General features: G+C 69.6%; 42 protein-coding genes, 1 tRNA gene, 2 rRNA genes and 1 pseudogene. 40 read left to right on the top strand and 6 right to left on the bottom strand.

The features are described 5' to 3' along the window. Positions 1–2521, top strand: a 23S ribosomal RNA gene (locus tag VGV06_21415); the annotation flags it as partial. A gap of 69 nt (positions 2522–2590) precedes the next feature. Next, positions 2591–2707 (top strand): 5S ribosomal RNA (gene rrf, locus VGV06_21410). A gap of 49 nt (positions 2708–2756) precedes the next feature. Here rrf and VGV06_21405 read toward each other — a convergent pair. From VGV06_21405 to VGV06_21395, 3 genes are read right to left on the bottom strand one after another with little or no spacing between them, the layout of a single operon-like run. Then, positions 2757–3398, bottom strand: coding sequence for a site-2 protease family protein (locus tag VGV06_21405; protein HEV2057697.1), 642 nt, complete (start codon positions 3396–3398; stop codon positions 2757–2759). Continuing rightward, entirely contained in the window at positions 3395–3610 is a 216-nt protein-coding gene (gene yacG / locus VGV06_21400) for a DNA gyrase inhibitor YacG (protein ID HEV2057696.1), read from the bottom strand. The genes VGV06_21405 and yacG overlap by 4 nt, the downstream gene beginning before the upstream one ends. 31 nt (positions 3611–3641) lie before the next feature. After that, entirely contained in the window at positions 3642–5066 is a 1425-nt protein-coding gene (locus VGV06_21395) for an ISNCY family transposase (protein ID HEV2057695.1), read from the bottom strand. A 113-nt stretch (positions 5067–5179) separates the two neighbouring features. Here VGV06_21395 and VGV06_21390 point away from each other — a divergent pair, with 113 nt between their 5' ends. The 3 genes from VGV06_21390 to VGV06_21380 are packed head-to-tail and all read left to right on the top strand — an operon-like array spanning position 5180 to position 7522. Beyond that, complete coding sequence (locus VGV06_21390) at positions 5180–5797, top strand: DUF47 family protein (GenBank protein HEV2057694.1); 618 nt, start codon at positions 5180–5182, stop codon at positions 5795–5797. A 19-nt stretch (positions 5798–5816) separates the two neighbouring features. Continuing rightward, a complete protein-coding gene (locus VGV06_21385; GenBank protein ID HEV2057693.1) occupies positions 5817–6812 on the top strand; it encodes an inorganic phosphate transporter in 996 nt (331 codons plus the stop codon). A gap of 41 nt (positions 6813–6853) precedes the next feature. Further along, on the top strand, positions 6854–7522 hold the full coding sequence (locus tag VGV06_21380; protein ID HEV2057692.1) for a hypothetical protein: 669 nt from the start codon (positions 6854–6856) through the stop codon (positions 7520–7522). A 41-nt stretch (positions 7523–7563) separates the two neighbouring features. On the opposite strand, the gene VGV06_21375 is transcribed toward VGV06_21380, so the two are convergent. Further along, a complete protein-coding gene (locus VGV06_21375; protein ID HEV2057691.1) occupies positions 7564–7842 on the bottom strand; it encodes a hypothetical protein in 279 nt (92 codons plus the stop codon). Positions 7843–8347: 505 nt separating this feature from the next. On the opposite strand from VGV06_21375, the gene VGV06_21370 reads away from it, so the two are divergent. From VGV06_21370 to VGV06_21355, 4 genes are read left to right on the top strand one after another with little or no spacing between them, the layout of a single operon-like run. Further along, positions 8348–9250 (top strand): transglycosylase SLT domain-containing protein, encoded by a 903-nt coding sequence (locus VGV06_21370; protein ID HEV2057690.1) that lies wholly within the window; start codon positions 8348–8350, stop codon positions 9248–9250. A gap of 13 nt (positions 9251–9263) precedes the next feature. Continuing rightward, on the top strand, positions 9264–9506 hold the full coding sequence (locus VGV06_21365) for a MoaD/ThiS family protein (protein HEV2057689.1): 243 nt from the start codon (positions 9264–9266) through the stop codon (positions 9504–9506). 25 nt (positions 9507–9531) lie between these two features. Further along, positions 9532–9786 carry a hypothetical protein gene (locus tag VGV06_21360; GenBank protein HEV2057688.1) on the top strand — a complete coding sequence of 85 codons (255 nt, stop codon included), beginning with the start codon at positions 9532–9534 and terminating at the stop codon, positions 9784–9786. A 36-nt stretch (positions 9787–9822) separates the two neighbouring features. Further along, positions 9823–10338 carry a carboxymuconolactone decarboxylase family protein gene (locus VGV06_21355; GenBank protein ID HEV2057687.1) on the top strand — a complete coding sequence of 172 codons (516 nt, stop codon included), beginning with the start codon at positions 9823–9825 and terminating at the stop codon, positions 10336–10338. Between the two features lie 21 nt (positions 10339–10359). Here the strand turns inward: VGV06_21355 and VGV06_21350 are convergent, their stop codons facing one another. After that, positions 10360–11592: a multiheme c-type cytochrome gene (locus VGV06_21350; protein ID HEV2057686.1), complete on the bottom strand. Its 1233-nt coding sequence runs from the start codon at positions 11590–11592 to the stop codon at positions 10360–10362. A 165-nt stretch (positions 11593–11757) separates the two neighbouring features. Here VGV06_21350 and VGV06_21345 point away from each other — a divergent pair. The 31 genes and pseudogenes from VGV06_21345 to VGV06_21195 all read left to right on the top strand — a co-directional run bounded on the left by VGV06_21345 (position 11758) and on the right by VGV06_21195 (position 45107). Continuing rightward, positions 11758–11855 (top strand) — tRNA-Sec (locus tag VGV06_21345). A 39-nt stretch (positions 11856–11894) separates the two neighbouring features. Beyond that, a complete protein-coding gene (locus tag VGV06_21340; GenBank protein HEV2057685.1) occupies positions 11895–12428 on the top strand; it encodes a DUF3105 domain-containing protein in 534 nt (177 codons plus the stop codon). Positions 12429–12437: 9 nt separating this feature from the next. Next, the gene (locus VGV06_21335) at positions 12438–12896 is read left to right on the top strand and encodes a hypothetical protein (GenBank protein HEV2057684.1); all 459 of its coding nucleotides are present in this window, start codon (positions 12438–12440) and stop codon (positions 12894–12896) included. A 3-nt stretch (positions 12897–12899) separates the two neighbouring features. After that, complete coding sequence (locus tag VGV06_21330) at positions 12900–13187, top strand: hypothetical protein (protein ID HEV2057683.1); 288 nt, start codon at positions 12900–12902, stop codon at positions 13185–13187. Beyond that, positions 13171–14580 (top strand): L-seryl-tRNA(Sec) selenium transferase, encoded by a 1410-nt coding sequence (gene selA / locus VGV06_21325; protein ID HEV2057682.1) that lies wholly within the window; start codon positions 13171–13173, stop codon positions 14578–14580. The genes VGV06_21330 and selA overlap by 17 nt, the downstream gene beginning before the upstream one ends. Next, complete coding sequence (selB, locus tag VGV06_21320; GenBank protein ID HEV2057681.1) at positions 14577–16484, top strand: selenocysteine-specific translation elongation factor; 1908 nt, start codon at positions 14577–14579, stop codon at positions 16482–16484. Before selA ends, selB begins: the two co-directional genes overlap by 4 nt. A 67-nt stretch (positions 16485–16551) precedes the next feature. Further along, the gene (gene tatA, locus VGV06_21315; GenBank protein ID HEV2057680.1) at positions 16552–16740 is read left to right on the top strand and encodes a twin-arginine translocase TatA/TatE family subunit; all 189 of its coding nucleotides are present in this window, start codon (positions 16552–16554) and stop codon (positions 16738–16740) included. Between the two features lie 43 nt (positions 16741–16783). Beyond that, positions 16784–17614, top strand: coding sequence for an ROK family protein (locus VGV06_21310; GenBank protein ID HEV2057679.1), 831 nt, complete (start codon positions 16784–16786; stop codon positions 17612–17614). Then, on the top strand, positions 17611–19260 hold the full coding sequence (locus VGV06_21305; protein HEV2057678.1) for a DUF2723 domain-containing protein: 1650 nt from the start codon (positions 17611–17613) through the stop codon (positions 19258–19260). The genes VGV06_21310 and VGV06_21305 overlap by 4 nt, the downstream gene beginning before the upstream one ends. Next, the gene (locus VGV06_21300; protein ID HEV2057677.1) at positions 19257–20786 is read left to right on the top strand and encodes a hypothetical protein; all 1530 of its coding nucleotides are present in this window, start codon (positions 19257–19259) and stop codon (positions 20784–20786) included. Before VGV06_21305 ends, VGV06_21300 begins: the two co-directional genes overlap by 4 nt. Positions 20787–20804: 18 nt before the next feature. After that, positions 20805–21467, top strand: coding sequence for an aspartyl protease family protein (locus VGV06_21295; GenBank protein HEV2057676.1), 663 nt, complete (start codon positions 20805–20807; stop codon positions 21465–21467). Between the two features lie 277 nt (positions 21468–21744). Beyond that, the gene (locus VGV06_21290; GenBank protein HEV2057675.1) at positions 21745–22086 is read left to right on the top strand and encodes a retropepsin-like aspartic protease; all 342 of its coding nucleotides are present in this window, start codon (positions 21745–21747) and stop codon (positions 22084–22086) included. 93 nt (positions 22087–22179) lie between these two features. Further along, positions 22180–25026 (top strand): isoleucine--tRNA ligase, encoded by a 2847-nt coding sequence (gene ileS, locus VGV06_21285; GenBank protein HEV2057674.1) that lies wholly within the window; start codon positions 22180–22182, stop codon positions 25024–25026. Next, positions 25023–25496: a signal peptidase II gene (gene lspA, locus VGV06_21280; GenBank protein HEV2057673.1), complete on the top strand. Its 474-nt coding sequence runs from the start codon at positions 25023–25025 to the stop codon at positions 25494–25496. The genes ileS and lspA overlap by 4 nt, the downstream gene beginning before the upstream one ends. 19 nt (positions 25497–25515) lie before the next feature. Then, complete coding sequence (locus tag VGV06_21275; protein ID HEV2057672.1) at positions 25516–26475, top strand: RluA family pseudouridine synthase; 960 nt, start codon at positions 25516–25518, stop codon at positions 26473–26475. 145 nt (positions 26476–26620) lie between these two features. Next, positions 26621–28009 (top strand): bifunctional UDP-N-acetylglucosamine diphosphorylase/glucosamine-1-phosphate N-acetyltransferase GlmU, encoded by a 1389-nt coding sequence (gene glmU / locus VGV06_21270; protein HEV2057671.1) that lies wholly within the window; start codon positions 26621–26623, stop codon positions 28007–28009. Positions 28010–28013: 4 nt separating this feature from the next. Continuing rightward, the gene (glmS, locus tag VGV06_21265) at positions 28014–29852 is read left to right on the top strand and encodes a glutamine--fructose-6-phosphate transaminase (isomerizing) (GenBank protein HEV2057670.1); all 1839 of its coding nucleotides are present in this window, start codon (positions 28014–28016) and stop codon (positions 29850–29852) included. A 47-nt stretch (positions 29853–29899) separates the two neighbouring features. Beyond that, positions 29900–32086, top strand: a complete 2187-nt coding sequence (locus tag VGV06_21260; protein ID HEV2057669.1) for a UvrD-helicase domain-containing protein — start codon at positions 29900–29902, stop codon at positions 32084–32086. A gap of 11 nt (positions 32087–32097) precedes the next feature. Then, positions 32098–32400 carry an Asp-tRNA(Asn)/Glu-tRNA(Gln) amidotransferase subunit GatC gene (gatC, locus tag VGV06_21255; GenBank protein ID HEV2057668.1) on the top strand — a complete coding sequence of 101 codons (303 nt, stop codon included), beginning with the start codon at positions 32098–32100 and terminating at the stop codon, positions 32398–32400. A gap of 3 nt (positions 32401–32403) precedes the next feature. After that, on the top strand, positions 32404–33864 hold the full coding sequence (gene gatA, locus VGV06_21250; GenBank protein HEV2057667.1) for an Asp-tRNA(Asn)/Glu-tRNA(Gln) amidotransferase subunit GatA: 1461 nt from the start codon (positions 32404–32406) through the stop codon (positions 33862–33864). Continuing rightward, positions 33861–35312, top strand: a complete 1452-nt coding sequence (gene gatB / locus VGV06_21245; GenBank protein ID HEV2057666.1) for an Asp-tRNA(Asn)/Glu-tRNA(Gln) amidotransferase subunit GatB — start codon at positions 33861–33863, stop codon at positions 35310–35312. Before gatA ends, gatB begins: the two co-directional genes overlap by 4 nt. Before the next feature lie 27 nt (positions 35313–35339). Then, complete coding sequence (locus VGV06_21240) at positions 35340–36011, top strand: ATP-binding cassette domain-containing protein (protein ID HEV2057665.1); 672 nt, start codon at positions 35340–35342, stop codon at positions 36009–36011. A gap of 21 nt (positions 36012–36032) precedes the next feature. After that, positions 36033–36917, top strand: coding sequence for a permease-like cell division protein FtsX (locus VGV06_21235; GenBank protein ID HEV2057664.1), 885 nt, complete (start codon positions 36033–36035; stop codon positions 36915–36917). Continuing rightward, positions 36917–38140: a peptidoglycan DD-metalloendopeptidase family protein gene (locus VGV06_21230; protein ID HEV2057663.1), complete on the top strand. Its 1224-nt coding sequence runs from the start codon at positions 36917–36919 to the stop codon at positions 38138–38140. Before VGV06_21235 ends, VGV06_21230 begins: the two co-directional genes overlap by 1 nt. 30 nt (positions 38141–38170) lie before the next feature. Next, positions 38171–39460 carry a S41 family peptidase gene (locus VGV06_21225; protein ID HEV2057662.1) on the top strand — a complete coding sequence of 430 codons (1290 nt, stop codon included), beginning with the start codon at positions 38171–38173 and terminating at the stop codon, positions 39458–39460. A 9-nt stretch (positions 39461–39469) separates the two neighbouring features. After that, positions 39470–40378 carry a divergent polysaccharide deacetylase family protein gene (locus tag VGV06_21220; protein ID HEV2057661.1) on the top strand — a complete coding sequence of 303 codons (909 nt, stop codon included), beginning with the start codon at positions 39470–39472 and terminating at the stop codon, positions 40376–40378. Positions 40379–40515: 137 nt separating this feature from the next. Then, the gene (gene tsaD, locus VGV06_21215) at positions 40516–41520 is read left to right on the top strand and encodes a tRNA (adenosine(37)-N6)-threonylcarbamoyltransferase complex transferase subunit TsaD (GenBank protein HEV2057660.1); all 1005 of its coding nucleotides are present in this window, start codon (positions 40516–40518) and stop codon (positions 41518–41520) included. Further along, a complete protein-coding gene (locus VGV06_21210) occupies positions 41520–42602 on the top strand; it encodes an ATP-binding protein (protein ID HEV2057659.1) in 1083 nt (360 codons plus the stop codon). Before tsaD ends, VGV06_21210 begins: the two co-directional genes overlap by 1 nt. 1 nt (position 42603) lies before the next feature. Continuing rightward, a pseudogene (locus VGV06_21205) lies at positions 42604–43545 on the top strand (sigma-54 dependent transcriptional regulator). Between the two features lie 128 nt (positions 43546–43673). Beyond that, complete coding sequence (locus tag VGV06_21200; GenBank protein ID HEV2057658.1) at positions 43674–44024, top strand: hypothetical protein; 351 nt, start codon at positions 43674–43676, stop codon at positions 44022–44024. An 84-nt stretch (positions 44025–44108) separates the two neighbouring features. Continuing rightward, entirely contained in the window at positions 44109–45107 is a 999-nt protein-coding gene (locus VGV06_21195; GenBank protein ID HEV2057657.1) for a uroporphyrinogen decarboxylase family protein, read from the top strand. Positions 45108–45283: 176 nt separating this feature from the next. Here VGV06_21195 and VGV06_21190 read toward each other — a convergent pair. Further along, a partial coding sequence (locus VGV06_21190) for a phosphomethylpyrimidine synthase ThiC (protein ID HEV2057656.1) occupies positions 45284–45685 on the bottom strand: 402 nt, incomplete at its 5' end.

Below are 45685 nucleotides of genomic sequence, written 5' to 3'. Positions count from 1 at the left end.
GGAATCCGGAGGGACCACCCTCCAAGGCTAAATATTCCCTGGCGACCGATAGTGAACCAGTACCGTGAGGGAAAGGCGAAAAGAACCCCGGTGAGGGGAGTGAAATAGAACCTGAAACCGTTTGCCTACAAGCGGTGGGAGGGCTATGCGTCGCAAGACGAAGGCCTGACCGCGTGCCTTTTGCATAATGAGCCGGCGAGTTACTTCCGCGTGGCAAGGTTAAGCCTCAAAGGGGCGGAGCCGTAGCGAAAGCGAGTCCTAATAGGGCGTTTAGTCGCGCGGAGTAGACCCGAAGCCAAGTGATCTACCCCTGGCCAGAGTGAAGCCGGTTTAAACGCCGGTGGAGGCTCGAACTCATTTCGGTTGAAAACGGATGGGATGAGCTGGGGGTCGGAGTGAAAGGCTAATCAAACTTGGAGATAGCTGGTTCTCCCCGAAATATCTTTAGGGATAGCCTCACGTGTTGACGGACGGTGGTAGAGCTCTGGATGGGCTAGGGGTCCTACCAGATTACCAAACCTAACCAAACTCCAAATGCCGTTCGTTTCAGCGTGGGAGTCAGACGACGCGGGATAAGCTGCGTGGTCGAGAGGGAAACAACCCAGATCGTCAGCTAAGGTCCCTAAGTGCAGGCTTAGTGGGAAACGATGTGGAGTCGCACAGACAGCCAGGAGGTTGGCTTAGAGGCAGCCATCCTTTAAAGAGTGCGTAACAGCTCACTGGTCAAGCGATTCTGCGCGGATAATTCAACGGGGCTCAAGCCTGCCACCGACGCTACGAGCTCGGCGGGTAACCGTCGAGCGGTAGGGGAGCATTCGGCCATAGATTGAAGGCAGACCGTGAGGACTGCTGGACGAAGCCGAAGAGATAATGCCGGCACGAGTAGCGATAAACCAGGTGAAAAACCTGGTCGCCGAAAGCCCAAGGTTTCCTGGGGAAGGTTAATCCGCCCAGGGTTAGTCGGTTCCTAAGCTGAGGCCGACAGGCGTAAGCGAAGGGCAGCAGGTTAATATTCCTGCACCGCCGTGGTGACGTTACGAGCTATGGGGTGACGCAGAAGGTTAAGCACCGCCCGCGAATGGAAGTGCGGGTCCAAGCGCGTAGGGAGCTCTGATAGGCAAATCCGTCGGGGCGCTAATCCTGAAACGTGATGGGGAGGCCTTCGGGCCGCAAACGGGCTGATACCACGCTGCCAAGAAAATCCTCTAAGCCAGTTGCCAAGGCGACCGTACCGTAAACCGACACAGGTGGGCGAGGAGAATATCCACAGGCGCTCGGGAGAACTCTCGTGAAGGAACTAGGCAAAATAACCCCGTAACTTCGGGAGAAGGGGTGCCCCACTAAGGTGTTGAGCCTGAAGGGGTCGCAGAGAATTGGGTCAAGCGACTGTTTACTAAAAACACAGGACTCTGCCAACTCGCAAGAGGAGGTATAGGGTCTGACGCCTGCCCGGTGCCGGAAGGTTAAGGGGAGAGGTTAGTGCCGCAAGGTGCGAAGCTTTGATCCGAAGCCCCGGTAAACGGCGGCCGTAACTATAACGGTCCTAAGGTAGCGAAATTCCTTGTCGGGTAAGTTCCGACCTGCACGAATGGCGTAACGACTTGACCGCTGTCTCCACGAGAGACCCGGTGAAACTGTAGCGCCAGTGAAGATGCTGGCTACCCGCGTCAAGACGAAAAGACCCCGTGAACCTTTACTATATCTTGGTATGGAATTCTGGCAGGGTCTGTGCAGGATAGGTGGGAGGCTTTGAAGCCGGAGCGCTAGCTTCGGTGGAGCCGTCGTTGAGATACCACCCTGACCGTGCTGTAGTTCTAACCTGGGCCCGTGATCCGGGCCGGGGACAGTGCCAGGTGGGTAGTTTGACTGGGGCGGTCGCCTCCTAAACAGTAACGGAGGCGCTCAAAGGTCGGCTCAGCACGGTTGGAAATCGTGCGTCGAGTGCAAGGGCAGAAGCCGGCCTAACTGTGAGACCTACAAGTCGAGCAGGTGCGAAAGCAGGACCTAGTGATCCGGTGGTTCCGAGTGGAAGGGCCATCGCTCAACGGATAAAAGGTACTCCGGGGATAACAGGCTGATCTCCCCCAAGAGTTCACATCGACGGGGAGGTTTGGCACCTCGATGTCGGCTCATCGCATCCTGGGGCTGGAGCAGGTCCCAAGGGTTGGGCTGTTCGCCCATTAAAGCGGTACGTGAGCTGGGTTTAGAACGTCGTGAGACAGTTCGGTCTCTATCTGACGCGGGCGTAGGAGGTTTGAGGGGAGCTGCCCCTAGTACGAGAGGACCGGGGTGGACGGACCGCTAGTGTGCCAGCTGTTCCGCCAGGAGCACCGCTGGGTAGCTATGTCCGGCAGGGATAAGCGCTGAAGGCATCTAAGCGCGAAACCCGCCTCAAGATGAGACCTCCCAGGGCGTAAGCCCTCTGAAGGCCCCTGGAAGATTACCAGGTTGATAGGCCGCAGGTGTAAGCGCCGTAAGGCGTTCAGCCGAGCGGTACTAATCGGCCGTGCGGCTTGACCACGTTGCACTCATACAATTGTTCGTCGCTTGGCTGCACTCGAGAATCAACGTATGCAATTGCCATCCGATTCCCGGTGGCGATGCCGGAGGGGCCACACCCGTTCCCATCCCGAACACGGAAGTTAAGCCCTCCAGGGCCGATGGTACTGCGCTGGTAACGGCGTGGGAGAGTAGGTCGCTGCCGGGGTAATTCAGGCGTCCGGACCGAAAGGTCCGGGCGCTTTGTTTTGTCCGCCTCAGACGATCAGCCGAGCGAGCATTATCATGAGGCGGCTCGCCCAGCGAAAGACCGGTCCCAGAATCCACTGGATCGCGCCCGTGAACACGAGCGCCAGCAAGAGGAGCATGCCGTAGCGCTCGAGGCCGTGGAGCGCGCCCGCCATGCCGCGGGGCAGCAGGTATGGTAGGAAGTGCCCGCCGTCGAGGGGCGGCAGCGGGATCAGGTTGAAGATCCCCAGCACGAGGTTGTACGTGTAGACGTACGACAGCGCACGCAGGGCGGCCTCCGGCAGCACGCCCGCGGGCTTCAGCGCGAGGAGCAGCACCAGCGCCGCAAAGGCGGCCAGGAAATTGGCGATGGGGCCGGCCGCGGCCACCCGGCTCATGTCTCGGAGCGGATTCCTGAAGTACTGTGCGTTGACCGGCACGGGCTTGGCCCATCCGAAGCCCGCGAGGACGAAGGCCAGCGCCCCGAGGGGATCGATGTGCGGCAGTGGATTGAACGTGAGCCTTCCGAGCGACCTTGCCGTCGGATCACCGAGCCGGTCAGCCACGAGGGCGTGCGCCAGCTCGTGGACGGTGACCGCGATCAAAAGCGCGGGAACCTGGAGGACGAGGCGCTGGAGGAAAGCCGCCGGATCGCCGAGCAGTTCTGTCATTCGGCGGGCCGCGCCGGACGATCGTCGGTCGGGAGCTCCTCGGGCAGCGCGTCGCCGGCCACGCGGTAGCGCTCGTCGAGCCACCGTCCGAGGTCGATCAACCGGCACGTGATCCCGCAGAAGGGCCTGTGCGGGTTGCCCTCCCAGGCCATTGCGCTTCCACAGCGCGGGCAGCGGGTTTGCCAGCCGGCGGCGGGCTCGTCGGATCGCACAGCCGAATCCTAGCCACAGCTCCAGGGACTGTCAAACCAGCCGGGGGCCGTGTCGCTGTCCGGTGAAAATGTCACCCTTGCCAGGCCCGGTAGAGCTCGTGACTGCGGCGCGAGAAGCCCGTGCGTCAAGGATGCGCCCGCGTCGGGCGCGCGACCGAGCGCGAGGCCGCGGACGTCGGGTGCGCCGAAGGCGACAACGTCGGGTGTCGCCCGCTCCCCCCAGCGCGGCCCCCCGTCGCCGCGCGGGGCTGAGCGGCACGGGAGCGCCGGGTCGCGGCGCGCTGGTCGCGGCGCGGCCGCAGGACGAAGGCGGGGCCTGGACTGGGCAGGGTGGCCAGCACGCACGCATCGTGAAGCACGACGAGCCGGCCGTCGAGGAGTTCCCGGAGCTCGACGCGCAGGCCAGCCCAGCTCCGCCGCCGCGGACCCGGCGGCAGTCGCAGCCCGCGCAGCCCGAGGCGCACGGTGTTGTCGGCGGCCACGCGGCGGTGGTAGCGGTAGCCGAGGAGCAGCGGCAGCTTCCGCGGGGGGGCCGCCTGGCGGGCTGGGGGCGCGCCGGGGGCCGGGCGAAGCGCCGGTTGTGGTCGGCGCGGAAGGCGGGCAGGAAGGCGTTGGCGGCCTCCGGCGTGACGTTGCCCTGCAGGCGCAGTTCGCTGACGAGGCGATCCTGCAGGGTCTGCCACAGCCGCTCGATGCGGCCCTTGGCCTGGGGCGAGCCGGCGGGGATGAAGCCGATACCGAGGGCCTGCAGCATGCGGCCGAGGTGGGTGGGGTCCTGGGCCCCGCGCAACTGTTCCGCGAGCGTCCAGTGGGGGTCGTTGCGCAGGAAGACGTTGAGCCGGTCGCCGTAGAAGGCCAGCGGCAGGCCGTACTGACCGGCAAGCGCGGTGGTGTAGCCGTGCAGATCCTCCGTGGGCCGGAAGTGCAGGGCGAGCACGGTGCCGGTGGTGTCATCGATGGCGCCATGCAGCCTCATGGCCGGGCCGCGCTCCTCGAGCCACGCGAAGGGGCTGGCGTCGAGCTGCACGAGTGCGCCCATGCGCGCCCGCGGCTCGCGCCAGGCGTGATAGCGGCGCGGCCGGCGCCGATGCTTGGCGGGCCGCCCTAGGGCCTGGCGCAGGCGGCGGACGGTGGGACGGCTGATCGCCAGCCCCTCGGCCTCCTGCAACTTCTCCGTGGCGTGGCAGTCATTGAAGTCCCGGTACGTCGTGGTCAGTAGCGTCGTCACCCGCTCCCGCAGCCGCGGGGCCAGCCGCCGCGGCGAGGGTCGCCCCCGGCTGCGGTGGAGCAAGCCCGCGGCGCCCGCAGACTCGAAGCGGCGCTTGAGACGCACACCTGCCGCCCCGTCACGCCCAAGGCCGTAGCCACCTCGCGCCCGATCACCCGGCCCGCCACGAGGGCGGTGAGCAACCCAATCCGCGGCGCCTCCTTCTGACTCATCGTGAGTGTCTCCCATGTCTTCATGGGGTGACACTTTCACGGAACAGATACGGGGTGACATTTTCATCGACTAACAGCAAACCGGCCGGGGGCCGTTGACATGCGGGGCGGGCCGAGAGAGGATGAAGTGTGTTTCGTCTCCTTCCACGCGACGAGAACTTCTTCGACCTCTTCGAGCAGCAGGCGGGCCACATCGTCTCGGCGTCCAGGGTGCTGGAGGAGCTAACGCTCGACTACCCCTCCGCCCAGGCCAAGGTGCAGCAGATCCGCGACCTCGAGCACGCCGGCGACGCGGTCACCCACGAGGTGGTCCGGCGGCTCAACACCACGTTCGTTACCCCCATCGATCGGGAGGACATCTACGCGCTTGCAAGCCGCCTCGACGACGTGCTGGACCTCATCGACGCGGTCGCAGACCGTCTGCTCGTGTACAAGATCAAGAGTCCCACGGACGGATGCCTCGCCATGGCCAAGATCATCGTCAAGACGGCCGAGGAGACGGACCGCGCGGTGCGCTGCCTGCGCACGCTCTCGCCCCTCTACCGGAAGCACTCCATCGAGGTCAACCGTCTCGAGAACGAGGCCGACCGCCTGCTGCGCGACGAGCTGGCGGCGCTGTTCGAGGGCGGCACGGACGCCATCGAGGTGATCAAGTGGAAGGAGCTGTACGAGACGATGGAGGCCGTCACCGACCGCTGCGAGGATGTACTCAACGTGATCGAGGGCATCACCCTCAAGATGGCCTGAGCGGGGCGGCCCCCCGGACATGAGCGGAGCGATCCTGCTGGTGGCGTTCATCATCGCCGTCGCGCTCGCCTTCGACTACATCAACGGCTTCCACGACGCCGCCAACTCCATCGCGACCGTCGTCTCCACCCGGGTGCTCACGCCCATGCAGGCCGTGGCGTGGGCGGCCTTCTTCAACTTCGTGGCGGCCTTCGGCTTCGGCGTCCAGGTCGCCAAGACCGTCGGGAAGGGCGTCGTGGACGCGGGCGTGGTGGACCAGTGGGTGATCCTCGGCGGCCTGACCGGCGCGATCGTCTGGAACCTGATCACCTGGTACTACGGCATCCCGTCGAGCTCGTCGCACGCACTGATCGGCGGCTTCGCCGGCGCCGCGGTGGCGAAGGCGGGCTGGGGCGCGCTGGTGGCGACGGGGCTGCTCAAGATCACGGTCTTCATCGTGCTCGCCCCGGTCATCGGCATGGCGCTCGGCTTCGGGCTCATGGTGGCGACCCTCTGGATCTTCCGGGGCGCGCGCCCGAGCCGCGTGGACGCGCTCTTCCGCAGGCTCCAGCTCATCTCCGCGGCCTTTTACAGCCTGGGTCACGGCACCAACGACGCTCAGAAAACCATGGGGATCATCGCCATCCTGCTCTTCTCGGGCGGCTACCTGGGCCCCGAGTTCTACGTGCCGGTCTGGGTCATTCTCGCGGCGCACGCGGCGATTGCGCTCGGGACCATGGCCGGCGGCTGGCGCATCGTCAAGACCATGGGGATGCGGCTGACCAAGCTGCGCCCGGTCGGCGGCTTCTGCGCCGAGACGGCCGGGGCCGTAATGCTGATCGGCACGGCGATCGGCGGCATACCCGTCAGCACGACCCACACCATCACCGGCTCCATCATGGGCGTCGGCGCCACGCAGCGGCTGTCGGCCGTGCGCTGGGGCGTGGCAGGGCGCATCGTGTGGGCGTGGATCCTGACCATCCCGCTGTCTGGCGTTCTCGCGGCCGCGACCTGGCTCGTCCTTCCCCACGGATGACCAACCGGAGCTCCGGCGCTCGCTCGGCCGTTTCAGGGGTGATGCTTCTGCTGCTCGGAGTAACGAGCGTCGCGCCAGCCGGGGATGTGGCAGCGCTGGTCGCGCCGCTCCTCGCCGCGCGTGAGCAGGGGGCACTCGGCAGTGTCGATGGCCGGGCCTACGCGGAAGGGCGGCCTGGTGGAGAGGCCACGCCCTACGCGTCAGTCTCGGTGCTCCTCCTGCCGCGCTCGGCCGCCTTCGAAGCCGAGCTCGAGGCGATCAAGACGCACTTGCGCGATTCGCCCGATGCCTACATCGAGGCGGAGCCCAAGGTGAGCGCGGCCCGCCTGGCCTTCGAGCGAACGCTCATCGACACGGGAGCCGGCCAGTTGATTCTCGGCGAGTCCTCGGACGGCGCGGGCGCCTTCCGCTTTCAGCGGGTGCCCGAAGGCGCCTGGATGCTGCTGGCCTGGCGCGAGACGCCGCATGTCAAGCGTCCGCCCGGTCCGAAGCGGGGCGAGGCCGAGCGCTTCAAGACGCGCCCGCAGGTCTTCGGCCAGACGACTGTGACGTTTTGGTGGAGGCCCGTAACCGTGAGGGCAGGTGAGGAAGCGACGGTGCGGCTCCATGACCGCAACGAGTGGATGACGGGGGTCAGGGAGGATCGCCGCGTTCCCGACCAAGGTCAGCCGGCCACTCCCCGGACGCAGCAGGGCACCGCCCCCCGTTAGAGGAGCGGCGCCCCGGATGACTCTGAGCGGACGGCGCGACGCTACTTCTTGTCGCCCGTCTTCTTGTCGTCGGCCGCCTTCTTGTCGCCCATCTTCTTGTCGTCGGTCGCCTTCTTGTCGCCCGCCTTCTTGTCGGCAGCTGCCTTCTTGTCGCCCGCCTTCTTGTCGGCGGCCGCCTTCTTGTCGACCGCCTTCTTGTCGTCGCCCATCTTCTTGTCCATCTTGTCCTCGGCCTTGGGGGCCGGCGCCTGAGCGGCTGCGAAGCCCGCCGTGCCGAAAGCGAAGGCAATGCCAATCACCAGCGCGATGATCTTCTTCATGTGGTTTCACCTCCTTTCGTTCTGTTCGGACTGTGCATCAAAATCGCCTTATTTTGCGATAGTTTACGATAGGTTGTGGCCGCCTGTGTGTCAAGGGCTATCTGTCCCGGCCGGCCCTGCCTGTGGGGTTGACCCCACTTGTCCCTCCGTGGTACAACCCCTCAAGTTCCTCTCCATGTCCTTCCAGAACGGGCCCCGCGGTATCGGTTTCTTGCTCCTCTGCCTGGCGGCCCTGGGACATCCAGGGGTGGCCGGGGCGGAGATGGAGGGGTTCTCCCCCTTCCCACCGGCCTCCGAGCCCCCCACCCAGGACCGGGCTGTCGAAGCCCCCAAGGAGCCTCTGCTTCCCCGGGACCCAGCCGAGTCGGGCCCGAGATCTGACCGTCAAACCTCTGACGGAGCGGGGACGGAGTCATTCAGCCCCGCAGCGCCCACGTTCCCTATCCGTGACAATGCCGAGGTCAGACGCTTCCTCGAACAGTTCCAAACGGGATACCGAAGGACGGTGGTCGAGCGGTGGCTCGATCGTTCGGGCCGCTACGCCGGGATGATCCAGGGGGTGCTCAGGGACAAGGGGTTGCCCGAGGACCTGATGTTCACCGCCATGATCGAGAGCGGCTTCAACCCAGTCGCGGTGTCCCGGGCGGGTGCAAAGGGGCTGTGGCAATTCATGGCGCCCACGGCGCGGCGCTACGGGCTGCGCGTGGACCACTGGGTGGACGAGCGCCTCGATCCCGAGAAATCCACGGTGGCTGCCGCGCGCTATTTCAGCGACCTCCATGCGCTCTTCGGCTCGTGGGAGCTCGCCAAGGCGGGGTACAACGCCGGCGAGATGAAGGTCCTCCGCGCGATGAAGGTGCTCGGGACCAGCGACTTCTGGGAGCTGACGCGGGGACGCGTCCTCCGTGAAGAGACCAAGAACTTCGTCCCCGCTATCCAGGCGATGACGCTCATTGGCCGCGAGCCCGAGCGGTACGGCTTCACGGCCTCTCAGACTGAGCCGCTCGCCTACGAATCCGTCCCGGCGCCTTCGGGCCTTGCGCTCTCGCGGGCCGCGGCGCTCGCGGGCGTCGGCGTCGAGGTCCTGTACGAGCTCAATCCCGAATTGCGGCTGAAGCAGACGCCCCCGGGCGGGCCCTATTTGCTGAAGTTTCCGGTGGGCGCTTCTGAACGGTTCGTCGAGGCCCAGGAGCGCGCGCGCGAACAGCGGCTCGCGGCGGCCGGCCGCGGTCGCCAGGCGGTCAAGCCGGAAATCCATGTCGTCCAGCCGAAAGAAACCGTGGGCACGATTGCCAAGCGGTACGGCGTCTCGGCCGCCGAGCTCACGCGCTGGAACGAGCTCGACGAGGCCGCGCGGATCCGCCCGGGCGACAGGCTCCGGATCGCCTCGGCCGCCTCGGCCGACTAGCTCCCACGGCCGGATGAAGGTCGACGTCCGGCTTTTCGCGACCCTTCAACCCTATCTACCTGCCGGCGCCGACGGCGACGGCATCTCGCTCGATCTTCCTGCCGGCGCCACCGTGCGCGACGTGGTGGAATCGCTCAAGATCCCGGGCGAGCTGGCCTGCCTCACCGTGGTCAATGGCCGCGACGCCGACCCGGACCAGGTCCTGGCCCCGGGCGACGAGCTGGTCATGTTCCCGCCGCTGGCCGGCGGCGCCTGAGCGCCCTCACCTTTCGGAGGACTCCATGCCGACAGTCAGACTAAGGAGCGCAGCCGAGTATCCCGCGGCCGCCCAGAAGTTGTTCGAGCTGAGCCGCACCTGGTTCAATCACGCCTTCGTCGAGCCGCCCGCCATGAGCCGCGTCATGGCTTGGGACCCCGAGTTCGGCGGGCCGCACGGCCGCGCCATGAAGCGCGCCATGGGGCCGGGCGAGTTCACGCGCGGCGAGAAGGAGATGGTTGCCGCGGTCGTGAGCGGCGTCAACGCGTGCGAGTACTGAGTCAAGGCCCACACTGCAGCCGGGAAGCTGCAGGGGATGACGGGCGACGCGATCTGGTATGAGGCCGCGCAGGTGGTCGGCATCACCAATGCGCTCAACGTGGCGGCCGACGGGCTCGGCGCCCTCGGGCCGGTCGACGATTCAAGCGCCCCAACCGAGACACGGGCCCTCTTCGCCGAGATCCGCGCCTTCTACGGCGGCAGCGCCGATGTGCCGCAGGGCTTCCGCTTCATCGCCCATGATCCCGCCTATGCGGCCGAAGTCTGGGCTGCCGCGCGGCATGCCTACGCCGACAATCGCCTCACGCGCCGCTTCAAGGAAGCGCTGGCCTTCTCCGTCTCTGTGACGACGCGCTCGGCGTCGGGCGCGGCATTTCATCTCGCCGAGATACGGCGCCTGGGCGTCAGCCAGCGAGGGATCATGGAGATCGTCGGCGTAACGCAGATGTTCTCCAGCTACACGAAGATCGCCGACACGCTCCAGCTCGAGCCCGACATGGGCGGCATCGCGCCCGTGGACCCGACGCCCGCGCCGGGAGGACCCGCGCGGTGACGACGGCCTACCCCGGCCCTCTCAAGTCAGCGGCAGTTCCTTGACGTACAGCGTGTAGGCCGAGCGGCGCGTGGCCTCGAGCGCTTCCCTGATCTGCGCTTCGCCTTCGCCCGCTCCCGCCGCCAGAAGGGCCTCGAAGAAGCGCGTGTAGAACTCGTCCGGCAGCACGGTCACTGTGACGCGAAGCTTAAGGTCCGCCGCTTCGATCCGCCGCGAGTAGTCGAGGGTAAAGCGGCCGCCGGGCGGGATGCGCGTGTCGGAGATCTCGCGCGAAAGGTCGAGCGGCACCTGGCGGGCGATGACGCGCTCTTCCACGCTTCCTGCCACGGGCTGTCCCTGGGCGTCCACGAGCTCGACGCGCACCAGCACCTTGGGCGTGACGTAGGTGGGAAAGGCGTGGCCGACCCTTGGCGTCGCGATCGCCAGCCTCGCGCGCACGAGGTCGCCCGCGCGGTAGCGCGCCCGGTCCGCTCTCAGGGTGATCTCGATGCCGGAGCGCACCATGTCAGCATCGTGGATGCCGCGCCAGAGGTGACGCCGATCCGGCATGTGGCAGTTCTGGCACTGGAGGCCCCGGCGCGCCGCCGGGCTCCGTCGCCACTCTTCGTACGTGTTCTCGAGCGGCTTTCCGTTCAAGGAGAGACCGTCGGCGCCGAATTGGTGGCAGCTCGCGCAAAAGTCGGCGCGGAGGAAGGCGGTCGTCCGCGTGACGCCATTGTGCGGGAGCGTCGCGCGCGGCGCGCGGCTCGCCGTCGAGCCGTCCCTGCGCGGCGGGCCGAAATGCTCGTGGCCCCGCACGTGGCAGCTCGCGCAGATGACGCCCCGGGACTGGAGCGCCGGATCGAAGTCGGGGTTGGAGACGACCCCACGCGCGTCGATCAGCGCAGGCCGCTGCTCGGCGACGGGCGCATGACAGCGCGAGCATGATCGCGCGGCGGCGGGTTCTCGCCGTGCCATCTCGACGAGCTGGCCGGCCACGCCGGGCCCCATGCTCTTCGAGTGAAGCGAGGCCTGCCAGTCGCCGAACTGGACCGGGTGGCAGGCACCGCAGGCCTCCGGCTGGAGCGAGCGCTCGATGGCAGAGTAGCGCGCGGGCGCCGACCCCTGGGGCGGGATGGCGGGGCGCCAGTGTTTCTCGAGGAACTCGCGCTCGTCTGCTTCGATCGCGCCGGGCCGCGGCGCCGGGCCGGCGGCGTCGGCTGGCAGCGCCAAAGCGAGCAGCGCCACCGCCACGAGCCGGGCCATCCGTCCCATGGCTCGCGAGCCTATCACGCTAACCTTCCTGCGCGCCTTGACCCGCGCCGTGCCGCGCCCGCTGCCCGGCTCTCGCGAGAGGGGAGCGCCGGTGCGCCCGCGTTTGGCGCCCCCCGACGCGGGTGGTACACTCGAAACCCTTGAATCGCCAGTAGTTGGACGTACGGAAGCGTCTAGGATCCCGGTGGGCCTCCCGGACTTCAAATCCGGCGTCCGGCTCTAGACAAGTCGGAGGTGGGTTCGACTCCCACACGCTTCCGCCACAACCCACGTTTCGACACTCGGTCATGGGGGCGCGAGACATGCACGCCAGCGCACGGGCCGCAGAGCTCGGCAGCGGGAGAAGGATCTGGCTGTGGGCCGGAGGCGCGGCGGCGGCCGTGGCCGTCGTCGCGGGCGTCTTTGTCTATCGCGCGGTGACGACGCAGCCCGGCGTGAGGCAGCCGGATCAGGGCAACCGACACATCCAGACGCTCAACGAAACGATCCCGCCCTACAATTCCGAACCGCCGACCTCGGGACCGCATCTGCCGTACATCGCGCCCTGGGGCATCCACACCGAGCCCATCCTCCGGCAGCTCCAGGTGCACAACCTCGAGGATGGCGGCGTCATGGTCCAGTACAACTGCCCCGACGCCTGCCCCGACCTCGTCGCCAAGCTCACGGCCATCGTGTCTGGTTACGAGCGCCAGGTCATCCTGGCGCCCTATCCCGGCATGAAGACGCGGATCGCGCTGACGGCCTGGACGCGGCTCGACGCCTTCGACGAGCTCGACCTGAGGCGCGTCCGCCGCTTCATCACCGCCTACCACGGGATCGACCACCACCCGCGGTAGAATGCATCCATGACCGGACGGCGCTCGCGGCTTCTCGGGGCAGTGTGGGCCGGCCTGGCCTCGATCATGGCGGGCGGCTGCGCGGCCTACATCTCGCCGCTCCAGCCGCCGCCGTACCGCGACCAGATCGCGGCGCCCTACGATGTCACCTGGAACGCGCTCATCCGGGCGCTGGCCTTCGACAACGTCCCGCTGCGCGCCGTCGCCAAGGACTCCGGCGTCATCGCCTCGGACGACATCGTCTCGCCCATCGGCGTCTACGCCGACTGCGGCAGCAAGGGCGACAAGCCGCTCGATGGCGAGGCGCTCGTCACGTTCACCGTCTTCGCGCGGCCAAACGGCGCGACCACTGATCTCCAGATCAACAGCAAGATGCGCACCTTCCCGAATCCCAATTACCGATGCGTGTCGACGACCCGCTGGGAGCCCAACCTGGTGGACAGCGTGCGGCGCTTGGTCAAGGAGTAGGGGATGCCGCCCAAGCTGCCCGAGCTGGTGAAGCGCGCGCGACGACTCGCGACCGAGCGCGACCGGCTCGTTCAGGAGCTGGCGCACGAGTGGACGACCGCGCTCCGCGGCCAGGGCTTCTCGCCCAGGGACCTCGACGAGCTCTGGGCGGGGCTGACCGAGGAGGCGGTGCGCCGGCTGCTGCAGACCGACGCCCGCGCCGCGGGCGGCGACGCGATCCGGCACGAAGCGCGCGAGATCATCGCCCGGGTGCGTGCGCGCGTGGAGAGCGAGCTTGCCGCGGGCGGATAAAGCGAAGACGCTCCTGCGCGCGCTTCCGGGGGTGGACGCCCTCGTCACCCGCGTGGAAGGCCATGCCGCGCTCGCCGGCGTCACGCGCCGGCGCCTGACCGAGGCCGCGCGCGACGTGCTCGCCGCCGAGCGGCGGCGCGTGCTCGAGGGCGCGCTTGCCGCGGTCGCGCCCGCCGCGACCACGGTGGAAGCATTGGCCGAGCGCGTCGTGGCCCGGCTCTCGCAGGGCGGCGCCTTCTCCTTGGCCCGCGTCGTCAACGCCACGGGGGTGGTGCTCCATACGAACCTCGGCCGCGCCCTGCTCTCGCCGCTGGCGCGCGAACGGCTCCAGGCGGTGGCCGGGGCCTACTCCAACCTCGAGATGGATGTAAACCGCAAGGAGCGCGGCTCGCGATACGCTCACGTGGACGCCCTCCTCCAGCGTCTGACAGGCGCCCAGTCTTCGCTCGTGGTCAACAACTGCGCCGCGGCGGTCGTGCTCGCGCTCGAAAGCCTCGCGCGCGGCAAGGAGGTCATCGTCTCGCGCGGGGAGCTGATCGAGATCGGCGGCGAATTCCGCATCCCCGACATCATGCACCGCTCGGGCGCGACGCTGCGGGAGGTCGGCACGACCAACCGCACGCACCTCAAGGACTACGCGCAGGCGATCGGGCCCGAGACCGGGCTCCTGCTCAAGGTCCACACGTCCAACTATCGCGTCGTCGGCTTCACCGCCGCCGTGTCCTCGCGCGAGCTTGCCGACCTCGGACGGGAGCGGGGCGTGCCTGTCATGGAGGACCTGGGCTCCGGCTGCCTCATAGACCTCCGTCGCTTCGGCTTCCCCTACGAGCCCACCGTGCCCGAGGTCGTGGCGTCGGGCGTGGACCTCGTGTCCTTCTCGGGAGACAAGCTGCTCGGCGGACCGCAGGCCGGCATCGTCGTCGGCAAGGCCGGGCTGGTCGGCCGCCTCGCGCAGAACCCGCTCAACCGCGCGCTCAGGATCGACAAGTTCACCGTGGCGGCGCTCGAAGCGACGCTCTACGCGTACGAAGCGGGCGACGCGCTCGAGACCATCCCCACGCTCCGCATGCTGACCGAGGCGCAGGCGGCGATCCGGCGCCGGGCCCGCGGGCTTCTGCGCCGCCTTCCGCCGGAGACCCATGCGCGTCTCGGCCTGGCGCTCGTGGAGGCGACCTCCCAGGTCGGCGGCGGCGCGCTGCCGACGGTGGAGCTGCCGACGGCGGCCGTGGCGCTCGGCACTCCCGAGCGCCCCGCGCAGGCTCTCGATGAGCGCCTGCGCATGGGACAGCCGCCCGTCCTGGGCCGCGTGCTCGACGACCGGCTCCTGCTGGACTTCCGCACGATCCTCCCCTCGGACATACCGGCGCTGGCCCGAGCCCTCAGCAGCCTGTGACAGTCGCGAAGCACGTCGTAGCCGGGACCGCGGGGCACATTGATCACGGCAAGACCTCGCTCGTCAAGGCGCTGACCGGCACCGACACCGACCGGCTGCCGGAGGAGAAAGCGCGCGGCATCACCATCGACCTGGGCTTCGCGTTCCTCGAGGAGCCCGGCGGGTTGACCATCGAGATCGTCGACGTGCCCGGCCACGAGCGCTTCGTCAAGAACATGCTGGCGGGCGTGGGGGGCATTGACCTGGTGCTCCTCGTCATCGCCGCCGACGAGGGCGTGATGCCCCAGACGCGGGAGCACCTCGCGATCTGTCAGCTCCTGCGCATCAAGTCGGGCATGGTCGCCCTGACCAAGACCGACCTCGCGGAGCCCGACTGGGTCGAGCTGGTTAAGGATGATGTCGCGCGGCTGCTCGGTGGCACCTTCCTGGCGGGCTGCCCCATCGTGCCCGTGTCGGTGAAAACGGGGCAGGGGCTGCCCGAGCTGCGCCAGACGCTGGCGCGGCTGGCCGCCGAGGTGCCGGGGCGGCCCACTGACCAGACGGCGCGCCTTCCGGTCGACCGGGTCTTCACCGTCAAGGGCTTCGGCACCGTGGTCACCGGCACGCTGATGGCCGGACGGCTCGCGGTGGATGACAGGGTCGAGGTCTTTCCCAGGGCGGTCCAGGCCAAGGTGCGCGGGCTGCAAGTCCACAGTCGTACCGTCGAGACCGCGCAGGCTGGGCAGCGCACCGCCGTCAATCTCCAGGGCGTCGAGCGCGCGGCCGTCGAGCGCGGGGATGTCATCGCGCCGCCGGGCGCGCTCGTGCCGACCCTTCTGGCCGACGCCACTCTCGAGCTGCTGGCCGGCGCGCCGCGTCCGCTCAAGGCGCGCGACCGCGTGCGCTTCCACGTCGGCACCCACGAGGTGATGGCGCGCGTGCTGCTCGTCGACAGGCAAGAGATTGTGCCCGGTGACGTGACATACGGCCGCTTCCGTCTCGAAGCGCCCGTCTGCGCGCTTCCCGGCGACCGCTACGTCATCCGCTCCTACTCGCCGATCGTCACCATCGGCGGCGGCACCGTGCTCGACATCGCGCCGCCGCGCTTCAGGCGAAAAGGCGGCGCGCTCGCCGACCACCTGCGTCTCCTCGAAACGGCGCCGCCGGCCAAGGTCGTCGAGGAGCACCTGCGCCAGGCCGGGGCGGCGGGGCTCCGCGCCGCGGACCTGCGCGCCCGCACCCCCTTCGGTCCCGAGCGCCTCCGCGCGCTGCTCGAGGAGCTCCAGCAGGCGCAGGCGGTGACGGCCGTCGACCGCGAGTGGTACGTGCACCGCGAGGCGAGCGACCGCCTCCGCTCCCAGACCCTGGCGCTCCTCGAGGACTTCCATCGCCAGAACCCGTTGCGCGGGGGAATCTCCCGGGAGGAGCTCCGGAGCCGCGCGGGCCATGCGCAGGAGAAGATCTTCGCCCAGCTGCTGGCCGCGCTCGAGGCCGACGGCGCGGTCCGGAGCGAGCGAGACCAAGTGCGCCTGGCCTCCCACGTGATCCGCCTCACTCCCGAGCAGCAGCGCGTCGTCGAGGGGCTCGAGGGGATTTTTCGGTCCGCGGGCGCCGCGCCGCCCAACCCCGAGGAGGCGCTCGGCCGCCTGGGGGTCACGGGCACGGAGAAGCATGAGCTCTTCCAGCTGCTCGTCGCCGACCGGCGGCTCCTGCGCGTCAAGGAGTCTCTCTTTTTTCACGCGGCGGCGCTCGGGGAGATCCAGGACAAGGTCGTGGCCCACCTCAAGGAGAAGAAAGAAATCGGCCCCGCGGACGTCAAGGACCTCCTGGGTGTCAGCCGGAAGTACGCCATCCCGCTCATGGAGTACCTCGACTCCCAGCGCGTGACCGTGCGGCAGGGCGAGCGCCGCATACTGCGCGGCTGACCGGTTGACTTGGCAGTCCCGCGCCTGTACGGTAAGGGGGCTTCAGGACAAGGAAAGGAGTCTCGCCATGTTTGGTTTGGGCTATCAGGAGCTGCTGCTCATCCTCGTCATCGTCCTCATTCTCTTCGGCGCACAGCGTCTGCCTGACCTCGCCCGCTCCCTGGGCTCGAGCTTCAAGGAGTTCAAGAAGGGCGTCACCGAGCTCAAGGACGACACGTCGCCGACGCAGAAGAGGGACGACGACAAGAAGGCCTGAGCGCCCTCAGCCCCCGCCGTCACCCTCCTCGCCGCGATCGCTCGTGCCCCCCGATCGGTACGCCATTGGCAGTGACCTGGGCGGCAGCAAATTGCGCGGCGGCCTCGTGAGCCTCGCGGGGCAGCTCGTCGGGCGCGTCGAGGTGCAGACCGAGGCCTGGAAGGGCTCCCCGGGTGTTCTCGCGAACCTCAAGGGCGTGATCAGCCGCCTGCTCGACTCCACCGAGCCCGCTCGCGTCGCAGGCATCGGCATCGCCGCCGCCGGCCAGATTCATCCCAAGACCCACGCGGTCGTCTACGCTCCGAACCTCGAGTGGGAGAACGTGCCGCTCCGCGACGAGATAGAGTCGGCCTTCGGCTTGCCTGCCTACGTGGAGAACGACGTGCGCGCCGCCGCGTGGGGCGAGTACCGCTTCGGCGTCGGCCGCGGGGTCCAGAGCCTCATCGCCGTCTTCGTCGGCACAGGGCTCGGCTCTGGCGCCGTGGTCGACGGCATCCTGCTCCGGGGCGCGGGCAATGCGGCGGGCGAGCTCGGACACACCCAGGTCGTGCCCGACGGGCTGCCCTGCGCCTGCGGCCGGCACGGCTGCGTCGAGGCCTACGCTTCGGGACACGGCTTCGCGCGCCGCATCTGGGACGACGCGGAGCGGTACCTGGGTCAAGCCATAGGCAACTACGTCACGCTCCTGAACCCGGAGCTTCTCGTGCTGGGCGGTGGCGTCATGACGACGGTGCCCGGGCTGGCCCCGGCGCTCGAGCGGCAGGTGCGGGCTCACGCCACCGTCCTCTCCCGGGATGTCAGGGTCGCTCACGCCGGCCTCGGCGACTCCTCGGCCATCTTCGGGGCGGCCGACCGCGTCTGGGGGCAGGTGTGAGCGCCGCCGGGCCCTGGGCGGGGCGGGCGCGCTCGCACCTCGAGCGGCACGCGGACGCCTGGCTTGCGGGAGGGCTCGGGGTGCTGACGCTCCTGTCGCGCTGGCCGTACCGGGCCCGGATGCTCTACAACTGGGACGCGGTGCAGTTCGCCCTCGCGCTGCGGGAGTTCGACGTCGCCAAACACCAGCCTCACCCGCCCGGGTATCTGCTCTATGTCGGCCTGGGGCGCCTGCTGAACATCCCGCTGGCTGATCCGAACCTCGCGTACGTCGCGCTCGCCATGCTCTTCAGCGCCGCCACGACGGTGACCGTCTACTGGCTGGCGCGCGCGCTCTACGAGCGCGCCACCGCCGCGTCGGCGGCGGCGCTCCTGGCCGTCAGCCCGCTCTTCTGGTTCTACGGATCGGTGGGGTTGACGTACGCGGGCGAGGCCTTCGGCGCCTCGCTGGTTGCGGCCTTCGCGTACCGCGCGCTCCGCGGCGATGCGCGTTACCTCTACGGGGGCGCGCTGGCATTGGGGCTCGTGGGCGGCATCCGCCCCTCGGCGCTGGTGCTGCTTTTCCCGCTCTGCATCGGCTGCGCGATCGTCGGCATCCGCGGCGCGCGGCGCCTGGCGCTCGCGGCGGCCCTCATGCTGGGCGCCGTGCTCTCGTGGTTCCTGCCGCTCGTCTGGCTCAGCGGCGGCCTCGGCGCCTATCTCCGCGCCTCGACCCAGCTCTACGGCTCCGTGGTCCTGCCGACCTCCGTGTTGGGCGGCTCGATCGACGTGACGCTGGCGCAGGCCCGCTATGTCCTGGCCTCCGTGATCGTCGGCCTGGGTCCGCTGGCCCTGGCCGCCGTCGCGCTGCCGCTCTACGCGCGGCGCGCCGGATGGGGAATGGCGGAATGGTTCCTCCTAGCTTGGATCGTGCCGCCTGCGGTCTTCTACACCCTCGTGCACTTCGGCCAGGCGGGTTATGTTCTGACCTTCCTGCCCGCGCTCGTCATCCTGATGAGCCGCGTCCTCGTCGAGGCCGTCGCGGCGGGCTCCGAGCGCCTCCGCCGCCCGAACTGGCGCTGGGGGCTGACGGCGGCGGCGCTCGGGCCGCTCTGCCTCGTGAGCACGGGCTTCTTCGTCAGCGCGCGCCCGGCGCCGCGCCATTTCGACAACCGCACCGGCGACGCGTGGGTCTGGCGCGCCAAGGATGAGGCGAACGACTGGATCATGAGCCGGACCGTCGCGGCGCTCCGCGAGCACGAGGCGGTGATCCGCACCTATGTCGAGACCATCCGCGCCGTCTACGACCCGGCGAACACGGCGCTGCTCACCGAGATCGGCAACCCGCGCTCCTACCCGTGGCTGCGCCACGCGATGTTCTACCTGCCCGAATACGCGGTCTACCAGGTGCAGCTGGGCGAGATGCCGCTCGGTTTCTACGCGCCGCAGTCGGCCGCGACCATGATCCTGACGCCCGGCTCCACCGTTACCGTCCCGCGCCGCGTGCGCCGGCTCGTCTGGTTCGTGGACCACTGGGACCCGGCCGTGCCGCGGCCGCGGGGCCTGCAGGAGATCCGGCTGCCGTACGGCCGCTTCCTCTACGTTCTGCCGCTGGGCCGCGGGCGCGCGCAGCACGCGGGCTACGCCTTCGTCCGCGACAAGCGGTGAAGGGACGGAGCGCGCTCGTCCTCACCGCCGCCGCCCTCGCCGCGGCGCTCGGGTTCTTCCTCCAGCGCGAGCGGCTCATCGCCGGGCCCGTGGGCCTGAGCGGCTTTCCCCTCGACGACTCGTGGATCCACTTCCAGTTCGCCCGTAACGTGGCCGAGGGGCACGGTTTCGCGTACAACCCCGGCGTTCCCGTCTCGGGCTCGACGGCGCCGCTCTGGACCTTGCTGCTGGCGGGTCTCTTCAGGGCGGGAGGGGCCTACCCGGCGTGGGCAAAGGCGGCCGGTGTTGCCGGAGCCCTCGGCGCCGCGTGGCTGGCGAGGCGGCTGGCTCTTACATGGACGGGGGACACCGCCCTCGGCCTCACAGCGGCGCTCGTGACCGCGTGGAGTGCGCCCATGGTCTGGGGTGCGCTCTCCGGGATGGAGGTAACGCTCGCCGCCCTCCTCGTGACGGCGGCCCTCGCCGCTCACGCGGCGGGCCGCGCTCCGATCGCGGCCGCGCTCGCCGGTTTGGCCGTGCTCGCGCGCCCCGAGTCGGTCCTGCTGGTCCCGCTTCTCTGGCTGGCGGGACCACTGACTGCCAGGCGCTCGACCATCGTGTGGGGCCTCCCCGCGGTCATCCTCCTCCCGTGGGTGGCGTTCAACTTGAGGACCTCTGGGACGCCGCTCCCGGCCACAGCCGCGGCCAAGATCGAGGGCGGGCTCGTGGGCCTGCTCTCGGGCGCACGCGAGTCCGCGGTGACCACCTTCCTCTTCCGGCCGTGGCAGTTCGAGCGGGAGTGGATAGCTTGGCTGGCCTCGGTGAACGTGCTGCTGCCCGTTCTGCTGCTGCCCGGGCTCTGGGTGTTGTGGCGGCGGGGCGGGCGCGCCTGGGCGCTGCCGGCCTCCATCCTCCTTCTCCACCCGCTCGGTATGGCGCTCCTGGCTCCCTCTCGGGGTCCGGCCTTTCAGGAGGGGCGCTACTCGATACAGCTCCTGCCGCTGGCCATCGTGGTCGCGGTGAGCGCCTTCGTCCCGCTCGTGTCAATGGCGCGGTCCCGTCCGTCGTGGGGGCGGGTGGCGTGCGCGCTGCTGCTGGTCGCCTCACTCGCCTCGCTCGGCCCCGGCGCGACACGGTATGCCTGGGCCGTGCAGAACATCGACGCCATGCAGGTGGGCCTCGGGCGCTGGGTCGACGCGCACACGCCCGCCGGGGCGCGGCTCGCGCTCAACGACGTAGGGGCCATCGGTTATCTCGGGCGGCGCGAGGTGGTGGACGTGATGGGTCTCGTGACGCCGGCCATCATTCCGTACCGACGCGACGGTGAAGCGGGGATCCTTCGCTATCTCGAGCGCGCCTGCCCCGACTACCTCATCATCTTCCCCTCGTGGTTCCCGGCGCTCTCGACGCGCGCCGACCGCTTCACGCCCATCCACCGGGTCAGGCTCGAGCACAATACCGTGGCCGGCGCCGACGAGATGGTGGTCTACGAGACCGCTTGGAACCGGTGGCGCCCCGGTCCTCTGGCCTGTCCGGGCCCCCGTTAGGCGGGATATACTCCTTCAATGATGAGTCGATCGCGGCGAGCGGTGTTCCCGGCTGGCTTCCTGAGCTTGGCGACCCTTGGGCTGAGCTTGGCGGGCCTAGGGCTTTGGGCGCTCTGGGGGCTCTGGCCCGCGCCGGTGTGGGCCCAGATGTACCGCTGGACCGACGAGCAGGATGGTGTCCACTACAGCCAGGGGATCTACAGCGTGCCGGAGCGCTTCCGGTCGAAGGCGCAGCTCCTCGCGTATCCCGAGAGGCCGGCGTCGCCCGCCGCGAGCCCCTCGCCGGCTGGGGGTGAGGCGTCCGGCGTGACGCGCATCTCCTTCACGCCGGGCAAGCCCATCATGGTGTCCGCCAAGATCAACGGCGAGGGATCGGCACAGCTTCTGCTCGACACCGGGGCGTCGGTGACCGTGATCAACCCGCGCGTCCTGGCCGGGATGGGCATCGGGTCGCGCGAGGCCGTTAGATCAACGATCAAGGGCGCCACGGGCACAGCCGACGTCCTCTTGGTGCCCGTGGAAAGCATCGAGGTGGGCGGCGCGCGCTCGGGCCCGCTCCGTGTCGCGGCGCACGACGTCGATCTTGGGCAGGGTGACGGGCTCCTGGGCCGCGACTTCCTCGACCAGTTCACGGTCAATATCGACAACACGGCCGGCGTCGTGACGATCTCCCCCAAGTAACCGCCATGGGTGGAGCGCATCGGCTGCCTCGCTCGGTACTCGCGGCCCTGCTGCTGACGCTGACCCTGGCGCCGCCCGCCCACGCCCAGCTCTACCGCTGAACAGACGAAAAGGGCGAGACCCACTTCGGCCAGGGGGTGGACCGCGTGCCCGAGCGCTACCGCAGTCGCGCCCGCGCCGTCGGCAGCGTGGACCCGCCGCCCGCGCCCTCGGCGCCTACCGCGGCGACGGTCACCGACGGTGTCACGCGCATCGCGTTCGCGCCGGGACGCTCCACATGGTGCCGGCGAAGATCAACGGGCGGGCGCCGGTGCGGCTCCTGCTCGATACAGGCGCCACCCGGACCACCATCAGTCCGGCCGCGCTGATCGGACTCGAGGTTACCTACCGCGACGCCCCGAGGATCCAGTTTCGCGGCGTGACCGGCAGCGCGTCCGCCTACCTCGTGAGCCTCGAGAGCGTGGAAGTGGGCGGAGCCCGCGTGGGCCCGCAGCGTGTGCTCTCGCACGACGCGCAGATGGGTGGCGGCGCGGAGGGTCTCCTCGGGCAGGACTTCCTCAACCACTTCCGCGTCACCATCGGCAACGCTCGCGGCGTCGTCGAACTCGCGCCAAAGTAGCCGTCTCCGGCTCGGCCTGGGGCCCGGCCGCCGGACATCCCGCCGGGGGGCTTTCTTGCCCTAAACGCCCATCGGTGTTACGTTTCTCCCTCTATGAATTACAAGGACACGCTCAACCTCCCGAAGACGTCCTTCCCGATGAAGGCGAACCTGCCCAAGCTCGAGCCGGAGATGCTCAAGCAGTGGGAGGAGATGGACATCTATGCCCGCATTCGCCAGGCTTCGGCGAAGCGCCCCTTGTGGATTCTCCATGACGGCCCTCCCTACGCCAACGGACACATCCACCTGGGAACGGCGCTCAACAAGATCCTGAAGGATCTCGTCGTCAAGTCGCGGGCGATGCTCGGTCACAACGCCGTCTACGTGCCGGGCTGGGACTGTCACGGCCTTCCGATCGAGCACCAGGTGGACGTCGAGCTCGGCCTCGATCGGCCCGGCGTGGACGTGCGCCAGGCCATGGATCCCGTTGAGAAGATCCGGCGCTGCCGGGACTACGCGCTGCGCTTCATCGACATCCAGCGCGAAGAATTCAAGCGTCTCGGGATCTTCGGCGACTGGGCGAACCGGTACGCCACGCTGGACCCTTCCTACGAGGCCGTCATCGTGCGCGAGTTCGGGCGCTTCGTGGGGCAGGGGGCCGTCTACAAGGGGCTGAAGCCCGTTCACTGGTGCATGCACTGCAAGACCGCGCTCGCCCAGGCGGAGGTCGAGTACGAGGACCAGACCACGCCGTCGGTGTTCGTGAAGTTCCCGGTGAAGACGCCTTCGCCCGCGCTGGCCCGGGCGCTCGGGAACCGCCGCGCCTCGCTCGTCATCTGGACCACCACGCCTTGGACCCTGCCGGCCAACCTCGCCATCGCGGTGCATCCCGGTGAGACCTACACGGCCGTGGAGTGCGACGGCGAAGCCCTCGTGGTCGCGCGTCCGCTGGCGGAAGCCTTCGCCACCCTGCCTGGCCTCAAGGGACGGACGCGGCCGACGGAGATCGCCGTGCCTGGCGCGGAGCTCGAGGGCACCGTGGGCCGCCACCCGTGGATCGACCGCGACGCCCCGGTGCTCGGCGCGGACTTCGTGGCCATGGACACCGGCACCGGGCTTGTGCACATCGCTCCCGGGCATGGTGAAGAAGACTACGAGCTCGGGCGCAAGGCCGGGCTCAAGATCTACAATCCGGTCGACGACGACGGGCGCTTCGTCCCCGAGGTCGCGCACTTCGCGGGGCTGACCGTGTGGGAGGCCAACCCGAAGATTATCGCGCACCTCAAGGCGGTGGGCGCCCTCGTCGCGGAAGTCACGCTCAGACACGAGTACCCGCACTGCTGGCGGTGCAAGAACCCCACGCTGTTCCGGGCGACCGAGCAGTGGTTCATCTCGCTCGACAAGAACGGGCTCAGGGGAAAGGCGCTGGACGCCATCCGGAACGACGTGCGCTGGATCCCGGCGTGGGGCGCGGACCGGCTCTTCAACATGATCGCCCACCGGCCCGACTGGGTGCTCTCGCGCCAGCGCGTCTGGGGCGTGCCGATCGTGGCGTTCTACTGCCGCGCGTGCTCGGCGCTCCTCCTTGACGAGCGCGTCATCGAGCACGTGTCGGTGATCTTCCGCGACGGGCGGGGAATCGAGGAGTGGTACCTGCGGCCCGAGGCCGAGCTCGTCCCGGCCGGCACGCGCTGTCCGGCGTGCGGCGGCGGGGAATTCCGCAAAGAGACCGACATCCTCGACGTCTGGGTGGATTCAGGCTGCAGCCACGCGGCCGTGCTCGAGGCGCGACCGGACCTGCGCTCGCCGGCGGACATGTACCTGGAGGGCTCGGACCAACATCGCGGCTGGTTCCACTCCTCGCTGCTCGAGGCGGTGGGCACGCGCGGCCGGCCGCCGTACAAGTCGGTGCTCACGCATGGCTTTTTAGTGGACGCCGGTGGGCGCAAGCTGTCCAAGTCCCTCCGGAACTACGACAGCCAGGAGGCGATCCTGTCCAAGTACGGCGCCGAGATCCTGCGCCTCTGGGTGGCCGCCGAGGACTATACCGAGGACATCCGGTTCTCCGACGAGATCCTGGTCCGGCTCAGCGACGCCTACAGGAGGATACGGAACACCTTCCGCTTCCTCCTCGGCACGCTCGCCGACTTCGACCCCGAGCGTGATCGCGTCTCCTACGACCAGATGGACGAGATCGACCGCTGGGCGCTCCTGCGCTTGGGCGAGCTGATCGCCCGCGTCCGCCGGGCCTACGACGAGTACCAGTTCCACGTCGTCTTCCACACCGCGCACAACTTCTGCGCCGTGGACCTGTCGTCACTCTACCTCGACATCATCAAGGACCGCCTGTACGTCTCGGCGCCCGACGACCCCAAGCGGCGCGCGGCGCAGACGGTCTGCTTCGAGATGCTGACGGCGCTGGCGCGCCTCCTGGCGCCCGTCCTGAGCTTCACCGCCGACGAGGTCTGGGGCTACATCCCCGGCCGCGGCAAGCCCGAGAGCGTCCACCTCGTCACCTTCCCCGAGGAGCGCGGCGAGTGGATCAACGAACGCCTCGGCGGCGAGTGGGAGCGCCTGCTCGAGGTGCGGGGCGAGGTTTCACGCGCGCTCGAGACGGCGCGCAAGCAGGGACTGATCGGCAAAGGCATCGACGCCGTCGTCTACGTCACGAGCGCGCCCGAGGAGCAGTGGCGCCCGCTGCTCGCCGGCAAGGGCGAGGATTTGCTCGCGACGCTCTTCAACGTGTCGGCCGTGAGACTCGCCGAACGTGCGCCCCACGGCGCCGGGATCGCCTACGACAGCCAGGACATTCCTGGGTTGGCTCTCGCCGTAACCCCCGCTCAGGCCCTCGGGTGGAAGAAGTGCGACCGCTGCTGGACCTGGAGCGCGGGTGTGGGGGCGGACGCCCGGCACCCCGCGCTCTGCGATCGCTGCCTGCCGGTGGTGCTCGCCCGCTCATGAGGCTGGTGGCGGCGCTGGGCGGGATCGTCCTGATCCTCGACCAGGCCGCAAAGTGGCTCGCGCTGCGCCGCCTGGGGCTCGGCGTCCCCGTGAACATGATCGACGGCTTCTTCTCGCTGACCCTCGTGATGAACCCGGGCCTGGCGTTCGGAATGCTCGGTAGCGTCCCGCGCGGCTGGCGCTGGATCGTCGCGCTGCTCTCCATCGGGGCCCTCGGCGTCCTCGCGGCGCTGGCCACGCGCCTCCTGCCTGAGGGCGGGCTCGTTGCGGCCGTGGCCATCGGCATGATCTTCGGCGGCGCGGCGGGCAACCTGATCGACCGCGCGCGCTTCGGGGCCGTGGTGGACTTCCTCGACTTCTACTGGCGCGGGTGGCACTGGCCCGCCTTCAACGTCGCCGATTCGGCCATCAGCGTGGGCGTGGCGCTCCTCGCGCTGCGCATGCTGACAGCGAAGCCGCCGCGGGCATGACGGCCTCGCCGCCGCAGGCATGACGGTCGGTCCCGCCCGGCGCGTGGGGACATCCGTGGGCGCGGCCGAGGCGGGCCGCCGCCTCGACCTGTGGTTGGCCGCGCAGCTGCCCGACCTGTCGCGCACCCGCATCAAGGCGCTCGTGGACGGCGGCCACGTCAGCGTGAACGGCGCCGCGCGCAAGGCCGCGCACCGGCTCAAGGTGGGCGAGAGGGTCGACGTCGTGGTCCCGCCGCCTGCGCCGGAGGTATTGGCCGCCGAGTCGATCCCCCTCGCCATCGTCTTCGAGGACGCCCACGTCCTCGTCGTGGACAAGCCCGCGGGCATGGTGACGCATCCGGGAGCGGGACGGTCCACCGGCACCCTGGCCGCCGCGGCGCTGGCGCACTCCCCCGAGATCGCGGGGGTCGGAGGTCCGCGCCGGCCCGGCATCGTCCACCGCCTCGATAAGGGCACGTCCGGGCTCATCGTGCTCGCGAAGAGCCGCCAAGCGTACGATGCGCTCACGGCGCAGCTTCAGCAGCGCACCATGTCGCGCCGCTACCTGTGCCTCGCCCATGGCGTCATCGCGCCCCACGACGGCAGGATCGACGCGCCGATCGCGCGCGATCCGCGCTCGCGGGTGCGCATGGCCGTCGCACGCGCGGGCACGGGCAAGCGCGCCGTCACGCGCTTCCGCGCGCTCGAGCGTTTCGGCGGCTACACGTATCTCGAGTGCCGGCTCGAGACGGGCCGCACCCACCAGATCCGCGTCCACCTGGCATCGCTGGGTCACCCGCTGGTGGGCGATGCGACGTACGGCGCCAAGCACGCGCGGCCGCACGACACGCTGCCGGCCGATCTCGTCGAGGGCTTGGGCGGCGTGGCGCTGCACGCGGCCGGTCTCTCCTTTGTCCACCCGACGACGGGCGAGACGGTCGAATTGTCGTCTCCATTGCCCAACAGGATCGCCCGCCTCCTGTCTCATCTACGCAAATGACACAGCATCGTTCATCGTCATTTATCCTCAACATGCCTCTTGGCATGTTGAACGTGGGTGATAAGTTCGCGCCAACGCGCGACTTGCGAACAGCCGTGCCCGCTCAACCGGTGATGGCACGGCCCGTGCTAACCTAGTGGCGATCATGAAGACGCTCACCGCGGTGATCCTGGCGGCCGGCGAGTCCCAGCGCATGCGCGGGAGCCGTCCCAAGGCGCTGCACCTGCTCGGCGGGCGGCGGCTCATCGACTACCCGGTGCGCGTCGCCCGCGCGCTCGGCGCGCGGATAGTCCTGGTGGTCGGCCGGGGCGCTGACGACGTGCGCGCGGCCGTCGGCGAGGCGCCCGATCTCGCCTACGTCGAACAGAAGGAGCGGCTCGGCACCGCGCACGCCCTCCTCCAGGCGCGCGGCGCCTGCGGCGACGGCGCGGGCGCCGTCCTCGTGCTGCCGGGCGATCAGCCGCTCATGTCAGAAGCCCTGCTGCGCGCGTTGGTCGACCACCACCGCTCGAAGGCGGCCGCCGCCACGCTCCTCACGGCCGAGGCCGAGGATCCGGCGGGCTACGGGCGCGTGATCCGCGAGGGCGGCCGGCCGGTCGCCATCATCGAGCACCGCGACGCGACCCCCGCCCAAAGGGCGATTCGCGAGATCGGCACGAGCACGTACTGCTTCGACGCCAGGCGGCTCTGGCCCGCGCTCGACCGCGTGACGCCGCAGAATGACCAGGGCGAGCACTACCTGACCGACGTCGTCTCGATCCTCGCCGCGAGCGGGGCGCCGGTCGAAGCGCTGGCGGCGCCGCATCCCGAGGAGTGCATGGGCATCAACGACCGAAAGCAGCTGGCCGAGGTGGCGGCGGTGCTTCGGCGGCGCACCCTCGAGCGCCTGATGGTCGAGGGCGTCACCATCCTGGATCCGGCGGCGACGTACGTGGACGACACGGTCGCGGTCGGGGCCGATACGGTGATCTATCCCGGCGCAGTGCTCGAGGGCGCGACCACGATCGGCGCCGAGTGCGTCGTGGGGCCGGGCTGCCACGTGAGCGGCAGCCGTATCGGCGACCGCGTCACCCTCAGGCCCTACTGCGTGCTGTCCGACGCGACCGTCGAGGCCGAAGCCCAGCTCGGCCCGTTCTGCCACCTGCGCCCGCAGTCGCACGTCGGCGCCGGCGCCAGGATCGGCAACTTCGTGGAGCTGAAGAAGTCGAAGATCGGCCGCGGCGCCAAGGTGCCGCACCTTTCGTACATCGGCGACGCCACCGTCGGCGACCAGGCGAACATCGGCGCGGGCACGATCACCTGCAACTACGACGGCGTCGCCAAGCACGAGACCAAGATCGGCGCCGGCGCATTCGTCGGCACCAACTCGAGCCTCGTGGCTCCCGTCACCATCGGGGCGGGCGCCTACGTGGGCGCGGGCTCGGTGATCACCAAGAGCGTCCCTGCCGGGGCCCTGGCGGTCGCCCGCGCGCGCCAGGAAGTGCGCGCGGGCTGGGCCGCCCGCAAAAAGAAAGCCCGGAAGGCCAAGGACTGACGCCATGTGCGGGATCGTCGGCTACATCGGTGACAAGGACGCGGTCGGCGTCATCGTGGACGGGCTCAAGCGCCTCGAGTACCGCGGCTACGACTCGGCCGGCGTGGCCGTGCTGGGGCCCGAGGGGCTCGAGGTCCGGCGCGCGGCCGGCCGGATCAAGGTTCTCGAAGGCCTGCTGCGCGAGCGCCCCGTGCACGGGCGCATCGGCATCGGCCACACGCGCTGGGCCACACACGGGCGGCCGACCGACGACAACGCCCATCCCCACACCGACGGCTCGGGCACCCTCGTCGTGGTCCACAACGGCATCATCGAGAACTACCTGCCGATCAAGGAGCGCCTCCACGCCGAGGGGCACGTCTTCACGTCGGAGACCGACACGGAAGTCATCGCGCACCTGATCGAGCGGCACCTCAAAGACACGCCCCGATTGGACGACGCGGTCCGCAGGGCGCTGCGAGAGCTCCGAGGCTCCTACGCCATCGTGGTGCTGTCCAAGGCCGCGCCCGACCGGTTGGTCGCGGCCAAGCACGGCGCCGGCAGCGTCGTGGTGGGGCTGGGGCAGGGGGAGACCTACCTCGCTTCCGACATCCCCGCCCTGCTCGCGCATACCCGCGATGTCGTCATCCTCGAGGACGAGGACGTGGCGGTGGTGACGCGGCATGGTGTCGACATCTCCGATCTCGCCGGCGCGCCCGTCTCCCGCACGCCCACGCGGATCACGTGGGACCCGATTCTCGCGGAGAAGGGCGGCTACCGGCACTTCATGCTCAAGGAGATCTACGAGCAGCCGCGCGCCGTGGCGGACACGCTGCGCGGCCGCGTGTCGCCCGAGGGCGGGACCGTGGTGCTGCCCGACATCGGCCTCGACCCGGACGTGGTGGCGGGCCTCCAGCGCGTCGTCTTCATCGCGTGCGGGACGTCGTACCACGCCGCCATCGTCGGCCGCTTCATGGTCGAGCGGCTGGCGGGGCTTCCGGCCGAGGTCGACCTGGGCTCGGAGTTCCGCTACCGCGACGCCGTGCTGGGACCCGAGACGCTCGTGGTGGCGCTGTCCCAGTCGGGCGAGACGGCCGACACGCTCGGCGCCGTCAAGGCCGCGCGCGACCGCGGGGCGCCCATCGTCGGCATCACCAACGTGGTCGGGTCGGCGCTCGCCCGGGAGTCCACGGGCGTGCTCTACACCCACGCGGGGCCCGAGATCAGCGTCGCCTCCTCGAAGACCTTCACCGCGGCCCTCGCGGCCTGCTATCTTCTCGCGCTCTGGCTCGGCCGCCGGCGCGGCGCGCTCCTGGCCGAGGACGGCCGCAAGCACATCCAGGGGTTGCTCGAGCTGCCCCGGCTGATGGAGCGGGCCCTCGAGAAGGAGCCCGAGATCGCCGAGCTCGCGAAGGAGTTGGCCGCGTACAAGCACTTCCTCTTCCTCGGGCGCGGCATCCACTATCCGATCGCCCTCGAGGGCGCCCTCAAGCTCAAGGAGCTGTCGTACCTCCACGCCGAGGGCTACCCGGCGGGCGAGATGAAGCACGGCCCCATCGCGCTGATCGACGACACGATGCCGGTGGTGGCGCTGACCCCGCGGGATTCCTCCTACGACCGGATGATGGGCACGGTCGAGGAGGTGCGCGCCCGGGACGGTCGCATCATCGCCCTCGCGCACGAGGGAGACCGCGAGATCGGCGCGCGCGCTTCGCGCGTGCTGACGGTGCCGGCCGCCGCCGAGCTGCTCTCGCCCATCCTGATGGCGCTCCCGCTCCAGCTCCTGGCGTATCACGTCGCGGTCCGCCTCGGGCGCGACGTGGACCAGCCGCGGAATCTAGCCAAGTCCGTGACCGTCGAGTAGAGCCCGCGCGGCGCGGCCGCTCGGGCGGTGTGATATCGTACGTATCCATGCTGCGGCCCGCCGTCGCCCCGGAGACCGTTCTCGCCTCGCTCAATCCCGCCCAGCAGCAGGCCGTCCAGGCGACCAAGGGCCCCGTGCTGGTGCTGGCCGGCGCCGGCAGCGGCAAGACGCGTGTCATCGCCCACCGGATCGCGTGGCTCCTCGGCGTCGAGGGCGTCCATCCCCGCCACGTGCTCGCCGTAACCTTCACCAACAGGGCTGCGGGAGAGATGCGGCGCCGGGTCGAGGACCTCGTCCTGCCGGCCGGGATCCGCCCGCCGCTCATCGCGACGTTCCACTCGACCTGCGTGCGCATCCTGCGCGAGCGCGCGACGCTGGTCGGGCTTAGGCCGTCCTTCGTCATCTACGACGAGGAGGACCGGCTCACGCTGGTCAAGGAGGCCATGCGTGAGCTCGACATGGACGAGCGGCAGACCACGCCCGCCTCGATCGTCCACCGCATCAGTCACGCCAAGAACCAGATGCTGTCCGTGGAAGAAGCCGAGCGCCTCGCCCGCACGCCCCGCGAGGAGCGGATCGCGACGCTCTACCGGAGATACGAAGAGAAGCTGCGGGCCGCGGGCGGCGCGGACTTCGACGACCTCCTGCTGCTGGTCGTGCGGCTCTTCGAGACGTCCCGCGAGGCGCTCGCCTGGTACCGCGCGCTCTGGACGTATGTGCTCGTCGACGAGTACCAGGACACCAACCGCGCCCAGTACCGCATCATCCAGCTCCTGACCCAGGAGCACAGGAACCTCTGCGTGGTCGGCGACCCCGACCAGTCCGTGTACCGCTGGCGCGGGGCCGACCTGCGCAACATCCTCGACTTCGAAAAGGACTTCCCCGACTGCCTCGTGGTGCCGCTCGAGCAGAACTACCGCTCGACCAAGCGCATCCTCGACATCGCGTCGGCGGTCATCGCGAACAACCGCGCGCGCCGAGACAAGCGCCTCTGGACGGAGAACGACGAAGGCGAGCGGGCGCAGGTCTACCGCGCCTGGGACGAGAACGAGGAGGCGGGCTGGGTGGCGCAGACGGTCCGGTCCCTGCACGGCCAGGGCCTGGACTACGACGACGTGGCGTTGTTCTACCGGACCAACGCCCAGTCGCGCGTGCTCGAAGACGCGCTCCGGCGCGCGAGCATTCCCTACGTCATCGTGGGCGGCGTACGCTTCTACGAGCGCCGCGAGATCAAGGACGTGATCGCCTACCTGCGCCTGGCAGTCAACCCGGCGGACGACATCGCCTTCCGCCGCGCCGTCGCGGCGCCCAGCCGCGGCATCGGCAAGGCCACGCTCGACCGCCTGTCCGAGGCCGCGCGGGCGCACGGGATCCCGCTCTTGGCGGCATGCGCGGCGCTGCCTGCCGACGTGACGGCGAAGGCGCGCGGCGCCCTCGAAGACTTCGCGCGGCTCGTTGCCCGCCTGGGGGAGGGTCGCGCGACCATGACGGTGCCGGCGCTTATCGACCTAGTGGCGGGCAGCTCCGGCTTCCGCGATGCGCTCAAGGCGCAGCGGACGGCCGAGGCCGACGCGCGGCTCGAGAACATCGAGGAGCTGGTGGCGGCCTCCGAGGAGTTCGTCGTCGCCCAAGAAGCGGCGGGCGCCGAGGGCGCGCCGCTCGAAGCCTTCCTTGACTCGATCGCCCTGGTGGCTGACGTGGATTCCCTCGACGACACGGACGAAGGCGTCACGCTCATGACGCTTCACTCAGCCAAGGGGCTCGAGTTCCCCGCGGTCTTCCTCACCGGGCTGGAGGAGGGCGTCTTTCCGCACTCGCGCTCCATGGACGACGCCGAGGAGCTCGAGGAGGAGCGCCGGCTCTTCTACGTCGGCGTCACGCGGGCGGAACAGCGGTTGTGGCTTTCCTACGCCCTCCACAGGCGCATCCAGGGCTATGGGGCGGGGGAGCCCTCACGTTTTCTGCTGGAAGTTCCCGAGGCGCAGCGGGTGCTGCTCAACGCGTTGCGGCCCTCGCCTGCCGTGCCGCGCGCGGCGGCGGCAAGCCTGCCGGCGGCGGTGGAGGACCCCGACCTGCCCTTCCGCGTCGGCGCGAAGCTCCGCCACGTGCGCTGGGGCGAGGGGCTCCTGGTCGGCATCCAGAGAGAAGGCAGCGATGTCATCGCCACCGTCCACTTCGCCAGCGTCGGCCGCAAGCGCCTCTCCCTCCAATACGCGCACCTGGAGGAGCTGTAGTTATGCCCGAGCTGAAGATCACGATGAAGGAAGTGGACCACGTGGCCCGCCTGGCGCGTCTGGCGCTCTCGGACGCCGAGAAGGAGCGCATGCGCCGCGAGCTCGACGGCATCCTGTCCTATATCGACAAGCTCCGGGCGCTGGACACCGAAGGGGTGCCGCCGACCTCCCACGCCGTGCCCATGACCAACGTGATGCGCGAGGACGAGCCCGCGCCGTCGCTGCCGCAGGCCGACATGCTGGCGAACGCGCCCGACCGGAGCGGCGAGTTCTTCCGCGTGCCCCGAATCATCGAAGAGTCCATCGAAGAGTAGGGGATGCTGACGGACCTCACGATCCACGAATTGGGCGCGCGCTTCCGCCTCGGAGACGCGACGCCCACGCAGGCCGCACGGGAGTATCTCGCGCGCATCGCGGCGCTCGATCCCAAGGTGAAGGCGTACCTGACCGTCACGGGCGAGGCCGCGCTCGCCAGGGCGGCGGAGGCGGACGCGCGCTTCAAGTCCGGTGCGTCCCTCGGCCCGCTCGACGGCGTCCCGCTCGGCGTCAAGGACGTGTTCTGCACTCGGGGAGTCCGGACCACCTGCGGCTCGAAGATCCTCGAGGGATTCGTGCCGCCCTATGATGCGACTGTCGTCGCACGGCTTGTCCGAGCCGGCGCAGTCATCCTGGGCAAGCTCAACATGGACGAGTTCGCCATGGGCTCCTCCACGGAGAACTCGGCCTATTTCACGACGCGCAACCCGTGGGATCTCTCCCGCGTGCCCGGCGGGTCTTCCGGAGGCTCGGCGGCCGCGGTCGCCGCCGACCTCGCGGCGGCGACGCTCGGCACCGACACGGGCGGCTCCATCCGCCAGCCCGCGGCTTTCTGCGGCAACGTCGGTCTCAAGCCGACCTACGGGCGCGTCTCGCGCTTCGGCCTCGTCGCCTTCGCGTCGTCCCTCGACCAGGTCGGCCCGTTCGCCAAGGACGTCCTCGACGCCGCGCTGATGCTCCAGGCGATAGCGGGCCACGACCCGCTGGACTCGACCTCGGCCGCGATCCCGGTACCGGACTACGCGGCAGAGCTCTCGCGGGGCGTGCAGGGCCTGAGGGTCGGGATCCCCGCGGAGTATTTCATCGAAGGGCTGGACGCGGAAGTCGAAGCGGCGGTGCGGGCGGCCATCGAGACGTTGAAGGGCCTTGGGGCGAAGACCGAGAGCGTCTCGCTGCCGCATACCGAGTACGGTCTCGCCGCCTACTACCTGATCGCGCCGGCCGAGTGCTCTTCCAACCTCGCGCGCTACGACGGGGTCAAGTACGGCCTGCGCGTCCCCGGCGCGCGCGATCTCATCGACATGTACAGCCGGACGCGCGGCGCGGGGTTCGGCGCCGAGGTCAAGCGGCGCGTCATGCTCGGCACGTACGCGCTCTCCGCGGGCTACTACGACGCCTACTATGGCAAGGCGCAGAAGGTGCGCACGCTCGTCCAGCGCGATTTCCAGAGAGCTTTCGAGCGCGTGGACGTGATCGTGGCACCGACCACGCCGAGCGCCGCCTTCAAGATGGGCGAGAAGGAGGACCCGCTCTCCATGTACCTCAACGACGTGTTCACCATTCCCGTCAACCTGGCCGGGCTGCCGGGGCTGTCGGTGCCGGCGGGCTTTACGAAGGCGGGGCTGCCGATCGGGCTCCAGGTCATCGGCAAGGCCTTCGACGAGGCGACGCTGCTGCGCACGGCCAAGGCGTACGAGGCGGCCACCACGTGGCGGGAGAGAAAGCCGGGGCTCACCGCATGAGCGGGGCGTACGACGTCGTCATCGGCCTCGAGGTCCACGCGCAGCTCCTGACGCGGTCGAAGATGTTCTGCGGCTGCTCGACGGTCTTCGGCGCGCCGCCCAATACCCAGACCTGCCCCGTCTGCCAGGGCATGCCGGGGACGCTGCCGGTCATCAACCGGCGGGCGGTCGAGTTCGGGATCAAGACCTCGCTGGCGATTCACTGCACCGTGAACGCGGACAACCGCTTCGCGCGCAAGCACTACTACTACCCGGACATGCCGAAGAACTACCAGATCAGCCAGTACGAGGAGCCGCTGGCGGAGCACGGCCATCTCGACATCGAGGTGGACGGCGCCGCGCGCCGGATCGGCATCGAGCGCCTCCACCTCGAGGAGGACGTCGGCAAGCTCATCCACGAGGGCAGCCTCGAGACGGCGCAGTCGAGCCAGGTGGACTTTAACCGCGCCGGTGTGCCGCTCATGGAGATCGTCTCCAAGCCGGACATCCGAACCTCCGAGGAGGCGGGCGCCTACCTGCGCGGGCTCCGGGCCATCGTCGTCTACCTGGGCGTCTGCGACGGCAACATGGAAGAAGGATCCATGCGGTGCGATGCCAACATCTCGCTGAAGCGGGTCGGGGCGATCCCGCTCGGGACCAAGGTCGAGGTCAAGAACATGAACTCCTTCCGGAACGTCCAGCACGCGCTCGAGTACGAGATGAAGCGGCAGGGCCGCGCGCTCGACGCTGGGGAGCGGATCGTGCAGGAGACGCGCCTCTGGGACCCCGACAAGGGGCAGACGGTCTCCATGCGCTCGAAGGAGTTCGCCCACGACTACCGCTACTTCCCGGAGCCCGACCTTCCGCCTCTCAACGTCGGGGCGCGCTGGATCGAGGCCGTGCGCGTCACGCTGCCCGAGCTGCCGGCCGCCCGTCGCGCGCGCTTCATGCGGGCCCACGCGCTCACCGCCTACGACGCGGACCTTTTGACCGGGAGCCGCGCGCTGGCCGACTACTTCGAGGCCGCCGTCGCCCAGTGCGGCAAGCCGAAGGCCGCGGCCAACTGGATCCTCAACGAGCTGCTTCGCGAGCTTCCCGGCGACGACGAGCGCGCGGTCGCCGCCTGCGCCATTTCGCCCGGTAAGCTCGCGGGCCTCATCACGCTCATCGAGGACGGCACCATCAGCGGCAAGATCGCCAAGGACGTCTTCGAGAAGATGTACCGCTCGGGCGAGGACGCGCGGACTATCGTCAGCCGTGAGGGCCTGACCCAGGTCGCCGACGCGGGCGCGCTCGGCGCCGTCGTGGACGGGGTCCTGGCCGAGCACGCCAAGGTCGTCGAGGACTACAAGGCCGGCAAGAAAGCCGCCTTGGCGTTCCTCGTCGGGCAGGTCATGAAGGCTACAGTGGGCAAGGCGAGCCCCGGTGTCGTGAACTCACTTCTGGCCGAAAAACTATCGAAACTCTGAAGGGTTAGATAGAATGGGCGGAGCCCTATGATACGGCTCCACCGGGTCTGCAAGGTCTTCGAAAGCGGGCCGATGAAGCTGCCGGCCCTCAGTGACATCTCGTTCGCCGTCGAGAAGGGCGAGTTCGTCGTCCTCTCGGGCGCCAGCGGGGCCGGCAAGACGACGCTCCTTCGCCTCCTCTACGCCGACGAGCAGGCCTCGGACGGCGAGATCGAGGTCGCCGGCTTCGACGTCATGGCGCTGCGCCGTCGGGAAGTCCCGCTCCTCCGGCGCTCGCTCGGCATCGTCTTCCAGGACGCCAAGCTCCTCTCGGGCCGCACCGTCTTCGAGAACATCGCCTTCGTCCTGCGCGTCCTGGGCACCGAGCGCCGTGACATCACGCCCAGGGCCTTCCAGGCGCTCAAGGCCGTCGGCCTCTCCTCGCGAGCCCAGGCCTACCCGGCGCAGCTTTCGCAGGGCGAGGCCCAGCGGGCCGCCCTCGCGCGGGCGATCGTGAAATCCCCGGCGCTCCTGCTGGCAGACGAGCCGACGGGCAACCTGGACGAGGCAATGGCTCGCGAGATCCTCGACCTGATCAAGGACATCTCGAGCCGCGGCACCACGGTGCTCTTCGCGACTCACCAGGCGCGATTGGCCGCTCAGCTCAAGCGCCGGACCCTGAGGCTCGAAGGCGGCGTCTTGGTCAAGGACGAGGGATGAGCCCCAGATGCTGAGCCCCAGATGCTGAGCTTCATCGTCAGCGAGGCCCTCGTGGATCTCCGGCGCGCGGGCCGCGTCGGTGTCAGCGCCATCCTGCTCATCACGCTCTCGCTGACGGCGCTGGGCGGCTTCTGGCTGCTGTCCTTGAACCTCGGGCGGGCCGTCGGGCAGTGGCGCGACCGCGTCAGGGTGGTGGTCTTTCTCCGGGAAGAGCCCTCGACCGCCGCCCTCGCCGACCTTACCCGCCGCGTCGAAGCGCTCGACGGCGTCCAGCGCGTGCGCTACGTCGGGAAGGCCGAGGCGCTCCGCTCGCTGCGCCAGTCGCTCGGCTCCCAGGCCGGCGTCGTCGATCACCTGCCGCGCAACCCGCTGCCGGCCTCGCTCGAGGTGACGCCGGCCGAAGGCTCCACCACTCCTGAGGCTACTCGCGCGCTCGCCGGTCGGCTCGCCGTCTTCTCCGAGGCCGAGGAAGTCCAGGGCGGTGCGGAATGGGTCGAGGGCCTCGCCCGTTGGCAGCGTCTCTTCCAGGTCGTAGGCCTTGCCGTGGGAGCCGTGCTGGCGCTGGCCGCCATCCTGACGGTGACAACCGCGACCACGCTGGTCCTGCACGCGCGCCGCGCGGAGACGGAGATCATGCGGCTCGTCGGCGCGAGCGAATCCGTCATCCGGCTCCCGCAGCTTCTGCAGGGCATGGTCCAGGGCCTGCTGGGCGCCGTCGTAGCGCTGGCTCTGCTCGAGGCGGCCTTTGCCGTCGGGGCGCCACGGCTCGCGCCGCTGCTGCAGCTGACCTTGGGCCTGGCCCGCGCGGTCTTCCTCTCGCTGCCGCAGATCCTGTTCCTGATCGCGGGCGGCGCCCTCCTGGGCGCGCTGGGCGGCCTCCTGGCCCGCGGCCGGGTGACGGTGTGATGCGCGCCTCCCGGTCCGCGCCGGCGCTCCTGTTCCTCGTGCTGGCTCTCGCGTTGCCTGCGACGGGACAGCAGAAGAAGGACGGCGCGGACCTCAACGAGAAGGAGCGCGCGCTCCAGCAGGCGCAGAAGCGCCTCAAGGAGGAGCGCACCAAGGCTGCGGAGGCGCGCAAGCGCGAAGCCGGCATCCTCTCAGAGCTCGAGACGATCGACCGGCGGCTGAACGACAAGCGCAAGCAGGTCGCGCTGCTCGACGGGCGGATCAGGCACACCCAGGCCGAGATGGGCGACTTCCAGCGCGATATCGCCCGCCTCGAGAACATGCGCTCGGGACAGGAAGACGCCATGGCCCAACGCCTGCGCGCGATGTACCGGATGCAGGTCCAGGGTGGGGCGCTGCCCGTCCTCCTCTCGGGCGACGACCCGATCGCCCAAGCCGTGCGCCTTCGCCACCTGACCACGCTCGCGACGGTGGACGCCCGGATGATTCAAGAGTATCGTGTAACTTCCGAGGGTTTGATGGACCGGAGGAGCAGGCTGGAGGCCCGCCGCGGGGAGATGTCGGCTCTCCGGACCGAGGCGGAGGGCGAGCGGGCCGAGGCGGACCGCGAGGTGGCCAAGCGGCGGGCGCTGCTCGCGCGGGTCAGGGACGAGCGGGCGTACCACGACCGGATGGTCGGGGAGCTCAGCGAAGCCACGCGGCGCCTGGAGGCCTTCATCCGGGACCTCCAGGAGAAGCGGCGGGTCGCGAAGATCCCGCCGCCCTCTTCGAAGCCGCCGAAGGCGACGCCCGGTGAGGGCACGCCGGGAGTGGGGCTGGGGGCGATGCGCGGGCGGCTGGAGTGGCCCGCGCCAGGGCGGGTTGTCGAGGAGTACGGCACGCGCGTCAACCCGCGCTTCGGGACGAAGACGTTCCGGAACGGGATCGACATCGACGCCGGCGAGGGGTCGAATGTCCACGTCGTCTTCCCGGGCCACGTGCTCTACACGGGCTGGTTCCGGGGGTACGGGAACCTGATTATCGTGGACCACGGCAGCGAGTACTACACGCTCTACGCTCACGTCGCCGACATGAAGGTGGCCGAGGGGGACGACGTCAGACAGGGACAGGTGATCGGCACGGTCGGGGACACGGGCTCACTCCAGGGGCCGCGCCTCTATTTCGAGGTGCGCTACCAGGGGAAGCCCCAGGACCCCGCTCAATGGCTCAGACCCCGAGGGTAGGGGACAAATAGCAGGACCAAGGAGACCACGATGGGCTCGCTTCGGCACGTGAAGAAGGCGGTAATGATCGCGGCGGTCCTGCTCCTGCTCACCCTGTCGCTGGGCGGCGGGGTGGCCAGCAAGAGCAACGAGCAGGCGGCGACCTACGAGAACCTGCACCTCTTCACCGAGGTGCTGTCGATCATCCAGAGCCAGTACGTCGACGAGCTGCCCCCCAAAGAGATCATCTACAGCGCCATCAAGGGCACGCTCAGGGGCCTCGACCCGCACTCCTCCTTCCTCGACCCCGAGATGTACCGCGAGATGCAGGTGGAGACCTCGGGCAGCTTCGGGGGCCTGGGGATCGAGATCACGCTGCGTGACGACGTCCTCACCGTCGTCACCCCCATCGAGGGCACGCCCGCCTACCGCGCCGGCGTCCAACCCGGCGACCGCATCGTGAAGATCGAGGGCATCTCGACCAAGGACATGCAGCTGACCGACGCCGTCAAGCGCATGCGCGGCAAGCCGGGCAGCAAGATCGTCATCAGCCTGATCCGCGAGGGGTGGACGGAGCCGAAGGATTTCACGATCATCCGCGAGCAGATCCGGGTCCAGTCCGTCAAGAGCGCGGAGCTCGAGCCCGGCATCGAGTACATCAGGCTGCGCCAGTTCCAGGAGCAGACGGGCACTGACATCGAGACCGCGCTCGAGAAGTACTCCAAGGGCAAGAAGATCGAGGGGCTGGTGCTCGACCTGCGCAACAACCCGGGCGGGCTCCTGACGTCATCCGTCGAGGTGAGCGAGAAGTTCCTCGAGCCCGGGAAGCTGATCGTGTACACCGAGGGGCGCGTGCGGACCCAGAACATGCGCTTCCAGGCGAGCGGCAAGCGCATCTACTCGGACTTCCCCATCGTCATCCTCGTCAACCAGGGCAGCGCCTCGGCCTCCGAGATCGTGGCAGGGGCGCTCCAGGACTGGGGGCGCGCGGTGGTGCTGGGGACGCAGAGCTTCGGCAAGGGCTCCGTGCAGACGATCATCCCGCTCTCCGACGGCTCGGGACTCAGGCTCACGACCGCGAAGTACTACACCCCCAAGGGTCGCTCCATCCACGGCAAGGGCATCACGCCGGACATCATCGTGGAGGCGCCCAAGCCCGCTGCGGGCCAGACGCCCGAGGTGCAGCCGCAGCAGCCGCCGCTCGACGAGCAGGCGCGTCTCATGGACCAGCTCAAGCGCGACCCGCAGCTGCAGCGCGCGCTCGACCTGCTCAAGGGGATGAAGATCCTGGACAAGACGACCCGTCCGGCGGGCGCGCCGGCGCAGACCTCGGCGCGCTGATCGGGCGGCATGCCGGCGCGAGTCTGGACGGCTCTCGCCGGTCTCATCGCGGTCCTGCTGGTCGCCGTGGTGGGGCTCGACCAGTGGCAGTCCCGCCGCGGCGAGGTGAGCCTTTTCGGCCTGCCGTGGTTGTCGTTGCCGGCTCCCGCAACGCCCTTGCGGGCCCCCGCGGCCCCAAAGCTTCGGGACCCGCGCCCGGCGCAGCCCGCCTCGCCGGCGCCGCCGGCCCCCCAGGCGGGGCCGGGTCCGGTGAGCGCGCCGCGCGTGGCCGTCATCATCGACAATCTCGGCGCCCGGCGCGATGTCTTTGACCCGCTCCGGGACATACGGCGGCCGCTGACAGTGGCCATCCTGCCGGGTCTGCCGCTGTCCGAGTGGACGGCGCGCGAAGCCGCGCAGGCGGGGATGGAGGTCATCCTCGACCTTCCCATGGAGCCGTACCGCTTCCCCGAAGTGGATCCGGGCCCCGGCGCGCTGCTGATGGCGATGGGCCCGCAGGAGCTGCAGGCGCAGGTCGGCGCGCATCTGGCGAGCGTGCCGGGCGCCGTGGGCGTGACCAACCACATGGGCTCGCGGATGACCGAGGATAGGACACGCATGCGCACGGTGCTGGAGGTGCTGGCGGGGCGGCGCCTCTTCCTGGTGGACGGGCTCGCGAGCAACCTCTCCGTCGCCTACGACGAGGCCAAGGCGCTGGGGCTCCGCGCCGGGCGGCGGCAGATTGTCGTCGACCACGCGGCCGGCGAGGCCGGCGACCGCGTGCGGTGGGACGAGGTCGCCTGGTGGGCGGAGCGCCGCGGCGAGGTGATCGTCATCGCGCACGGGCATCCGCTGACGGCGCGGCTCCTGCGCGAGTACGTCTCGCGCTGGGAGGCCCGCGGCATCCGCCTCGTGCCCGTCTCCCAGCTGGCCAAGTAGTTGACTTGCGAGCTGAGACGATGCCCGCTGTTCGAGCTGAGAGGCGGCGGTGGCCGCCGCGAGGCGAGAGCTGGGTCGATCCCGCTGGTGTGGCGGTTCGAGCCGAAGGGCGAAGCCGTGAGGCGAGGGCTGAGTAAATCATGATCGTGCTCGGCATCGAGACCTCCTGCGACGAGACCGCCGCCGCCGTGCTCGACGGCGGACGCAAGGTGCTCTCGAGCGTCGTCCTTTCCCAGGACGAGGTCCACGCCCCCTACGGCGGCGTGGTGCCCGAGCTCGCCTCGCGCCGCCACCTCGAGGTGGTCGTGCCCGTCATCCGCCGCGCGCTGGCCGAGGCCGGCATGGGACTGCGCGATCTGGACGGCATCGCCGTGACCCAGGGGCCCGGGCTCGTCGGCTCGCTCCTTGTCGGCTGTTCGGCGGCCAAGGCGCTGGCGTGGGTGCACGGCACGCCCCTAGTAGCCGTGAATCACCTCGAAGGCCACATCTACGCGGCCTTCCTCGAGGAGCGCACCCCCGACTACCCGTTCCTCGCCCTCGTCGTCTCGGGCGGTCACACCGCGCTGTACGTCGCGGAGGCGCCGCGGCGCTACGCCCGAGTCGGGCAGACGCGCGACGACGCCGCGGGCGAGGCCTTCGACAAGGTCGCCAAGCTCCTGGGCCTGGGCTATCCGGGAGGTCCCGCCATCGAGCGCGCGGCCCGCGGCGGGTACGCCACGGCCATCCGCTTTCCCACGGCCAACATGACCGACGGCGCCCTGGACTTCTCCTTCAGCGGGATCAAGACCGCGGTGTCCCTGCACGTTCGCCGCGCCGGAAGCCTGTCGCCAAATCAGGTCGCGGACGTCGCCGCGTCCTTCCAGGCGACGGTGGTCAAGATGCTCGTCCGGCAGACGCTCCACGCCGGGCAGCGGCTCGGCACCCGCCGTGTGGTCCTGACGGGCGGCGTCGCCGCCAACACGGAGCTGCGAGGAGCGCTCGAGGGTGGGTGCGTCGATCGCGGCTGGGAGCTCATGGTTCCCTCCCGACGGCTCTGCACCGACAATGCGGCGATGATCGCCGCCGCGGGCAACGACCGGCTCGAGGCGGGCGAGCGCGCGCCGCTGACCATGAACGCCATCCCCGACCTGGCGTTGGCGTGATGGCCTTTCTGGACTACGAGGCGCTGGTGAACGGGCTGCCGGACGCGCTCGTCGGCGTGGACGCCGATCTCCGGATCATCCTGTGGAACCCGGCTGCGGAGGATCTCCTCGGCCGTTCCGCGCGGCGCGTGACCGGCCGCGCCCTCAAGGAGGTCTTCCCGCCGGAAACCTCCCTCGTGCGGCATCTGACAGACACGCTCGTCACCGGCGAGAGCCGTTCCGAGTCCTCCGCCGTGATCGAGGGTCCCGACGGCCGCCCCGTGCACGTAAGCCTTGTGACGGCGCCGCTGGCCGGCCGGAGCGGGGCGGTCACCTCCGCCGTCGCCGTCGTGCGCGACATATCGCGCCTCCGCCAGCTCGAGTCCGAGGTGCGCCGCGGCGAGACCCTGGCCGCGGCGGGCCAGATGGCCGTCGGGCTCGCCCACGAGATCCGCAACCCGCTCTCGGCCATCCGCGGCGTCGTGCAGCTCATGCAGCGCGAGCTCGGGGACGAGGCCCGTTGGGGAGAGTACACTGCGGTTCTACTCAAAGAAGTGACCCGGGTCAACAGCATCATCGAGATGTTGCTGGACCTCGGGCGCCCGGTCACGCTCCGCGCCGTGCCGCTCAACGTCCACCAGCTCCTCGAGCGCGTGGCCCTCCTGCTCGAGGAGGAGGCGACCTCGCTCGGCGTCCAGTTCGTCCGGCGCTACGACCCCAGCCTGCCGCCGATCCTGGCCGACGAGGACCGCATCATGCAGGTCTTCCACAACCTCGTGCGCAACGCCATCGAGGCCATGCCCGGCGGGGGACGTCTCACGCTCGTCACGCGATTGTCCATGAACCCGCTATTCGCCAAGGTGGACCTGGGCCAGGGCCAGAAGAGCCTCGCCGAGATCCAGATCGCCGACGAGGGGCAGGGCATACCCGAGGCCACTCGCGACAAGCTCTTCACGCCGTTCTTCACCACCAAGGACCGGGGCCTGGGCCTGGGCCTCGCCCTCTGCCACCGCATCGTCGAAGAGCACAAGGGCGCAATACAGGTCACGAGCGAGCCGGGGCGCGGCACGGCCGTCTCCTGCTTCCTCCCGATCGCACGGTAGAATGGCAACCATGGTCGAAGGGCGCATCCTCATCGCCGACGACGAAGACGGGCTCCGCTGGGTGCTCGAGAAGGGCTTCCGCGGGGCCGGCTACCAGGTCACCGCGGTCAAGGACGGCACCGCCGCCCTCCGGGAGGCCGAGGCGCAGCCCTTCGACCTGATCCTGCTGGACATCCGCATGCCCGGCATGGACGGCCTGACCCTCCTCGGCCACGTGCGCGACAAGCGCCCCGATGCCCAGGTCGTGATCATGACCGCGCACGGCACCGTCGAGACGGCCATACAGGCCATGCAGAAGGGCGCCTACGACTACCTGGCCAAGCCCTTCGACCTCGACGAGGCCCTGCTCCTGGCCGAGCGTGCCCTGCTGGCCCGGCGCCTGTCGCAGGAGGTGACCTCTCTCAAGACCGGGCTCAGGGAGGTTTGGGAGTTCGGGGCGCTCGTCGGCCGGCACCCGACCATGCAGGAGGTCTACAAGACGATCGGCCGCGTCGCGGCGAGCGATGTCTCCGTGCTCCTCCGCGGCGAGTCGGGAACGGGCAAGGAGGTCGTGGCGCGGGCGCTGCACCACTACAGCCGGCGGGCCGGCCGGCCCTTCGTCGGCATCTCGGCCGCGGCCATCCCGGCGACCTTGCTCGAGTCCGAGCTCTTCGGCCACGAGAAGGGCGCGTTCACCGACGCCAAGGAGCGGCGGCTCGGCAAGCTCGAGCTGGCGCACGGCGGCACGGTCTTCTTCGACGAGATCGGCGACATGCCGCCGGAGCTGCAAGTGAAGCTCTTGCGGGCGCTTCAGGAGCGGACCTTCGAGCGCGTGGGCGGCCACGAGCTGATCCGCATGGACGTGCGCGTGCTCGCGGCCACTCACCGCGATCTCGAAGCGATGATGAAGTCGGGGAAGTTCCGCGAGGACCTCTTCTACCGGCTCAACGTCGTGAGCCTCTCGCTGCCCGCGCTGCGCGAGCGCCGGGGTGACATCCCGCTCCTGGTCGAGCACTTCCTCTCGAAGTATTCCGAGACGCTCGGCGAGCGCGTGGTCGTGCCCGAGGCGATGGACCGGCTCGCCAGCCACGAGTGGCCTGGCAATGTCCGCGAGCTGGAGAACGTGATCCAGCGCGCCATGGTCATGGCCTCGGGCGGCGTCATTCTGCCCGTGCACCTGCCGATCGGCCCCGTCTCCGCCGCGGCGAGCGTGGCCGCCGACGCCTCGCTGGAAGAGATCATCGAGAGGAAGATGGCCGAGTGCGTGCGCGGTCTGCGCGGCCACGCCTCGGCGAATCTGCACAGTCTCATGGTGGGCCTCGTCGAAAAGCCCCTCCTCCGCGCGGTTATGCGCGAGACCAAGGGCAACCAGGTCCGAGCCGCCCAGCTGCTCGGCATCAACCGCAACACGCTAAGGAAGAAGCTCAAAGAGCACGGCATTGACCCCGACGCCGTGTAACGCCGCGCGACAGCCCCTCCGGAGGCCCCGTACATGATCCGTCCGGTGACGAACTGGCTGAAACCCCGATGACGACGAAGCGCGAGCGGGTCCTGGCGGCGCTCCGCGGCGAACCCGTCGACCGCGTCCCCATCGCCTTCTGGCTGCACAACTTCGCCGCGGAGAACTCCGCCGAGGGCCTGGCCGGGGAGACGCTGCGCCTCGCCGAGACCTTCGACTGGGACTACCTCAAGCCGCAGTCGCGGGCGCAGTGCTTCGCCGAGATGTGGGGACTCCGGTACCGGGCCTCGCGCGAGCGCGCGGTGCCCTTCACGGTGACGCACGCGCCGCTCGATGGCGAAGCCGCTCTGGCAAAGCTCGAGCCCGCCGCTCCGCTCGCGGGCGCCCTCGGCGAGCAGTTAGAGGCCCTGCGGCTGATCCGCGCGGCAGTCGGATCGGATACGCCGATCATCTGGACTGTGTTCTCGCCGCTCATGGTGATGCCCTTCCTGATGACGGGCGGCCGGGAGCAGACGCTCTCGCTGATGCGTGCCGCGCCCACGGCCCTCGAGCACGCCCTCGATGCCGTTGCTGTGACGCTCCGTGCCTATGCGGGCGCCTGCCTCGACGCGGGAGCCGATGGGCTCTTCTACGCGACCAACCTCGCCACTCGCTCCCTCATGACGGCGGCCGAGTGCCGGCGCTTCCAGCGCCCGTACGACCTGCGCGTCCTGAGCGCCGTCGCGCGCGCGCCGTTCAACCTGCTCCACGTCTGTGGCGAGGCGGCGCACTTCGACGAGTTCCTGGACTATCCGGTGACGGCCTTCTCCTGGGCGACGGTGCCCGGAAACCCGACGCTGGCCGAGGGCCAGCTCAAGACGGGGCGGGCGGTCGTCGGCGGATTCCCCGGCAAGCCGGATATCGCGGGGTTCACCGGCCCGGCGCTGGTGGGCCGCGCGAGGAGCGCCATTGCCGAAACGGGCGGCCGCCGGCTCCTGCTGGGACCCGACTGCTCGATCAACCCCGACACGCCTGAGCCGCTCCTCCACGCGGCGGGCGCCGCTGCGCGCGAGCCACGGCCAGCCTGAGCCCGGGAGAGGCCTTGAGGATGGCGCCGATCTGGGTACTGCGGCAGACCTTCAGGGAGTAGCTGACAAGAGAGCAGCGCCCTCGCCTTCTCAGCCCTCGCCTCACCGCTCGAAGCGAGCGTCTCGGCTCGAACTGCGGCCCCTCTCCCCGTCGAGGAGGAGAGGGGCCCGGCGGGTCAGGACTTCGGGACGTAGAGCTGGGCGCCGGACTTCTTGAACTCTTCCGCCTTCTCGCGCAGGCCCTGGGCGATGGCGGCGCTGTCGTCGGCGAGCCCTTGGGCCTTGGCGTATTCACGGACTTCCTGCGTGATCTTCATCGAGCAGAAGTGCGGCCCGCACATGGAGCAGAAGTGCGCCACCTTGGCGCCCTCGGCCGGCAGGGTCTCGTCGTGGAAGGAGCGCGCGGTCTCGGGATCGAGCGAGAGGTCGAACTGGTCCTCCCAGCGGAACTCGAAGCGCGCGCGTGACAGCGCATCGTCCCAGTCGCGCGCGCCGGGGTGGCCCTTGGCGAGATCCGCGGCGTGGGCGGCGATCTTGTAGGCAATGACGCCGTCCTTGACGTCCTGCTTGTCGGGCAG

This window comes from Candidatus Methylomirabilota bacterium, assembly GCA_035936835.1.
In the GTDB taxonomy this organism is placed as follows: domain Bacteria; phylum Methylomirabilota; class Methylomirabilia; order Rokubacteriales; family CSP1-6; genus AR37.
The sequence above is the reverse complement of the archived record's forward strand: the minus strand, read 5'-3'. Positions and strand labels throughout refer to the sequence as shown.

Excerpts from the sequence above, each read along its gene's own strand:
- VGV06_21405 (HEV2057697.1), bottom strand. The coding sequence starts at position 3,398 with ATGACAGAACTGCTCGGCGATCCGGCGGCTTTCCTCCAGCGCCTCGTC.
- VGV06_21395 (HEV2057695.1), bottom strand. The coding sequence starts at position 5,066 with ATGGGAGACACTCACGATGAGTCAGAAGGAGGCGCCGCGGATTGGGTT.
- VGV06_21385 (HEV2057693.1), top strand. The coding sequence starts at position 5,817 with ATGAGCGGAGCGATCCTGCTGGTGGCGTTCATCATCGCCGTCGCGCTC.
- VGV06_21380 (HEV2057692.1), top strand. The coding sequence starts at position 6,854 with ATGCTTCTGCTGCTCGGAGTAACGAGCGTCGCGCCAGCCGGGGATGTG.
- VGV06_21375 (HEV2057691.1), bottom strand. The coding sequence starts at position 7,842 with ATGAAGAAGATCATCGCGCTGGTGATTGGCATTGCCTTCGCTTTCGGC.
- VGV06_21365 (HEV2057689.1), top strand. The coding sequence starts at position 9,264 with ATGAAGGTCGACGTCCGGCTTTTCGCGACCCTTCAACCCTATCTACCT.
- VGV06_21360 (HEV2057688.1), top strand. The coding sequence starts at position 9,532 with ATGCCGACAGTCAGACTAAGGAGCGCAGCCGAGTATCCCGCGGCCGCC.
- VGV06_21355 (HEV2057687.1), top strand. The coding sequence starts at position 9,823 with ATGACGGGCGACGCGATCTGGTATGAGGCCGCGCAGGTGGTCGGCATC.
- VGV06_21350 (HEV2057686.1), bottom strand. The coding sequence starts at position 11,592 with ATGGGACGGATGGCCCGGCTCGTGGCGGTGGCGCTGCTCGCTTTGGCG.
- VGV06_21340 (HEV2057685.1), top strand. The coding sequence starts at position 11,895 with ATGCACGCCAGCGCACGGGCCGCAGAGCTCGGCAGCGGGAGAAGGATC.
- VGV06_21335 (HEV2057684.1), top strand. The coding sequence starts at position 12,438 with ATGACCGGACGGCGCTCGCGGCTTCTCGGGGCAGTGTGGGCCGGCCTG.
- VGV06_21330 (HEV2057683.1), top strand. The coding sequence starts at position 12,900 with ATGCCGCCCAAGCTGCCCGAGCTGGTGAAGCGCGCGCGACGACTCGCG.
- tatA (HEV2057680.1), top strand. The coding sequence starts at position 16,552 with ATGTTTGGTTTGGGCTATCAGGAGCTGCTGCTCATCCTCGTCATCGTC.
- VGV06_21295 (HEV2057676.1), top strand. The coding sequence starts at position 20,805 with ATGATGAGTCGATCGCGGCGAGCGGTGTTCCCGGCTGGCTTCCTGAGC.
- VGV06_21290 (HEV2057675.1), top strand. The coding sequence starts at position 21,745 with ATGGTGCCGGCGAAGATCAACGGGCGGGCGCCGGTGCGGCTCCTGCTC.
- ileS (HEV2057674.1), top strand. The coding sequence starts at position 22,180 with ATGAATTACAAGGACACGCTCAACCTCCCGAAGACGTCCTTCCCGATG.
- lspA (HEV2057673.1), top strand. The coding sequence starts at position 25,023 with ATGAGGCTGGTGGCGGCGCTGGGCGGGATCGTCCTGATCCTCGACCAG.
- VGV06_21275 (HEV2057672.1), top strand. The coding sequence starts at position 25,516 with ATGACGGTCGGTCCCGCCCGGCGCGTGGGGACATCCGTGGGCGCGGCC.
- glmU (HEV2057671.1), top strand. The coding sequence starts at position 26,621 with ATGAAGACGCTCACCGCGGTGATCCTGGCGGCCGGCGAGTCCCAGCGC.
- glmS (HEV2057670.1), top strand. The coding sequence starts at position 28,014 with ATGTGCGGGATCGTCGGCTACATCGGTGACAAGGACGCGGTCGGCGTC.
- VGV06_21260 (HEV2057669.1), top strand. The coding sequence starts at position 29,900 with ATGCTGCGGCCCGCCGTCGCCCCGGAGACCGTTCTCGCCTCGCTCAAT.
- gatA (HEV2057667.1), top strand. The coding sequence starts at position 32,404 with ATGCTGACGGACCTCACGATCCACGAATTGGGCGCGCGCTTCCGCCTC.
- gatB (HEV2057666.1), top strand. The coding sequence starts at position 33,861 with ATGAGCGGGGCGTACGACGTCGTCATCGGCCTCGAGGTCCACGCGCAG.
- VGV06_21240 (HEV2057665.1), top strand. The coding sequence starts at position 35,340 with ATGATACGGCTCCACCGGGTCTGCAAGGTCTTCGAAAGCGGGCCGATG.
- VGV06_21235 (HEV2057664.1), top strand. The coding sequence starts at position 36,033 with ATGCTGAGCTTCATCGTCAGCGAGGCCCTCGTGGATCTCCGGCGCGCG.
- VGV06_21230 (HEV2057663.1), top strand. The coding sequence starts at position 36,917 with ATGCGCGCCTCCCGGTCCGCGCCGGCGCTCCTGTTCCTCGTGCTGGCT.
- VGV06_21225 (HEV2057662.1), top strand. The coding sequence starts at position 38,171 with ATGGGCTCGCTTCGGCACGTGAAGAAGGCGGTAATGATCGCGGCGGTC.
- VGV06_21220 (HEV2057661.1), top strand. The coding sequence starts at position 39,470 with ATGCCGGCGCGAGTCTGGACGGCTCTCGCCGGTCTCATCGCGGTCCTG.
- VGV06_21210 (HEV2057659.1), top strand. The coding sequence starts at position 41,520 with ATGGCCTTTCTGGACTACGAGGCGCTGGTGAACGGGCTGCCGGACGCG.
- VGV06_21195 (HEV2057657.1), top strand. The coding sequence starts at position 44,109 with ATGACGACGAAGCGCGAGCGGGTCCTGGCGGCGCTCCGCGGCGAACCC.